This window comes from Paraburkholderia sp. BR14312, assembly GCF_040948675.1.
Taxonomy (GTDB): domain Bacteria; phylum Pseudomonadota; class Gammaproteobacteria; order Burkholderiales; family Burkholderiaceae; genus Paraburkholderia; species Paraburkholderia nodosa_A.
Window position 1 is genome coordinate 225606 of sequence record NZ_JBFPKI010000015.1, and the last position, 41773, is coordinate 267378.

Consider the following 41773-nt stretch of genomic DNA (forward strand, 5'->3'; position numbering starts at 1 on the left):
GTTCGGCGGCGCTCGGCGAGCATCTGTATCTCGACACGGCTTCGGTGAGCATTCTCGGCTTCGACCACGAAAGCCGCGCCATCCGCCGCTGGAATGCGCTCGGCGAGCGCAGGGCGTTGATGTAAAGAATTCCTGACGCGCGCGCGCTCAGCGCAAGGAGCACGACAGCCAGTGCGCGATGCGCACGCCGTCCAGACGAGAACCCTCGGGCGTGGCGCTCCCTAGCATTGTGACGATCACGGGCCGCCGGCCGTGCACCATCACGCGCATCACCATATTGTGGCCGGCCTCGTTGATGAAGCCGGTTTTCTGCACGCTCGCGCGGACCTGCCCGTAGCGCACCAGACGATTGCTGTTCACATACTGCAACTGCCCCTGGCCAGTGGCCATGCGTTCCTCATGATCGATCGAATAGCGGCGAATGAGCGGGTAGCCATCGGCTGCGCGCACGAGGCTCGCCAGTTCGCGCGCGGTTGAAACGTTCTGCGGCGAGAGTCCCGTCGCGTTGACGAAATGCGTGTGCTTCATGCCGAGGCGCTGCGCTTTCGCGTTCATTGCCGCGATAAACGCAGGCTGGCCGCCTGGATAATCGCGGCTGAGCGCCGAAGCCGCACGGTTTTCCGACGACATCAGCGCAACGTGCAGCATGTTCGCGCGCGTGAGCGACGCGCCCACGCCGAGGCGCGAATGCGTGAATTTGAGCGTGTCGAGATCGGCGGCCGTGACTGAGAGCCGCTGTTGCAGGGGCGCATGCGCACTATCGAGCCAGACGATGGCCGTCATGAGCTTCGACACCGATGCGATGGGCGCCACCGTGTCGGCATGGCGCGCGTAGAGCGGCGTGTGGGTGTTTTCGTCCACAACGTAGACGGCATGCGAAAAGAGCTGCTTGCGCGACGCCGGCGTAAAGCCGCAGCGGGCGAGCAGGCGAGGAGCGTGCGCGTTTTTGGCGCTCGCGTGCACGGCGTGTTGCGGCGCGGGCGGCGGCCCATGTCTGGGCTTCGCGCGTTTGGTGCGGCGCTTCGGCCCGGAGAGTTTGGTGGAGGGCGCATCGGCGGGCATCGAACGATGCGCGGGCTTCGTCTTGTGCGCGACTCTCTTCTTCTTCGTGGCCGTTGCGTGGTGGGTTCTTTCGGCCACGCTGCGATGAGCGGCGGCATGGGCGCTGGCTGGAACCGCGCCTGCCGCGAGGGCCGCGACAATCAGGGCGAGCAGGCTGGGCAGCAATCGAAGTCGGGAAGCGAAAGGCATCGACGGATGGGCTTGAACGTTGGGTCTGCGCTGTGCGCGTCGAGATTTTGGCGGCATTGTTCGAGCGGGATCGACCGATGAAGTTCCATTCCGGTTCCATAATCGTCATTCAGTGGGATCATCGTCGTATTGAACGGGCGGCGAGCGGGTCCGTATACTCCGTCATGCCAAGGGGGAACAGGGATGCTCAATCAACTCTCCGACACCTTCCTGCTCGTCTTCGCGGGACTCTTTCCCGTGATCAATCCGCCCGCGGCGGGGTTCATCGTGCTGAGCATGCTGCCGCATGCGACGGCCGGCGAACGCGCATTTCTCGCGCGGATCATTGCCATCAACAGCCTGTTCATTCTGCTCGGGGCGCTGCTCATGGGCGCCTATGTGCTCTCGTTCTTCGGCATATCGATACCCGTGTTGCGGGTTGCGGGCGGGCTGGTCATCGCGTTCGCCGGCTGGAACCTGCTTCACAAATCGCGCGAAGGCGCGGAGGCGGCACACTCGCAGGCGCCGCCGGATTCGGCGCGCCAGGCGACGCTGCGCGCCATGGCGTTTTATCCGCTCACGCTGCCGGTCACTGTCGGACCGGGGTCGATTGCGGTCGCGATTGCGCTTGGTACGGGTCGGCCGCGCGGTCACGTGCAACTCGTCAATGTCGTCGGCGTGCTGCTCGCCCTGGTCGTTCTTTGCGGCTGCATCTATCTGTGTGTGCGCTTCGCGGGGCATGTCGGCAAGCGGCTCGGACCGGTCGGGACCGAAGTGCTCATGCGCTTGCTCGCGTTTGTGCTGCTGTGCATCGGCCTGCAGATCTTGTGGCTCGGGATCGAGGATCTGCTCGAGTCGGTGCCGCTTTCGGTGAGCGTCAAATAGCGCAGCGCGCCCCACACTTCTCGATGTGTTGCGCCGCATGAAAGGGAAAACCACGAGCCCATAACATCAGACGTCTGATGTAGATTGGAGCCCAATGTCGCCAACCCACGCAATCTTGCGGAAGCCATGCGCCTGAGCGTCGATCAGTCGATGTGCGAGCGAATCCAGGATTCGCTGCTGGAAATGATCCGCGAGCGCTCGCTCAAGCCGGGCGATCAAATCCCCCCGGAGCCCGAACTTTGCGAGCTGTTGGGCGTGGGCCGCTCGAGCCTGCGGGAGGCGGTCGCGCAGATGATTTCCCACGGTCTGCTCACCCGCGTGCACGGCAAGGGGACCTTCGTCAGACAAATCACGCTCAAGCTGCAAGGCGGTCTGGATGATCTGATGTCTGTGACGGACATGATACGCAGTGTTGGTGCAGTGCCTTCCACGAGCCGTCTGCAGGTGCGGACGATCGCGGCTTCCGGCAGCCTCGCGCAAAAGCTCGGCATCGCCGAAGGCGAACCCTGCGTGCGCTTCGAGCGCGTGCGGCGCGCCGACGATGCAATCGCCGCTTACTGCATCGACATCGTGCCCAGGGCGCTGCTCGAAGGGCAGGAACTGGGCGAGTCGCTGTTCGGCACGCTGGAGCGCGCGGGCGTTCGGCTCTCCCACACCCATAGTTCGATCCAGCCGACCGTTCTCACCCCGCGGGATTTGCCGGAATTGCAGGAGAACATCGGCATGTTCCTGCTGATCGACGAAGTGGATTTCGACGAGACCGGCCGCGCGGTCTGCTACAGCAACGACTACTACAACGCCAGCATTTTCAAGTTCGATCTCGTGCGCAAGCGACGTTAGGCGGGCCAGCGGCCCATTTCCGGACAGGAAGAACGTATGCACTTCGAAGCTTTCAGCTCTGCCGAATTGACCGAGTATCTGCTGGGCATTCCGGCCGTTTGTGCAAGGCTTGGCGACGACAGGGAATTGCAGGTCGTCGAAGTGGGCGACGGCAACCTGAACTACGTCTACTTCGTGAGCAGCACGCGTGACCCGCGCTTGAGCGTCGTCGTGAAGCAGGCGCCGCCGTACCTGCGGCTGGTTGGCGAAACGTGGCCCTTGCCGCGCGAGCGCATGGAGCGCGAAGTGGCGGCGTTGCGCCGCTTCGGCGCGTTGTGCCCCGAGCACGTGCCGAGCGTCTTTCACGCGGATAGCGAGAAGTTCCTGATGGTGATGCAGCGGCTCGATTCGCATCGCGTGCTGCGCGGGGGGCTGATAGACGGCATCGTATATCCGCGGCTCGCCGATCACATTTCCACGTTTCTGGCCCGCACGCTCTTTCACGGGTCCGATCTCTATCTGGCGCCGGATGCCAAGAAAGCGGCCGTCGGCGGCGACATCAACACGGAATTGTGCAAGATTACCGAGGAACTCGTCTTCACGTTTCCGTTCGAAGATCATCCCTCGAATGTCTACAGCCCCGCGCTGCCGGTTGCTGCAATCGAACGGCTGCGCACGCACGAGCCGCTGAGGCTCGCGGCAGGCGAGATGAAGTGGGCCTTTATGAACCATGCGGAAACGCTCGTGCACGGCGACCTGCATACCGGCTCGATCATGGCGAACGAGCATGAGACGTATGTGATCGATCCCGAGTTCGCGTTCTATGGGCCGATGGGCTTCGACACGGGCGCGTTCATTGCGAACCTGCTGCTCGCGTATTACGCGCGCGACTGGCACGACCGCGAGACGGGACGCGACCCGGCCGCCTACCAGGGCTGGCTGCTCGAACAGGTCGAGGCTGTGTGGAACGCCTTCGCGAAGAAGTTTGCGCAGACCTGGCGGCTGCACGAGCGCGAGACCGGCCACGCGTATATTGGCGGGCCGGCGGGCACGCGTGCGGCGGAGGCCTTCCGCGACGATTTCATCAAACGCCTCTTCGCCGACACGCTCGGCTTTGCGGGCTGCAAGATGATCCGCCGCATCGTCGGCATGGCGAAGGTGGCGGAAATTACGAGTATCGAGGACGATACGGTGCGCGCGCGCGTGGAAGTGCGCTGCCTGAAGCTCGCCGAAGCGCTGCTGGTCGGGCGGCGCGAGCTGGCGTCGATCGAGGCGGTTACCGCGCTGGCCGCTCAGGTGCTCATCGAACCGGCGTAATCGAACACAGGCTGCCGTATGAGCGGCAGAGCCCGGACAACCGGCATCGACGGAGAACGTATGACGTTGCAGGCGCAACAATCGAGTCTTCCGCCCACCATCGAGTGGCGCGACGGCACCCTTTATCTGCTCGACCAGACGCGTTTGCCGCGCGAATGTGTGGTCGAAGCCGTGGGCAGTGTCGAGGCGGTCTGGCGCGCGATACACGAGCTGCGCGTTCGCGGCGCGCCTGCGATCGGTGTGGCGGCCGCCTATGGCCTGTGTGTGGCGATGCGGCACGAGCCAACCGATCCGCGCGATACGTTCCTCGCGCGTCTCGAAGCGCACGCCGCGTTTCTGGACAGCGCGCGGCCCACTGCTGTGAATTTGCGTTGGGCGCTGGAGCGGATGCTCTCGCGCGCACGCGCCGAGTCCGGTGCGACGGGCGCCGCGCTTTATGAAGCGCTCGTTGCCGAGGCTAAGCGCATTCATCAAGAAGATATCGAATTGTGCGCGCGGATCGGCGAAGCCGGACGTGCGCTCATCGCACCCGGCAGCGGCGTGCTCACGCACTGCAATGCCGGTGCACTGGCTACGGCGGGTATCGGCACGGCGACTGCGCCCCTCTATTGCGCGCACCGCGACGGCGTCGCGTTTCGCGTCTACGCAGACGAGACGCGGCCGCTCCTGCAAGGCGCGCGGCTCACCGCTTACGAACTGCAGCAAGCGGGGCTCGACGTCACGCTGATCACCGACAGTATGGCGCCGACCCTGATGGCCCAGGGGCTCATCGATCTCGTGATCGTCGGCACCGATCGCGTGGCCGCGAACGGCGACGTCGCGAACAAGATCGGCACGCTCGGCGTGGCGATCGCGGCGAAGCATTTCGGCATTCCGTTTTATGTGGCGTGTCCTTCGTCCACGCTGGATCTGCGCACCCCCAGCGGCGCGGACATCGTGATCGAGGAGCGCGGAGCGGCGGAAGTGACGCATCTCGCGGGACAGCGCACCGCGCCTGAAGGCATTCAGGTGCGCAACCCCGCGTTCGATGTCACGCCCCATACACTCGTGACCGGCATCGTGACGGAGCGCGGCATCGTGCGCGCGCCGTTCGAGGAGAGCCTTGCCGCACTCTTCGCTAACGGAGCCGCAGCGTGAGCGGCGCGAGCGAAGGGCGTCGTGCGGGCGAAACGGCGGAACGTGCGCGCGATGTGCGGGCGGAAACCGAAATGCGCCAGCAGATCGTCGATACCGCGCGCGAAATGGAGCGTCTCGGCATCAATCAGGGCACCTCGGGCAACGTGAGCGCGCGCTGGCATGACGGACTTCTGGTTACCCCGAGCGGCGTGCCGAGCGCCGCGCTCACACGCGAGCGCATCGTCTGGATGCCGCTCGACGTGCGCGACGACGATCCGCTCTTCGAAGCGCAACGCCCCTCGTCGGAGTGGCGTTTTCATCGCGACATCCTGCGCGCGCGCGCCGACGTGAACGCCGTGGTCCATACGCATTCACAAGCCGCGACGGCGCTCGCAATTCACAGTCGCGGCATACCCGCGCATCACTACATGGTGGCCGCGGCGGGCGGCAATTCGATTCGCTGCGCGCCGTACGCGACTTTCGGCAGCCAGGCGCTCTCCGATCACGCGCTCGAAGCGCTGCACGAGCGGCTCGCGTGCCTGCTCGCGCATCACGGCGTCATCGCGCTCGGGCGCGATCTCGCGCGGGCGTTGTGGCTGGCGAACGAAGTGGAGGTGCTCGCAAAGCAATATTTGCTGGCCTGCCAGCTCGGCGAGCCGCCGCTGCTTTCCGACGCGCAAATGGAGGAAGTCATCGAGAAGTTCAAGGGCTACGGCCCGCGCAAGTAATACGCGCTCGCGCGCGTCCAGGCAGTCGTTGCATTGCAAAACACACGCGGTACAAACGATTACGCAGTCGGTTGGCGGTTCGCAGGTCAGTCAAAAACCAGCAGATCAAAGACAGGAGACGGTGATGGCGTGGAGTTCAGCAGGGTTCGACAGTTGGGTGGCGCGCAGCGCGCGCATGGGAGCTACGGCCGGCGTGACGATGTTCGCCGCCGCGGCAATGCTGGCAGGCTGCTCGAAGAGCGAGTCGCCTTCGACCAGCGCGGCTGCGTCCGACGCCGCCGCGGCGAGTGCACCGGCGCAGGCCGCGGCCGCGGCGCCGGCAGTCACGAAGATCAAGGTAGGCTTTTCGATCGCCACGCTCAATAACGCGTTCTTCGTCGGCTTGAAGAATGGTGTGGAGCGCGGCGCGGATAAGCAGGGCTTCGATCTCGTGCAAACGAACGCGAACGGCGACGCGCAGCAGCAGGTCAACGACACGCTCAATCTGCTGAGCCAGGGCGTGCAGGCGATCGTGCTCAACCCGATCGATTCGAAGGCGATCATCCCGGCGGTCGAGAAGGCCAATTCGATGAACGTGCCGGTCTTCATGCTCGACCGCGGCTCGGACGGCGGCAAGGTAACCTCGTTCGTTGCTTCGGATAACGTAGCGCTTGGCGCCACCGGCGCAAAGTGGATCGCCGACCAGTTGAGCAAGCGTTATGGCTCGCCCAAGGGCAACGTGGTCGATCTGATCGGCCTCATCGGCACGACGGCGGCGACCGATCGCGAGAAGGGCTTCTCGGAGGAGATCGCGAAGTATCCCGACATCAAGGTCGTCGCGCGTCAGGAAGGTGGCTTCGACCAGGAGAAGTCGCTCAACGCGATGACGAGCATTCTGCAGAAGTATCCGCAGATCGACGCGGTATTCGGCGCGAACGACGACAACACGGTGGGCGCGGAAAAAGCCATTGACAATGCGGGCCGCTACAAGCCGCTCGGCGACCCCGCCCACATCATGGTGATCGGCGCGGACGGCACGGCGCAGGCGCTGTCTGCGATCCGTGCGGGCAAGCAGGACGCGACGATCTCGCAGAACCCGATCGGCATGTCCGCCAAGGCGATGACGTTCATTACCGACTACGAGGCGAAGAAGGACGTGCCCTCGAATTACGCGTGGCCGACCTATCTGATCGACAAGTCGAATATCGATTCGGACGGCGTGAAGCAATACGGTCTGTGGGCGCTCGAAGTCAAGCAGTAACGGGCGGTCTTAAGCGCCGGCCGCGCGTGACGCGTGCGCCGGCGCCAGGGATGAACGGATGAAACGCGAATCAGGTTCGGCAATGGACGTATCGCAGCAGGCGAACAACAGCGCGGGCGGCAGCACAGACGCGCCGCCGCTGTTGCGCATGAACGGCATCGTGAAGAGCTTTCCCGGCGTGAAGGCGCTGCGAGGCGTGAGCCTCGAGTTGCACGCGGGGCACGTGATGGCGATCGTCGGCGAGAATGGCGCGGGCAAGTCGTCGCTCATCAAGACGCTCTCGGGGGCTTACGAGCCGGACGAAGGCACGATCGAGATCGACGGCGTACGACTCGCGCGCGGCACCCAGGCCGCAATCGACGCGGGCGTGGCCGTGATCTATCAGGAGCTTTCGCTCGTCAACGACATGACGGTGGCCGAAAACCTCTTTCTTGGCCGCATGCCGCGGCGCTATGGCCTCGTCGATCATCGCAGCGCCAACGCCATGGCGCGCGAGGCGCTGTCCCAGGTCGGGCTGGAAGGCGTGCCACCCGCCATGCGCCTCGGTGATCTGCCGCTCAACAAGCGTCAACTCGTGGAGGTCGCCAAGGCGCTCGCGCGCGACGCCCGCATACTCGTGATGGACGAGCCCACGGCCGCGCTCCAGCATCACGACATCGAGCATCTCTACGCCGTCGTGCGGCGCCTGCGGGCGGCGGGCATGGGCATCATCTTCATCTCGCACCATCTCGAAGAGGTGTTCGAACTGGCCGATTCGGCCGTGGTGATGCGCGACGGCGCGACGGTCGGCGCGCGGCCCATGCCGGAGTGGAACGAACCGGCGCTCGTTCAGGCAATGGTCGCGCGCAATCTCGACTCGTTCTATCCGTGGGAGGCGCGGCCCTATGGCGACGTCGTGCTGGAAGCGCACAACGTGGCGAGCGAGCCCGTGCTGCGCGACGCGAGTTTCAGCATTCGCGCGGGCGAGATCGTGGGCATCGGTGGCATTGCGGGCGCGGGGCGCACCGAGCTTTTGAAGACGCTTTGCGGCGCGCTCCCGCTTACCCGTGGCGAACTGCGGCTGCGCGGGCGCAGGCTCGCGCTGCGCTCGCCCGCGCAAGGCATGCGCGCGGGCATTGTCTACACCGCCGAGGACCGCAAGCTCGAAGGGCTCGTGCTCGACGCGAGCATCGAAGAAAACGTCGCGCTTTCGAGCCTGCGGGCGCTGGTGCGCGGCGGCTTCGTGAGCGCGGCGAGAAAGCGCCGCCTCGCGCGCGAGGCGGTCGAGCGCTTCGCGGTGCGCGCGCCTTCGGTCACGTCGCTCACCGGCAACCTTTCGGGCGGCAATCAGCAGAAGGTGATTCTCGGGCGCGCGAGCGCGACCTCGCCGGCTGTGATCCTGCTCGACGAGCCCACGCGCGGCATCGACGTCGGCGCTAAGACCGAGATCTATGCACATATCGTCGCGATGGCGCGCGCGGGCGCGGCCGTCGTGCTCGTGAGCTCCGAACTGCCCGAACTGCTCGGCATGTCGGACCGCGTGCTCGTGATGTATCGCGGCAGCATCGTCGGCGAAGTCGCGCGTGAGCACGCGAGCTCGGAGACGATCATTCAATGGGCTACCACCGGAGTTGCAGCATGACGTCCACCACGGTTCGACCGCGTGAAGAAACACCAACCCTGCAACAGCGCGTGCTGCGCCAGCTGCGCAGCGGCCTGGGGCCGCTCATTGCGGCGCTCGTGCTGATCTGTATCGCGCTCTCGCTGGCGTCGCCCGAATTTCTCACCACGAGCACGCTCACCAACATCATGGTGCAGGTGTCCGTGGTCGGCATCGCGGCAGTGGGCGGCACGTTTGTGATCATCACCTCGGGCATCGACCTTTCCGTGGGCTCGCTCGTCGCGCTGAGCGGCATGGTGGCCGCGACTGTCATGGCCGGCGCGAGCCCGGACGCGGTCGGGCTCGGCGTAGCAGGGCTCGTGATCGCGCTCGTCACCGGCGCGGCGGTGGGCGCGCTCAACGGCTTTGGCATTGCGTGGCTGCGGCTCGTGCCGTTCATCGTCACGCTCGCGATGATGGCAATGGGGCGCGGCCTTACGCTCGCGATTTCGGACGGGCGCACGAAATTCGACTTCCCCGCCGTGTTTACCGCGTTCGGTGCGAAGACGTTTGCGGGCCTGCCCGCGCCGATGCTCGTGATGCTGGCCGTATTCGTCATTGGCCACGTGTTGCTGCGCAAGACCGAATTCGGCCACCAGGTGTTCGCCGTGGGGGGCAACAAGGAAGCGGCGCGGCTCGCGGGCATTCCGGTGAGCCGCGTGATCTTTCTTACCTACATGTTAGCGGGCGTGACCGCTGCCATCGCGGGCATCGTCCTCGCGGGGCGGCTCAATTCGGCGTTGCCGTCGGCGGCCAACGGGCTGGAGCTGCAGGTGATCGCAGGCGTCGTGATCGGCGGCACCTCGCTCGCGGGCGGGCGCGGCTCGATCGTCGGCACGTTCATTGGCGTCGTGCTGATCGGCGTAATCAATGTCGGGCTCTCGCTGCTCGGCGTCAATCCGTTCTGGACGCAGTTCATCCAGGGCGGCGTGATTCTCGCGGCCGTCTTGCTCGACGCGCTGAGCCAACGGCGCAAGCTTTGAACGGAGAAGTCAACGTGAGCGGTGGTGCGAACGCCACCCATTACTGGAGGCGCGACACGTGAAAAAGATCATTAATCATCCTGATCAATTTGTCGACGAGATGATCGACGCCTTGCTGCTCGCCCATCCGGGCTGGCTCAAGCCGGTCACGGCCGACCGCCGCGCGCTCGTGCGTGCCGACGCGCCGAACGCGGGCAAGGTCGGCATCGTGACGGGCGGCGGCTCCGGGCACCTGCCGGGCTTTCTCGGCTACGTGGGCAAGGGGCTCGCGAGCGGCGTGGCAGTGGGCAACGTGTTTTCGTCGCCATCGTCGGAGCAGATCTACGAGGCCACCAAGGCGGTGCACGGCGGCGCGGGCGTGCTCTACCTGTACGGCAACTACGGCGGCGACGTCCTCAACTTCGATCTCGCCGCGGACCTGGCCGACGCGGACGGCATCGAGACGCGCACCGTGCTCGTTGCCGACGATGTCGCTTCCGCGCCGCCCGAGCGGGCTTCTGATCGCCGCGGCGTAGCGGGCATGGTGTTCGGCTTCAAGTGCGCGGGCGCGGCGGCCGAACGCGGCGACACGCTCGACGAAGTCGCGCGCATTGCCGCGAAGGCGAACGGCGCGACGCGCACGATGGGCGTGGGCCTTTCGCCGACGATCCTGCCGGCGGCAGGCAAGCCCACGTTCACGCTGCCCGAAGGCGAAATGGAGATCGGCATCGGCATTCATGGCGAGCCGGGCACGCACCGCGGCAAACTGGAGAGCGCGGATGCCATCGCCGAACGGCTTGCGGGCGCGATAATCGGCGACTTGCAGGCCAAGGCGGGGGCGAGCGTGGCGCTGCTCGTCAACGGGCTAGGCGCGACGCCGCTCGAAGAACTGTATCTGCTGTACCGGCGCGCCGCGCAGGCCGTTGCCGCCGCCGGGCTGCGCGTGGCGCGTGCTTATGTAGGCGAGTACGTGACGAGCCTCGAAATGGCGGGCGCCTCGATCTCCGTGATGCAACTCGACGAGGAACTCGACACGCTGCTCGATGCGCCGGTGCGCTCGCCGTTCTGGCGCGAAGGCTGGCGCGTGGACGAGGGAGGTGCGCGATGAGTCTTTCGGTCAGCGAAGTCCGGGCGCGGCTCATCGATGCGTTGAACGCGATGCCCGCCAGCGCGGAGGAACTGCGCGAACTCGACGCCGCGCTCGGCGACGGCGACCTGGGCGTCACCGTGAAGGCGGGCTCGCTCGCGGCAGCCGATGCCATTGCGAAGCTGCCGCCCGACGCTGCGCTGGGCGACGTGCTGATCGCCACGGGCAAGGCGTTTTCGACGGCGAACCCTTCGACGTTCGGCGCGCTCGTGGGCGGCGGGCTGCTCGCTGCGGCGAAGACCGTGACGGGCAGCCATGCAGCGGGCCGGGCCGAAGCGCTCGCGATGGGTCGCGCGGTGGCAGCGCGCATAGCCGAGCGGGGCAAGTCGCAGCTCGGCGACAAGACGGTGCTCGATGCACTCGTGCCGAGTCTCGATACGCTCGAAGCGTTCGAATTGGGCGCCGACGCGCGCACGCTCCTCGACGCGATGATCGACACGGCGGAGCGACAGGTGCTCGCCACGGCCGCGTTGCAGTCGAAGAAGGGACGCGCGGCGTGGGTGCAGGAACGCAGTATCGGTCACGCCGATCCCGGCGCAACGGCCTGGCTCAGGTTTCTTCAAGCCTGGCGAGGGTGAGCTTCGCCACTCAACGAACAAGCATCTCGGCCACGCCGGCCGCCGCCAAAAACACGACGACAACGAGCGGCGGCACCTTCCAGCGCGTGAGCAAAAAGAAACCGATGACCGCGACCGCAAAGTCGATCCGTGACTGGACGGCGCTCGTCCACACCGGCGAATAGAGCGCCATGGCGAGCAGCCCGACCACGGCTGCATTCACGCCCGCCAGCATGGCCGCCATGGAGGGATGGGCGCGAAGCGCTTGCCAATAAGGCAGCGCGGCGAGCACTAGAAGCAGGCCTGGTAAAAAGATGCCTGCTAGTGCCACGAAGGCGCCCAGCGCATGACTGGATGGGCCGCTCATGATCCATCCAAGGAAAGCCGCGAACGTGAAGAGCGGACCGGGCACCGCTTGGGCGGCTCCATAGCCGGCAAGAAAGTCGTTCGGCGAGACCCATCCCGTCGCCACGGTCTCACGCTGCAGCAACGGCAGCACCACGTGACCGCCGCCGAACACGAGGGCGCCCGAGCGGTAGAAGGCGTCGAACACGCGGACGGTATGCGTCGTGTCGAATGCGGCAAGCGCCGGAAGCCCGAAAAGCAGGGCGCAAAAGAGGACGAGCGCGACCAGACCGGCGGTACGCGACACGCGAAACTCCTGCGTGTGCTGACGCGTGCCGGCGATGGTTTCCGAAGTCGTGGATCGGCACAGCAGGATACCGAGCGCCGCGCCGAGCACGATGACGATCAACTGTGCATACGCCGTCGTCACGACAGCGAGAAGCACGACCGCAATGAGTGCAATGCCGGCGCGGCGGTGGTCGGGGCACAGGCGGCGCGCCATGTCCCATACGGCTTGCGCGACGACGGCAACGGCGACGAGTTTCAGTCCGTGAATCAGCCCGTTCCCCACGGGGCCGCCGAGTTCAGGCGCGACGATGGCAAAAGCGATCAGGAGTGCAACGGATGGCAACGTGAAGCCGCACCAGGCTGCCAGGCCGCCTCGCCAGCCGGCGCGCAGCAGACCGATCGAAAATCCGGTCTGACTACTGGCGGGACCGGGGAGAAACTGGCAGAGACCGAGCAGATCCGTGAAGGTGGCGTCGTCGAGCCAGCGACGCCGCTCGACGAACTCGCGACGGAAGTAGCCGATATGGGCGATGGGACCGCCAAAGGACGTCAGGCCCAGCTTCAGAAAGACTCGCAGGACTTCAAGCGCGGAGCCTGCACGGTCCGGCTCTGACGTCGACATATCTGTTTCCATGGAACTCAGTCGTAACGAATACAAACATAGATCGATTTTGCGGCGATCATACCCGATCCGCTGGCACGATCGCAGGCCGGGACTTTCACAGCGCTGATCCGGTGGTTCGCAAACAACACACGCCAATGGACGGTTTAAAGCGTCATTCCTCTGCGCAAATCGAGCCGGTAAAACGCTGAATTCTTCTCGTTGATGCTCTCGTTCGTGCGCTGCGCGCGTCAACTGTCTATGCTCGTTGTAATTGTGCCGACACAGCGCCCCGGAGGGAGTCATGCAAGCAGATCCGAAAGTCATCGAATATCTCAATGCGGAACTGAAGAACGAGCTGACGGCGATCAATCAGTACTTTTTGCACGCACGACTTTACGGACACTGGGGTCTCGCAGGACTCGGCAAACACGAATACGACGAGTCGATCGAGGAGATGAAGCACGCGGACAAACTGATCGAGCGGATACTCATGCTCGATGGCCTGCCCAATCTGCAGGACCTTGGCAAACTCCTGATCGGCGAGGACGTTCGCGAAGTGCTCGAGTGCGATCTCAAACTCGAACGCACTGCGCAGGCGCAGTGCAAGGAAGCCATTGCTTACTGCGAATCCGTTCGGGACTTTGTCTCAAGGGAAATTTTCGTCGAGATCCTGGACGACACCGAGGATCACATCGACTGGCTGGAAATCCAGCTCGGGTTGATCGACAAGATCGGCCTGGAAAACTATCAGCAATCGGCGATGGGCTCGGTCAGCTGATACGCGACCCGGCGTGGAGCATGCCGGGAAAAAGCGTGGATGCCGCTTGCGGGGCACCCACGCACCTCTGCTTCAGGAAACCAGTGGTCGACAACGTTTAGTCGTTGTACTTCGTGAGGGGCATCGAGTCGTTGCCACCTGCGTCGCTCGTTGCCGTGACGCTCCTGCCCGTCGAATCGATCAGCGTGACGTTCGCACCTGCTAGCGCGTCGCCGACTGCTACGGTGCCGCCGATGCTCGAAGGAGTGGCCGTCGAGGTGGACGTTGTCGACTCGCTGCTGCCACCGACCCCGCACGCCGCGAGAGTTCTCTTAGAGAAACGAGCACCTGGAATGCCGGCAGCCGGACGGCAAGAAGAATGGCGCATGCAGCGTCAATACCAAAACCCTGGAAAACGTCTTAAGGATAAATGTTTCGGCAATTGCATCGGGCAATAATGAAAGATTTGTGTAATGAAATCGATGGCAAGTCTATGACAGCTGTGTTGCTGGAAACGTTTTCGGAGTCCCAGGACGCCCCCGTAAGGACCGGGCAGCGATGTAATAAAAATCTCGCCGGCAGATGAACAATTTGTATGAAGAAATAAATAATGCCGCCGATAACACAGATATGTCCCGTGCTGCTTCCGGTGTTCGTGTGGCGGTGCACCGGTGTCAGGCGTCACGGACGCCAGGCGTTTGCGCTTGTTCGTTGAGTCGAAACACGGTTGCCGGACTTTTCGACGTTGATACCGCGTCGAGCTGCGCACGAACTCGCTTAAGCATTCTGGTTCTTTCATTCTCACCAAAGTGAATCATGAATTTCAGCAACATGAAGCTCGGCACCAAACTGATCAGCGCTTTCATCCTGGTTTCCGCGATCAGCGCTGCGGTTAGCGGGATCGGTCTGCGCAACATGGCGCAAATCAGCGCAAATGCAGACAAGACGTATCGAGAGGATCTTGTTGGACTGAACCTGATCCAGCAGGCTAACGCGGACGTACTGCGAGTCGGAACTTATCTGCGCAATGCGGTTCTGGCCACAACGGCCGAGCAGCGGGCTGGCTCGCTGGACCAGGCCGACAAGGCACTGGCCCAGGCGCGTGATCACCTGAACCAGGCAGAACCGCTCGTCTATACCGACAAGGGGAAGGCGACCTTCGGCGAGCTTGATCAGGGCTGGCAGGACTACATCCAGGCCTTCAACGAAATGAAAGGCAAGATCAATTCTGCCGCGTTACAGGACCGGGATGGCCTGACTGAATACATGCTGGGTGAGTACCACAACAAGGGTTTCAGGACGCTCGTCCTGATGGGCAATCTGGTTACCCTGAAACAGGGCGACGCGCAAAGGACGGCGGAATCCAACGACGCCGTGTACGGCGAAGGCCGCAATCTGATGCTTGTCCTCGTGGCGATGTCCGTCTCGATCGGCCTCGGTATCGGCATCTGGATGATGCGTAGCGTCACCCGGCAACTGGGTACCGAGCCTGCAACCGCCGCCGCCGTGGCCAGAAGCGTGGCCGCGGGTGACCTGAACGTGAGCATCGACCTGCGCGCCGGCGACACAAACAGCCTCATGGCATCGCTGAAGTCCATGTGCGAGGCCCTGATGCGGGTTGTGTCGGAGGTGCGCGAAAACGCTGAAGGTGTCGCGACTGCGAGCGCGCAGATCGCACAAGGCAATCTCGAGCTGTCGAGCCGCACCGAAGAACAGGCCGCGTCGCTCGAAGAAACCGCGTCGAGCATGGAGCAACTGACCGCGGCGGTCCGCCACAACACGGACAATGCAACGCAGGCTGCCACGCTCGCGGGTACAGCCTCGGGTGTGGCGCAGCGCGGCGGCGAGATCGTTGGTCGCGTCGTCGAGACGATGCGCGACATCTCGACGAGTTCGACGCGAATGTCCGAGATTATCGGTGTCATCGAGGGCATCGCCTTTCAGACCAACATCCTCGCACTGAATGCAGCAGTCGAGGCGGCGCGCGCTGGAGAGCAGGGGCGCGGCTTCGCCGTCGTAGCGGGCGAGGTTCGCACGCTCGCGCAGCGCAGTGCGACTGCCGCGAAGGAAATCAAGGAACTGATTTCCGACTCTGTTCACCGGGTGGAAGCAGGCTCGAGGCTCGTCGAAGAAGCAGGCGGCGCAATCAAGGAAGTCGTGCAATCGGTGAAGCGCGTGACGGACGTCGTCGGCGAAATCTCGTCGGCATCGAGCGAGCAAAGCACCGGTATCGAGCAGGTGAATCAGGCGGTCAACCAGATGGACCAGGTCACGCAGCAGAACGCCGCGCTCGTGGAAGAGGCTTCGGCAGCCGCGCAGACGATGGCGCAGCAGGCGGAGAGCCTACGCAAAGCGGTGGCCTTTTTCAGGTTCAATGGCAACGGAACGACTTCATCTCCGGCGACGAAGCTGCAGAAGGCCTCGCAAAACGTCTCCCGGAACCGCCTCACGTCCTCTCCGGCAACAACGAGAAAGGTCGCCGTGATGGCAGAGCCGTCCGGGGGCGGGAGCAAGGTTCTGGCTGCCACCGCTGCCGGCACATCGGACTGGCAGACATTCTGAGCCGGGCTGCGAGGTTTGGGCGGCGATTCAGAACAGAGCGCAGGCAGGTCGAGTGGACGCAGAGCCACGATGACGCTCGCCGTATGTTGCCGCAGCCGGCGACGAGGAACTCCCGGATGGAGACACGCGGGCCGCGTTACGAGCGGGCCCGTTGAAGTAGCGCGAGACACGACTGCAGCAGCAAGTGCAGTGTGTCAAAGGCCATCTTGCTGTCTCCAGGCATCGGTTGTCGCCGGCTTCGGTGCATTTCAAATCCGCAAAGCCGTGCATTACCCCGGGATGGAGAGCGGCAGGATCCGAATGTTGACTTCTGTCCGGATCGCAATCAAAGACCATGAGATCTTCCGCTTCCCCCAACGTATCGAAGGTAGTTGTGAAGTCGCTCGAGTCCGCGGGAATAGACCACGTGTTTCTGGTCCCCGGAAAGCTGATTTACCCGCTTCTGGCTGCGATTGATGATTCACCATCCATTCGCGGCATCGTTGGCGCTCATGAGACGGGCAGCGCTTTCATGGCCGATGGCTATGCGCGCGCTAGCCGCAAATTCGGCGTTTGCGCAGGAATTTCCGGTCCCGGTACCATGAACTTCGTGCCCGGCATGGCAGCCGCGCAGGCAGACCGGATTCCGATGCTCTATATTGCGGGAGCGATTTCGTCGACAGCGGAGGGTAAAGGGGCGTTCCAGGATGCGACATCAGGCGGCATCTATGAAAGTGGCGTGGTCAGAGGTCTGATGACGGACGTGGTCGAACTGAAGAACAAGGATAATGTTCAGGCGGAGCTACGTCGTGCGACGGACGGGCTGAACTGGATGCGTCGGGCGCGGTCATTCATCAGTATCCCTGTTGACGTTCAAAAGCAGGACGTCCCTCCCGGTCCGCAGGTAGCACGGCGACCCTACGCCCAGCACGAGTTCAATCTGGGTGAAGCGCCCCCTGACCGTACCGCGCTGGATGCCCTGTGCCGCCTCTATCTGCTCCAGTCGAAGAAAGTCGCGTTTCTGATTGGTAGTCGCGGGAATGACGCGGAAACTGCAAGGGCGCTTCTTGAGGTTGCCGAGAAATTTCACGTTCCGGTCGCGACGACGCTGGCAGGCAAGGGTGCCTTTCCCGAGGGACACGAACTCGCGCTGGGCATCTACGGGTTCTCAAGCCATTCGCGCGCCGCACGTGTGATCAATTCGGACGAGCTTGACGCGCTCGTTGTATTTGGCAGCGATCTGAACCAGCGCGACAGCATGAACTGGAGCAGGAAGCTGACCGAGGGGAAGGATCTGCTTGTCTTCGATGATGGCTTCGATCAGCCGCCGATGGGGCACATTGCCCAGCGCAGCATTTTCTCGGGAATCGGGGCTAGCTTCCGGTTGCTTGCCCGGATCAACACGGGCGCCAACGACGATTTCCAGAAAGTGCTCGAAAGAAGGAGGGCATGGATCGCCGGAGTCAGCCAGACTCCCCTGTATGACGGCCAATTCGAGGATTTTTCCGCGCAGCAGGCCTCCAGCGGTAATGAATCGCTTTATCCTGGCGCCGTCATCAAGCGCCTGTGCAAACTGTTGCCCAGCAACAGCAACGTCGTGGTGGACTCCGGTGCCCATCGTATATTCATGGCCCACTACTGGCTGTCGTCGGGTATGGGCAACTACTTTTCGTCCAACGCTCTCGCGCCGATGGGCTGGGCTATTGCAGCCGGAATTGGCGTCAAGCTTGCGTCCCCCGAACGCCCTTGCGTCGTAGTCACAGGCGACGGATGCATGATGATGCACGGAACGGAGATTCAGACGGCAGCTCGCTACGGCGTCAAAGTGATCTACGTCGTCCTGAACAACTCTGCGCACGGTGCAATTCACATCGATGCGATGAGGGGCGGTCTGATTTCCGAGCAGTTCACCAGACTGCCCAGTCATAGCTGGACCGCGTTTGCATCGTCGTTTGGTGTGGCGGCACGCGTGGTTAGCGGAATCGACGAGCTGGACGATGTTCTTGGTGAAGCAAGTCGATATGACGGCCCGTTCCTGATTGAAGTCATGACAGGGGTCTTTCCCGCGCCGAACCGGTACTATTCGGAAGCGGGGGCCTGTTCCTGAACAACTTCAACTGGGCGAACAACAACGAGTCGGCCATCGGCGCATCGTCCAACTATTGCATCGCGCGGCAGAGCTTCCGCCGCTGCTACGCGTATTTGTCGCCTACCGTGTTGCGTATGGGATGCGTGTCGTAGACGATGATCATCTGCTCGATGCGACCGCTTTGGTCGAATTCGAATACATCCACACACTCGAATTTCACTGCAGAGCCGTCTTTCAGCCCCCAGTCGTAGACGAAATAACCCGTCGCACGTCGCGCTCCCGTTGTGCTGACGCAGATGTCAATGGGGCTGATCCGGCTTGCTCCCGACGCGGCATTGACCTTCGCAAAGAACGGCGCGGGACGCATCCAGCCGAGAAAAGGCGAGAATATCCGCGCGTCTGGCGTGAACAGGGCGCAGATTGCAGCGACGTCGCCCCGCTCCAGTTCGCTCAGGTAGGTGCGAATCTGCCGAGTGTATAGTGCTTCCTGTGATGAACCCACAATCATTCTCCGAGCGTATCTTGACAGGTCTGCCCGCACGAAGGAGCGCGGGTATGACGCAGCCACGATAACGACGCAGCGATGACCGAACAATCGAATAATTCGCAACCCGGGTATGCGGATCGTGCATATCCTCTGGCTGACCTCACGCGCGCGTTACCGCCACTGTCCGCGTACCAGGCATTCGTCGCAGCGGCGGAACTTGGCAGCATCAGCAAGGCCGCGAACCACCTGTGCCGAACGCAGGGGGCAGTGAGTCGTCAGGTCCGGCAACTGGAAGATCACTATCGATGTGCGCTGTTCGTGCGCCATGTGTCAGGGCTGACGCTGACAGCAGAAGGCAATGCTCTGCTGACGGTGGCGATCAATCTGCTCACGCTACTGGTTCGACACGCAGACGTTCACGCTCAATCCGCGGCGGTTCTCACCTTGCGGTTACCGTCCACGTTTGCGATTCGCTGGTTGCTGCCGCGGCTGTCGGCGATCAATCTCGCGCTGCCCCGCACAGAGTTGCGCATCTATACGTCGGCGGACGATACGCCGGACTTCACTACGCCCGATGTCGACGCCGTGGTCGTGCGCGGAGCCGGACATTGGGCGGGGATGGACGCGATACCGTTGTTTGAAGAGCGCTTGACGCCGATGTGCACGAGCGAGCTGGCCGCATCGCTGAAATCCGCAGCGGATCTCACCAGAGTCAAATTGCTTCATCCGGGACACGGTCATGGAGAGTGGCGATGCTGGTTCGATCATGTTGGCGCGCCCCAGAGCGACGCCGATGGCGGGCTCGTGTTCGATACCCTCGAATTAACGCTCACCGCCGCGGCACAGGGGCATGGCGTCGCAATCGGCGACCCTCGCATGGCGAAGGAGCGCCTTGAGGCGGGGGCACTCGTTATGCCGTTCAGCGAGGTTGTGCAAAATGGACTGGGCTATTTCCTCGTCTATCCCTCGCAACGCGCCGCTCAGGCCAGGATTCGCGCACTCGCCGACGTCTTGACCCGGCTCGCGCAGGAAGACCCGACTAAGCCGGCCCAATAAGCGGCTGTCGGGTCGCTTACTTCGGCTGAACGTGGATTCATTTCGCTTTGCCAAATGCGTCCGCGATTTGCCGCGCGCGCTTGACCTCGTCGCTGTGCAGATAGATCGAGGTCGTCGAAACGGAAGCATGCCGCAGGTTGTCGCGCACCGTGGTGAGTTCGGCGCCGCGCCCGAGCGCGTGGGTGGCGTGCGTGTGGCGCATCCAGTGCGGACTCGCGCGGCGCAGCTTTTCCGCGAGCGGCGCATGATCGGCCTCGATGGCTTTGGCGGCCAGCAGGAAGAAGCGCCGCAGCACCCCCCACAAACGCACGCTGCTGATCGCGGCGTCGCTGTCGGCCTCGAGACTGCCGATGACCGGCGTCGCCGGATTCCAGCGCACGGACACGACCGGCAGGTCACGTTCGGCCAGATAGTGCGCGAGCGCCTCCCACGCGAGCGGCGGCAAGGCGACGCGCGCAAGCTTGTTTCCCTTGCCCGTCACGCGCAGCCAGTGATCGCCGCGTGCATCTGTTTCGACGTGGCCGAGCGTGGCTCCAACCAGTTCGCTCGCGCGCAGGCCGGTCGCGTAGCCGAAATCGAGCAGGAAGCGCAGCCGCTGAGCCGCCGGCGCTGACCAGCCGTACGACCATTCGAGGCCGTCTGCGATCGTGCGCACGAGCGCCCATTCCCCTTCGCTGAATGCGTGCGATGTATCGAGTGCTTGCGCGCCGCTCGCGCCGCGCACTTTCACGCCGGAAAACGGATTGGCGAGCACGTAGCGCTGCTCGATGAGCCAGCGGAACAGCGCGCCGAGGATCGATAGCGCATGCGCGACCGAGCGCGCCGAGAGGCTGCCGTTGAACGGCCGCCAGTCCGGCGACGTGCGTGCCCGCACGGGGCCGACCCAGCGTCCGCGCGGAGAGGGATGGCGCAGGAACGCGCGGTAGGCGATGGCGTCTTCGGTCGAGAGCGACGAGAGCGCGCGGCCCCGCTCGACGATCGCCCAGAGGATCAGCCGTTCGGCTTCCTTCCGGTAGGTACGCTGCGTGGCGGGCGACTCGTGCAGCGCGAGCCAGGTCTGAATCGCTTCATAGTCGTTCGACGCATCCAGCGTGCAGGTCGCGCGGGGTGCACGGAAAGTGCCTTCGGAGCCGTCGACTTCGTGCGGCAGTTTGAGTGACTCCCACGGTGCGATGTCGCCGCGCTGGCTCGCCACGATGAGCGCGCGCGCCTTTTCCGTGAGTGCTGGCCAGGCCGCAAAGAACGCCTCGATCGCGCGGGCGCTCGCCACACCGAGTCCCGGCACGGCCTTCCACCACTGGCGGCGGCGCGGGATACGCACAGTGAGGTCGGCTAGCGTAGTGATGCCGTGCGCGTACAGCACCCGCACGGCGCGCGGCGTGAACCACTGCGCGATGTCGTCAGCAATCTGGGGTTCGGGCGGGCGGGCGTTGCGCAGGCTGTCGATTGCCTGCGCGACAGCCTTGGCGTGCCGCTCGCGTTCCTCCACGGGATGTTCGAACAGCGCCACCAGATCGCCGCGATGCGCCGCGCGCGCGAGGGCGACGAGCCTGCGCCGGATGCGTCCGAGCACGCCACGCGCCGATTTCCCGTCGCCGAGCGCCGAGGGGAGATAACGCTCGACGGCGGGCCGCACAGCGAGGCCTGCATACCACGCACGCAGCATGGCGAGTTCGTCGGCGTCGGGGAATCCGGGTGGCTCGGTGGAAGCGGGTGCGGCAAGGGGTGTGTGACGCGTTTTCATCTGACGAAGTTTAGCGTAGAAATAAGCCTCTAGTGATAAGAAGGATTATCTTTCTAGTTGGATATACACTCCGTCTGACCATCTTCACGTTTCTTTCACGCTGGCCAGGCCGGCATAAGCGCGGCGACGGCGTTGCCGGCACGCCGTTCACGGCGGGCGATATCCAGGCGGCGGCATTGTCCGAATCGCAGCGCAATGCGCTGACTCCCGATCGGATCATCGAAATGATGAAAGCCGGCGACGAGCGGTTTCGTACCGGCAAAATGAAAAAGCAGGACTTCCTCGCGCAGAAGGGAGCGAGCGCCAGCGGCCAGTATCCTGCAATCGCCCTCAGTTGTATCGACTCGCGCGCGCCGGCCGAGATCATTCTGGATATGGGAATTGCTGTCGCGCGATCGAATATTCAAGGTGCGATAGCCGCTATCCGCCGCGGGAGTCCGATCCTCTCCGATCTGGAAAACAAAGGAAACGCGAAGATGGTGGGCTCACTACGGCCGTAACCATCGCAAGCCAATCGGTACAGCGAGAACCTTCCTGTAAAGCGCGATCAACGCGCCGGTCGCCGCCACGCCCGCGAGGCGCCAGAACGGGCTGCCGATCATGCAGGCCAGCCACGCGACGATCGCCGCGCCGATCATGTCGAATGGCCAGTGCACGCCGACGAAGATGCGAGCCCAGGCAACAGCGATATCGACGAACAAGGCAAGCAAGCCGATTCCCCGCTTCCCGCCGTACAGGAAGGTGAACGAGACTGCGCAAAGCAGCGTCACATGGTCGCTAGGAAACGAAGAATCGGGCGCATGGGCGAGAAACGTATGGCCCGTTGCGCTGGCGAAAGGGCGGGGGTGATACCACGCCAGACCGATCAACTGGTTGATGCCGAGAGCCAGCAAGCCGGCAAAGCAGGCGCGCACCGCCAACGCGCGGCGTTCGTCCGAGCCTGTCAGCCATAGCGCCACCAGCATGGCCGGGACCACCAGGATCGCATAGTCCGCGATCAGCGTGCCCGCGGTAATGAGCCAATGCGGCGTCGCGGGTGTGGCATTGAGTGCGATAAAAAACGTTCGGTTCAGTGTTTCGACTGCGTCCATGGGGGCCCTCTGTTTTCACGCCCGTTCTTGCGTTAACACTTGAAGGGGGTTCCGGTTGTCAAAGGCGATTCTACGCATCGGCCCCTTAACAAAACCTTAACAGGGGCGACCGCGTTCCACGGTCCGGCCGCCGTGGACGGCATGACATGGCCAGTTTTGTCAGTATGTCGGCCGGTTTGATCAGTCTGTCAGGCGCCGGTTGGCGCTAGGATTGCCACGGCGTGCCTTGGGTACTTCCTGAACAGGTCGGGACCAGAGGTAGAAACAGGCTGCGTCGGCGCTTCACAGGCGGCAGACAGATAACTGAGGAATCCATATGAATAGGGAAGTCGTGGTGGTGGGCGGTGCGCGGACCGCGATCGGCAAATTCGGCGGCAGCCTGAAAGATGTGCCGCCAACCGAACTCGGTTCAATCGTCGTGCGCGAACTGCTCGCACGAAGCCGCGTCGAGGCAAAGGACGTGGGGCATGTGGTGTTCGGCAACGTGATCGCAACCGAGCCGCGGGACTTCTACCTGTCTCGCGTCGCCGCGATCAATGCCGGCATTCCCGAATCGACGCCTGCGTTCAACGTCAACCGGCTGTGTGGTTCCGGCCTGCAGGCGATCGTTTCCGCCGCGCAAACCATTATGCTCGGCGATGCTGACGTGGCGATCGGCGCTGGCGCCGAGAACATGAGCCGCGCGCCGTATATCACGACCGAGGCGCGCTTCGGCGCACGTATGGGCGACGCACGCCTCATCGACATGATGCTGGGCGCGCTCAATGATCCTTTTCACACCGTGCCGATGGGCGTGACCGCCGAGAATGTCGCGGGCCGTTACGGCATCACGCGCGAGCAACAGGACAATCTTGCGCTCGAGTCGCATCGCCGCGCAGCGCGAGCGATCGCCGAGGGCCGCTTCGCCAGCCAGATCGTGCCGGTCAAGCGCACGGTGAAAGGGCGCGAGACCGTCTTCGACACCGACGAACATTTGCGCCACGACGCCACGATCGACGACTTCGCGAAGCTCAAGCCCGTATTCGCGAAGGAGAACGGTACGGTCACGGCGGGCAACGCCTCCGGCATCAACGACGCAGGCGCAGCCATGCTGCTGATGTCGCGCGAAGCGGCCGAGGCGCGCGGCCTCGCGCCGATGGCAAAACTCGTGGCATATGCACATGCGGGCGTCGATCCGCTTTACATGGGCATCGGGCCGGTGCCGGCTACGCGTCTTGCGTTGCAGCGCGCGGGGCTGTCCGTCGCGGACCTCGATGTGATCGAATCGAACGAGGCCTTTGCCGCCCAGGCATGCGCGGTCACGCAGGAGCTGGGTCTGGACCCGGAAAAGGTGAACCCCAATGGCTCGGGTATTTCGCTCGGCCATCCCATTGGCGCGACCGGCGCACTGATCGCCGTGAAGGCGCTGCACGAACTCAAGCGCATTGGTGGCCGTTACGCGCTCGTCACGATGTGCATTGGCGGCGGGCAGGGCATTGCCGCCATTTTCGAAAACGTCCAGTGAGTTGAGTGCACCTTCGGGCGCGCCAAATAAAGCCATGCAAATCGAAACATTGGGAATCGTGGGCGCCGGGACGATGGGTTCCGGCATCGCGCAGGTCGCCGCGCTCGCTGGCGTGCGCGTGATTGTGGTCGACGTCAGCGAAGCCGCGCTCGACAAAGGTCTTACCGCGCTGAAGGGAAGCCTCGATCGGCTCATCGCGAAAGACAAGCTGGACGCGGCGGCGAGCGAGGCCGCGCTTGCCCGCATCGAGACGTGCACCGATTATCAGCGCCTCGGTGCTGCTGGGCTGATTATCGAAGCCGCCACCGAAAACCTCGATCTGAAGCTGCGCATCTTGAAGCAGATTGAAGCGGTCGCGCGTCCCGACGCCATTCTCGCTTCCAATACGTCTTCAATCTCGATCACCACGCTTGGCGCCGCGCTTGCCGACCCGTCGCGCCTCGTCGGCATGCACTTCTTCAATCCGGTGCCGTTGATGCCGCTCGTCGAAATCATCCGGGGCCTCGAAACCGGTAGCGCCGCAGCGGAGGCGGTCCACGAGTTGACGGTGCGGCTCGGCAAGTCGCCGATCAGCGTGCGCAATTCGCCGGGCTTCGTGGTCAACCGCATTCTCGTGCCGATGATCAACGAGGCTTTCTTCCTGCTCGCCGAAGGCGTCGCGCCAGCCGAGGATATCGATACCGGCATGCGTCTCGGAGCGAATCAGCCGATCGGGCCGCTGGCGCTTGCTGATCTCGTTGGACTCGATGTGGTGCTTTCGGTCATGGACGTTTTTTACCATGACTTCGGCGATTCGAAGTACCGCGCGTGCCCGCTGCTTCGTGAACTGGTGGCCGCAGGACGTCTGGGTCGGAAGACTGGGCGCGGGGTCTATCGTTACGGCTAGAAAGATTGGGCGGAGGTCCGCGGGCGGTAAGCCCGCGGTCGTTGAAGGTGATCGGTGAGATGGGATGGGATGCAACGAGTTTTGTCGTTTGCGAACATTATAATGTTCCGGCCAGATACAGATGTCCGATCTCCGGCTCAAAAGAAATGTCCGGTTTTAGAGAGATTTGCTTCTGTCTTTCCCGGGTTCGATCTCCACTCAGTGTTGAAGGATAGCGTCTGAAGCAGCAGGGCGCTTACGTCCATTCAGCGGGCCCTGGCAGGCCGCCGGCCAGGTTTTGACTCTGGTTTTGAGGGCTGCACCAGCTTCACGATCACCGCTTCCATGTCCCCTGCGTGAACTCGCGTGGCTTCTTCGTTCCCGGCACGCGTTCGGCCCGGCGCACCTCGATGCCGCGATTCGGGGTGCCCTCAAGAAACGTACTTTTTCGTACGTTAAGACGCCCCGGTCGATTTCCTGACGCGCAGCGTTCGGAATCGCCCCTTGGCGACGCGCTTATTGGCATGCCATACATAGTCGCCGGTCGGGTCGATGTGCTTCCAGCCGAGCGGGGCGACGTGCGAGATCAGGCTTTCGTCGATTTCGCGCTGCTGCCGTAGGGCTGGGCCAGGAACGGATCGTCGCCCGCGTCTTTCGCTGCGATCAATGCTGCGCCGACCTTCGCGTAGAGACGCACCTTGTCATTGACCGCTTTGCCCTCGGCCGCCAAACGCTTCTCGTACTTGTGCTTGGCTTTGGTGAAGAACGAGCCGATCAGTCGATCGTGGAGGTTCAGAATTTCATCCGTCAGTGTCGCGGTCGTGTCGAGCAGGATCGCAATCAAGGTGGCGTGACGCCGGTCGGTTTCATATTCCTCAATCTGATAGACGGCGGTCTGTCCGCCTTCACGCGCCAGACGCAGTAGCCGGTCTGATGGACGTTGCGGCCGATGTCCGGCGGCAAGTCGAGTGCGCGGATCGCCTGCAAACGATCGATATGGGCCAGAACGGCCTTTGCGCGCGGCTCCCCCGGTGATTGCCGCAGCCAGGCCAGCTTGCTGATGGGCCGACCAGTCCACGGCAGCAGAAGCTGATCGGGTTCTGTCGCAATAAGGAAGATGGCCGGCGAGAGTGCTGAAATACAGAGGATTGCTTATGCAGAGAGAATAGAATTGCTGCGCGGGAGTGAGTGCCTTACGGCCGTCGTTCATCTGACCCCGTCGGGCTCGCAGCAGAAAATCGACGGTGTTGCCTGCCTTATCGACAGCCCGGTACAGATACTGGCACTCACCCCTGATTCGAATGTAGGTCTCGTCCATCCTCCAGCTCTTGCCGACCGCCCGTTTGCACCGTCGAAACGCCTTCTCCAGGACCGGCAAGAGTTTGAGCGCCCAACGATGAATCGTCGAGTGATCGATCACAATCCCGCGCTCGGCCATCATCTGCTCGAGATGACGCAGGCTCAGCGGATATGCCACGTACCACCGAACGCAGAGTAACGTCACGTCCAGCGGATAATGCAACTGTTTGAGAACTTTTGCTACCGCGGGACTCAGCTCCCGGTTCATCGATCACGCCACGCATTCAGGGCCCGTCGGCATAGCAGATCTCCTTATTGCGACTGATCCAGATAGATTGCCAAGAAGCTATGCGGATGGAGATCGTTCAGCAAGTCGCGAGTCTTCAGTGAAACGCCGCGGACCATCAAAGGTTGGCGACGTACCAGCGCTTCCATTCGTTCTTCAACAAGAGCGGACATAATGAAATGGCCAGCCCGATCCCACCGACAGTTCTACGATAGCTAGTTCGTTGGCGTGCGTTCGATGCCTGGCAATCCGTACGATTGGTACATGCTGGCTGAAGCACTGGAGAAGGCGGCAATCCTGTGCGACGCCACGCCAGAAGTCGCCTTCGTCGACCGCGGCTACAAGGTTGTCGCCATCGACGGCGTGAAGATCTACCACCGGGTATCACACGCGGACTACGCGCAATGATCAGACGGCGCAGCGCGATCGAGCCAGCTATCGGCCACATGAAGACCGATGGGAAGCTCGACCGGAACCGGCTAAAGGGGGCGCTCGGCGATGCGATGCACGCCGTGCTGTGCGGCGCAGGTCACAACCTGCGCATGATCAGGAACCTGCGGCTTCTTTGTGCCTTAATTCTCGCTGCCTTGTTCAACTGTTTCATTGCCGCCGACTTCCCCGCGTGACGCCGACAGCACGAGAAACGAATTGTTCAGGGACAACTATTGAGTCAATGACTGATGCAAAAATTATAGATGCTTGATATTCTTTTGATGCGTCAAAGCTAAATTCCGCATGGTCGGCAATCTAAAAGTAGTAAAGCATCGAAAATGGGCTATGAGAAAAGGGGGAAATCATCGGTGGACGAAGCCGAGAGGGCAAACAATTGCCACCGAGTTTCTATTGGCCTGAAAAGCTACCCGGCAGTGGCTTACGAGCGAAAGCGCGAGCGACATGCGTGATGCATGTCTACGAATCCGGTCGCACCGAATACGGCCGTCCGCGTCCTCCATATCTTGCAGTCTGGGTTTTCCTGTGACATGAAGAACCGCCTGGAACAAAGAATAAAGAAATGCCTACGCTGAAAACCGCATGATCTGCAGCGCACCGCAGCGTAATTGCTTTTCCTTCCTACAGGAGCCTTTATGCATCGACGCTTGATTGCTGCACTGCTTCTCGCCTGTGCCGGCACGGCGGCCCACGCGAAAGACAACATGGGATACGACTTCGACCGTGGCTATCCCACGCCGCAAACGTCGGAGCGCACGCGTGCCGACGAAGTGCTGCAAACGGCCGTCGTCACCTATCGCTTCTGGTATCCAACGGTATCGGTGGAAGGCATATTTAACGGCACTCGTACGGCTGGCATTCAGGATGGCAAGGAGTGGGGGATCGCGGCCGCGGGCCCAAGGCAAGTGGGCTTCACACTGAACTCGGATACCCCGTACGGCTCAGCGGTGCTGGACTTGTCACAGGGGCCGATCGAGATCGACTTGCCGCCTGGGCCGTACATTGGTCTTGTCAACGACCACAACCAGGGCTGGGTCAAGGACCTCGGCCTTCCTGGTCCTGACGCGGGCAAAGGCGGCAAGCACCTGATCCTGCCGCCGGGATGGAAGGGCACGGTACCCGACGGTTACTACGTTGCCCGTTCTCCGACGCTGAAGAATCTACTTGCTGTTCGCGCATTGCCGGTCGGCGGAGATATTCCGAAGGCAATGGATGCGCTGCGCGCCGTCAAGATCCGGCGCTGGTCCGAAGGCGGCGCCAGCAGCCCGGCGCTCGAGGCCGTGGACACCACGAAACGCGCGATGGACAGTTCGTCGCTTCGCTGGGAAGACAATATTCAGTTTTGGGAAGTCCTCGACAAGATCATTCAGGAAGAGCCGCAGAATCCTGCCTTCCTGCCCATGTATGGACTGCTCGCCCAACTCGGCATCGAGAAGGGTAAGCCATTCAATCCCGACGACAAGCTGAAGGCCGTGCTTGTAAATGCCGCGGGCAAGGGACGCAGCCAGATGCTGGTATCCGCATTCGACAGCGACCGCCCTGACCGGAAAGCCTGGCCCGACCGGCAGTGGGAGTGGGTGGGGCTCGTGCCGGGCAGTGCCCAGTTCGAAACGCCTGGCGGGATCGACCTCGACGCTCGCGATCGTTGGTTTGCCCAGGCCATTGTTACCTCGCCCGCCATGTTCCGGCGCGACCCAGGGGCGGGCTCGCTCTACTGGCTTGGCGCTCGCGACGCTCAAGGCGCGTATCTCGATGGTGGCAAGAACTACACGCTGGTAATTCCGCAGCCTGTGCCGGACAAGCTCTTCTGGTCCGTAACCGCTTACGACGCCGCTACGCGCTCGCAGGTTCAGACCGACCAGGACAATGCCGCATTGCGCTCGCTGTTCGAGCTGAAGGACGTGGATCAGAGCAAGCCAGTGACACTGTATTTCGGCCCGGCCGCGCCGAAGGGGCACGAGGACCACTGGATCAAGACTGTGCCAGGAAGAGGCTGGTTCGCCTATATCCGGATCTATGGTCCGGAGGCCGCCGCGTTCGACAAGAGCTGGAAGCCCGGCGACTTCGTGCCAGCGAAATGAACAAGCCGGGCGACGGGGTTCTACCGTCGTGACTGATATCTCTCGTGGCAGCGCTTAGCGCGTCGCCAGGTAGTTTGTCGTAACTGGAGATCCAATGCTTCCTGCAATGACACGTTCGTTTTCCCTGTCCATCATCGCGGCCACGCTTGCCGCATGCACGAGCGCAGCACCGCCGGCAAGCTACACGATGACGACTCCGATCCCTGAGCAGATCATCACGCAAGCCACGGTCGACACGCGTATCGGCAAGCTCGAGTACTTCGACGGCGTACCCACGTCGAAAACCGCCGAGAAGGTGTACGACAACCTCGTGTTCATGCGTGGCGTCGAAGCGTTCCTGAACGGCATACCAGGCGCGTCGATGGTGGCAATCCGCCAGGCGTTGCGCGACGCGGGCGCGACCGGCAGTACTATCGGCGTATTCGCGTCGTTGATGGATTCGAAATCGATCTTTCTGACACCGAACTCGGAGACTGTCTACTTCTGGAACTGGATGGACCTGAAACACGGCCCGATGGTGGTCGAAACACCGCCCAACATCCTCGGCGTGGTCGATGATTTCTGGTTCCGCTACGTCACCGACATGGGCAACGCAGGCCCGGACAAGGGGCAAGGCGGCAAGTATCTGTTCGTGCCGCCGGACTATACGGGCAAGCTGCCGTCGAGCGGCTACTACATCGTGAAGTCGCCGACCTTCGGCAACCTGCTGTTCGGGCGCGCGTTCATGAGGAACGGCGACCCGAAACCAGGCGCGGCGAGCCTGAAGGCAGGGTTGCGTGTTTATCCGCTCGCGCAGGCCGCGAATCCGCCCGCCACGCGGTTCATCGACCTGTCGGGCAAGACCATGAACACGGTCCATGCGAACAACATCGAGTTCTACGATGAGATCAACCAGATCGTTCAGGAAGAGCCGGCCGGTGCCTATGGACCCGACATGACGGGACTGTTTGCCTCGATCGGCATGGTGAAGGGCAAGCCGTTTGCGCCCGACGCACACACGAAGGCCATCCTGACCGATGCCGTTGCAGTGGGCAATGCCACCGCCCGCACGATTGACTTCGCGAACCGCAATCCTGCCGCACTGATTTATCCAGACGGGCACTGGACAACGCCGTTCATCGGCGGCAGTTACGAATGGCTGAACCAGGGCGCGCGCAATTTTGACGCACGCACGATGTTTTTCTACGCCGCAACCATCGACACCCCCGCGATGGCGGTGGCCATGCCCGGCATCGGCTCGCAATACGCGGCGGCGAACGTCGACGCGGCCGGCAAGCCGTTCGACGGCGCGAAGCACTACGTGCTGCGCGTGCCGCCCAATGTGCCCGTGAAGGACTTCTGGTCGGTGGTGATCTACGACACGCAGACGCGCTCGATGCTGCAGACCGACCAGCGGTTTCCGAGCCTGTCGAGCGAAAAGCAGAGTCTGCAAAAGAACGCCGACGGTTCCGTCGATCTGTTTTTTGGTCCGAGTGCGCCGGTGGGCCACGAATCGAACTGGGTGCAGACGATTCCTGGCAAGTCGTGGTTCACGATCTTCCGCCTGTACGGGCCGCTGCAGCCGTGGTTCGACCGTAGCTGGCGCTTGCCCGACATTGCGCAGGCAAACACCTAGCCGCGGGAAGCCATTACACGATCACGTTGGATTCGAACAGGGCAACAACGATCAAAGTGCGTAGAACATCGACAAGCCTACTGGCCGCACTGACGTGCTTCGGCGCGCTGGGCGCTTCGTTTCATGCCGGCGCGACTGAAGGCGGTATCGGCCGCCCGATCACCGGCATGCAGATCGCACCCTATGCCGGTATCGTTCCGCCTACCTCGGACTGGATCGTCTCGCTCAACACGATCTACTACGAGGGCTCAGTGAGCGCGAGCAAAACGCTGCCGATCGCGGGGAAGGTGACGGCGGGGCTCGACTATACGGTCTCATACACGCTGATCAACGCGGTGAAAACATGGGGCATCACCGCGGGCGGCTGGAACTTCGCGACGTCGTTCGGCGTGCCCGTGCAATATACGGACGTTTCCTCGTTCCATGGTCTTTTGCCGAACGACCACGGTACGCAGTTTGCCGACGTGTTCTTTTCGCCTGTGGTGGCCGGCTACCACCTGACGAAACTCGATCACGTTGCGCTGAGCGTTCAAATCTACGCGCCCACGGGTGCCTACGACCCTGACCGCCTCGCCAATGCCGGCCAGAACACCTGGACGTTCACGCCGACCATCGCATACACGCACCTCTTCCCGGCGGCAAACATCGAGTTCTCGCTCAACTACGGACTGGAGTTCTATACGCGGAACGGTGCCACGCAATATCACAACGCACCGGTCAGCGTGCTGGATGTCCTGGCACTCAAGCGTTTTGCGGGCGGCTGGGGTGTCGGCATCATCGGCGGTTACATCCAGCAGGTGGGCAACGATACGGGCGGAATCGCACAACTGACTGGCGGCGCGCAGGGGCACGCAGTGGGCATCGGGCCGATGGTGACGTGGACTGGCAAGATCGACAGGACGCCGGTTGCCGCGACGCTGCGTTGGGTAAACGAGTTCAACGTGAGCAATCGCCCGAAGGGCAATGCTGTCCAATTGACTGTCAACGCGACTTTTCAGTGAGACCGCCGGTGGCGGCGTAGGTAACATGCCGTCCGGTTTTGAGTGCAGATGTGCAGCCGAACGGTCTGGTGCGTAGACGCGAATCGCCGTCCGTTCTCGAAGGAGCAACGGCCGATCGTGGGTATTTTCACACTGTAGAGAGCCGCGACAGAAGACACGTGCCGTGCGGTGCCCGTCCAGGCTATGCTGTTTCGCGGCGCAGGGCTTGCCTGCGCCGACCGATTAGCCTGTCGCGTCCGCCATGAACCTATGCCAACTCGAACATGTGGTCGCCCTCGCGGAAGAGGGCAGTTTCGCCCGCGCCGCACAGCGCGTGCACCTAAGCCAACCCGCTCTCAGCCGTAGCATCCAGTCCATCGAGGAAGAGCTCGGCATGGCGCTCTTCGACCGCACCACCCGGGACGTGCAGATCACGTCCGCGGGCGAAACCGTGGTGCGCCGAGCGAAGAAAGTGCTGTTCGAGGCGCGCTGTCTGGTGCGCGACGTGGACTTGCTGCGCGACCACAGTATCGGCTCGGTGAGCTTCGAGGCAGGCCCGTATCCGGCGGCCATGCTGCTGCCCGCGGTGCTCGACAACCTCGCGCAGCAGCATCCGCAGATGCGTATCGACGCGCGCATCGACAACTGGAAAAATTCGCTCGAATCGCTCTACAGCGAGGAACTCGATTTTCTGATCGTGGATATTCGCGGCGCGCCGACCGTCAGCGAGGTCAATGTAATCCCGCTGCCCAGGCATCGCGCGGGCTGGTACGTACGTGAAGGCCACCCGCTCGCGCGCCTGGCCACTGTGGAGACCCACCAGCTGCAGGCATTTCCGGTTATCTCCGTGCCGCTGCCCGACGCAATGCGCGATGGGCTGCGCAAATGGCTGCGCTATGCGCCTGGCAACGAACTGGACTTCCATCTCGTCTGCAACGATGTGAATGTGCTGCAGGAGTACGCGCGCAAGACCGACGCACTGTTGTTGCTCACCACGCATGCGTTCCCGAATGCGTCGCGCATGGCGGACCTCGTGCCGCTCTCGCTGCCCTCGCGCAAGCCGCTCTGGCTCCAGTTCTGCATCATCCATCTGGCCGGACGCACGCTTTCGCCCGCAGCGGAACAGGCCATTCGCGTTGTTCAGGAGGTTGCGGCAGCGCACTACCCGCACGACAATTAATGCACTGACCGCATCGATACAATGCAAATTATGCAGTTGTATTATTTGTCTCTTCGTCGTTCAATCTCTCAAAACGGCAACTTTTGGCGACCGCTTCACGCCGGCGCGCAAAGGAATAGCCGCAAATGGAGACACAATGACATCAGAGACACGTTACAGGCGTCAGCGATGGGTAATCGTCGTCGGCCTGTTTTTCTTCCTCGCCATCAACTTTGCGGATAAGGCCCTGATCGGTCTCGCCGCCGAACCGATCATGCGCGAGCTCGGGCTCACGCACACACAGTTCGGACGCATCGCGGCGAGCTTCTTCACGTTCTTCTCGATTTCCGCGTTGCTCGTCGGTCTGCTCGCTAACCGCGTGAAGGCCCGCTGGCTGCTGCTGGCGATGGCGCTCACGTGGTCGCTTTCGCAGGTGCCGCTGCTCGTATTCGCAACGCCGCTTACGCTGATTGTCTCGCGTGTGCTTCTGGGTGCGAGCGAGGGACCCGCGTATCCAGTGGCCGTGCATGCGCTCTACAAGTGGTTTCTCGACCACGAGCGCACGGTTCCATCGGCAGTACTTACGATCGGCGCATCCTTCGGCGCCGGCCTCATTGCGCCGGTTATCACTGCCGTGATCGTCCATTTCGGCTGGCACGCTGCGTTCGCCATGCTGGCCGTGGTTGGCGTGGTCTGGAGCATAGCCTGGTTGTGGATCGGCAAGGAGGGGGCACTCGATTCACACGCCGCGCAGGGGGGGCGGCCCGCGAACCCTGCCGATTCCCTGCGCGTGCATTCACCGGTGCCTGAGTTGCCGCAACGCATTCCGCTCGCCGCGTTGCTGCTCGCGCGAACCTGTATTGGCAGCGATCTCAGCGGCTTCGCCGCCTATGTGATCCTCACAATGTCGACGATCTGGCTGCCGAGCTATCTTGTGCGCGTGGCAGGTTATTCGCTCACGCAGGTCGGCTGGATCGTTGTGCTGCCCGCATTCGGCCAGATGGTGGCTTCGCCGCTGCTCAGCTGGTGGTCGCAGCGCCTGATGGCGCGCGGCGTGTCGAGCCGCCATGCGCGCGGCACGCTGGGCGCGGCGGCCGTGGTGGTATCTGGCGTGGCGCTCGCCCTCATGCCGCTGCTCCCGGCCGGGCTACTGCTCGTGTTCGCGGTGACGATCGCGTTCTCGCTCGCTTCGTTCACGTTCGTAACGGGCGTGACTCTCGCCGGCGAGATCGTGCCGCCGGCGCAGCGCGGCGGAGTGCTGGGCATCAACATCTGCATCACGACGCTCGCCGGACTCATCACGCCCGCCGTGATGGGCCAGGTGATCGACCATGCCGCTGTCCAGCTCGACGGGTATCGCACCGGCATGATGCTGGCCGGCGTGTTCTCGGTTGTGGCCGGCATTATCGCGGCCATCCTGATCGATCCGGCCTCCGACCGCCGCCGCTTCGCGGCGCGTGCGCTCGTAGCGCAGGATGCTTGTCTTGTCCCTCCGCTCGCACGGGGCGAGCAGTGAGCTGCCCGATCATCGCATAGAAAGGAATGCTAACGTCCATGCGGAATATCGATCTCACGCCACTGCTGCGTCCTGCCTCGATTGCCATAATCGGCGCTTCCGCCGATGCCGCCAAAGTCGGCGGCATGCCGCTGCGACTGCTGCGCGAACATGGCTATGCGGGCCGCATCTATGCGATCAACGGAAAGGCTGCCCAGGTACAGGGAATGACTGCCCATGCCACGCTCGACGCTGTGCCCGAGCCCGTCGATCTCGCGATCGTGGCCGTGCCCGCGCACGCCACACCCGACGTGATCGCGCAGCTCGTGCGCAATCGGGCGCGCTCCGCCGTGCTGTTCACGGCGGGCTTTGCGGAGATGGGCGAGGCCGGGCGCGCGGTGCAGCGCAATCTCGCGAGCATGGCCGCGCAGGGCGGTGTCACGCTGCTCGGCCCCAATTGCCTCGGCTTGATGAACCGGCGCGAACGCGTCTACGCGACGTTCTCGCCCGTGGCACTAGCCGGTGCGCCGCCCGTGGGCGACGTGGCGCTGGTGAGCCAGAGCGGCGCGTTCGGCGCTTATGCGTTCGCGCTCGCCCGCGAAGCAGGGCTCGGCTTGAGCCACTGGATCACGACCGGCAACGAAGCCGGCGTGCAGGTCGCGGACGCCATTGCCTGGCTCGCCAACGATCCTGATACGACGGTCATCCTCGCGTATCTGGAGGGCTGCACGGACGGCCCCAGGCTGCGCCAGGCGCTTGCCACCGCGCGCGCCGCCGGCAAGCCCGTGGTCATCACCAAGGTGGGCACCACGGCTACAGGCGCAAGGGCCGCGCAGTCGCACACAGCGAGTCTCACGGGCGAGGATGCCGTGTATCAGGCCGTGTTCGATGAATACGGGGTGTTTCGCGCCGATACGCTCGACGGCTTCTTTCGCCTCGGCTATGCGCTTTCGAAAGGGCGCCGGCCGCAGTCGGCCGCCACGGCCATCGTTACCGTTTCGGGCGGCGTTGGCATCATGATGGCCGACCGCGCCGAAGCGCTCGGACTCGAACTGCCGCCGCTGCCCGAAGCATGCAGCGCACGCCTGCGCGAGCGCATTGCGTTTGCCTCCACGGCCAACCCTGTCGACGTGACGGGCCAGATCGTCGCGCAGGCCGACGTGCTGGCCGACACGCTCGTCGACGCCGTCACTTGCGGCGCCTATGGCAGCGTGGTGGCATTCGTCGCCGGCGGCGGCAATGCGCCGGCCGCGTGGGCCGCGATCGAGCAGGCCGTCGAGCGTGTCGCAACCAGCGGCGCAAACGTGCCACTCGTGCTGTCGGGTCTCGTCGACGATGTCAAGCGGCATTGGCTCGAAGCGCGTGGCGTGCTCGTCTTCCGCGAGCCGGTGCACGCAATGGAATCGGTAGCGGCGCTGTTGCGTGCGCGCGAGGCGAATGCCTCGCTCGATGCAACAACGATTGATGGGGAGAGCGCACGCGTGGTCTTTCCCGCGAGCGTGCCGCCCGATGCCGCCGCTCTCGACGAAGCCGAAGCGATGGCACTGCTTGTCCGAGCTGGCGTGCCTGTCGCGCGGCATCGCGTGGCGCGCTGCGCGAGCGGGGCTGTCGACGCGGCACAGGAAGTGGGCTTTCCGGTCGCGCTCAAGCTGCGCTCGCGCCACGTGCTGCACAAGAGCGATATTGGCGGCGTGCGGCTCGACCTGCGCGATGCAGCGGCCGTGCGCCAGGGCTTCGACGCCATCGCAAGCGCTGCCGCGCAGGCAGACTTGCCGGGCGGATTCGAAGGCGTGGTGGTCGCACGAATGGTAAAGGGGTGGGGCGAGATGATCGTGGGCGTGAAGCGCGATCCGGTGTTCGGCCCTGTCGCGATGACGGGCCTTGGCGGCACCGGCGTCGAGTTGTGCCGCAAGGTGGCCTTCGGCCTCGCGCCGCTTACTCGCGAACGGGCGCTGGCCATGCTCGAAGCGAGCGGCGTGGCCGCGCTCTTTCGCGGACACCGTGGCAACCCGGTCCTCTCGCTCGACGAAGCCGCCGCCACGCTGATGGCGCTGACCCGCGTGGGCGCGGCGATCGGCGACCGGCTGGAAACGCTCGAAATCAATCCGTTCATCGTGACGCCGCAAGGGCTCATCGCCGCCGACGCCGTTATTACGCTCGAACGCGACGCATAGTAACGTCGCTTCCGCATTCAGCTTGTCGCAATCCGTTACAGTGAGTATTACTATGTACAACCAAACAATGTCGGTCGTAGAACCAGAGGCAAACCAGCTGCGTGAGGACCCGATTGTCACCCTGGTCCGCATGTGCGCCGGTGCGCTGGCCATTGCGCGTTATCCCGTCGTGGAAGTCGTGCGCACCTGTGCGCTGCATACGCTGCCGCACTCCACGAGCCCGCTGCGCCGGCCCTTCAATACGATTCATGCGAGCACGCACCGCTGGACGCACGAAGACCGCGATATCGTCACGCCGGCCAACGACTTTCTCTACCTGAACGCCTGGATCGACCTTTCCGGCGGGCCGGTGGTGCTCGACATTCCCGCAGTCGACGACGACCGCTACTACGTGGTCGAACTGCTCGACGCCTTCACGAACAACTTCGTGAACCTCAGCCCGCGCAACGCCGGCACGCGTGGCGGCCGCTTCGTACTGCACACGCCGGAGCAACACCCAACGAGCGACGGTAAGCCCGTGGCATGCCCCACGAAGCTCGTGTGGATGCTTGGCCGAGTGCTCGTGAAAGGCGACGACGATCTCGCGCAGGCGCAGCAGGCCGCCAGCGCCTTCCGTCTCGACGGCACGCGCGGTGCGGGCCCGGTTTGCGTGGGGCAATGGCACGACAGCGGCGACGCCGCGCTCGACTTCTTCCAGAACGTCTTTCAGTCATTCGCGGACCTGCCGCCGTGTAGTGACGAAGCCGCGCTCGTGAGCGCGCTCGACCGCGTGGGCATTCGCGCGCCGGGCGAGCGCGGCATGGCTGCGCTGCCCGAGTCCGTGCAGCAGGGCCTGCGCGAGGCTTACGCCGACGCGCAGCGTCTCATTGTCGCCTTCACGGCAAGCCGCACCCGGCGTAGCTGGACCTACAACCTCGGCCTTGGCCGCTACGGCCACGGGCATCTGCTGCGCGCATGCATCGCCATGAAGGGACTGGGCGCGCTCGCGGCCGACGAAGCTGTCTACGCCACAGCCGACTTCGACGAAGCGGGTGAGCACCTCGACGGTGGCCGCCGCTACGAGCTTTATTTCCCGCCTGGCCAGTTGCCGCCGGTGGATGCGCTCTGGTCGCTTTCGCTCTATGGAGCGGACCGTTATTTCGCCGACAACCCCGTCCGCCGCTACGCCATTGGCGACCGCACGCACGGCCTGCAATACGACGAGCACGGGGGCCTGCGCATCGAGATCCAGCATGAGGCGCCGGCCTCGCAAACGAACTGGCTGCCTGCGCCAGCCGGCAGCTTCTATCTGATTCTGCGCTTCTACCATCCGCAGGCGTCGTTCCTCGAAGGACGCTATGTGATTCCGCCGGTGCGCGCCGTCGCCGCCTGAACCGCGCCGCGCCCCCACTCGTCACGCAGCGCGACCCTCAACCCGATCCAACCGTACAATCCATGACGTCTTCCATCGAATCGCCTGAAACGCCGGCCAATTCGGCCATCGGCACCGAGAACGCCGACTACGACCTCGCCGTCGAAGCCGTGCAGTTCGCGTTGCCGCTCTACGAAATGGCGCGCATGCGCTCGGCCACCTGTCCGCGAGTCGACCATGCTGGGCGTTACGCGGGTGATTCGCCCGAAACGCTCAAGCGCTGGGCCAACGAATGGTTCCATACGCGCGTGCTGCTCGGCCCGCAACACCGTCGCGTGGTCACGCCCAACAACGACACGCTCTATTCGAGCGCATGGTTCGACCTGAGCGACGGCCCGCTCGTGATCCGGGTGCCTGCCATGAACACGCGGTACTACGTGCTCGGCCTGCTCGACCTCTACACGAACCCGTTCGGCTATATCGGCACCCGCACCACTGGCAACGAGGCCGGCGCATTCTTCCTGCACGGGCCCGAGTGGCACGGCGAGGTACCCGCGGGCATGCGCGCAATGGCTTGTCCGACCGATACGGTATGGCTCATCGGCCGCATTCTCGTGGACGGGGAAGCCGATCTCGCAGCGGGCGTACACCTGCAGGACCAGTTGACGGTCGAGCCCGCGCCGGGCAGCGCGGCACAGATCCCCAAGCTGATCGACGCCGGCGTTCAGCCCACCGAAATGCTCGGCAACGCGGAGCGCTTCGCGCAAGTCGTCAACCGGCTGCTGGCCGACCACCCGCCGCCGCGCGAGGCGCAAGCGGTCGTGGCGCGCTTTGCTGCATGCGGCATTGGCGCGCCATGCATGGACAACGTGCTCGACCCGGCGCAGCGCGACGCGCTGGAACGCGCGCTCGCTCACGTTACGCACGAACTTGCCGGCGAGCCGCCGCTCGCGCTGGGCGGAGGGTGGGCGCTGCCAGTCGATGTGCGCGCAACCTTCGGCGAAAACTACCGCGAGCGTGCCCAGGTTGCGCTCTGCTATATCGGCGCGCTCGGTATCGAGGAAGCGATGTACATCACCGCCGATACCGACGCAGATGGCGCTACGCTCGACGGCAACGCCTCCTATGTCCTGCACTTCGCACCGAACAACCTGCCGGCCGTCGACGCGTTCTGGTCACTCACCGCCTACGAAAAGGCGACGTATATGCTGGCCGAAAACGTCATCGGCCGTTACTCGCTCGGCGACCGCACGCAAGGCCTGGAGTACGACGCCGACGGCGGTCTGCGTATCGCCATTTCGGCGAACATGCCATCAGACCCGACGCTGCGACGCAACTGGCTGCCAGCACCGAACGACCGCTTCTATCTCGCGCTGCGACTGTATGTGCCGCGCGAGACCCACCTCGCGCGCACCTTCGTCTATCCGCCGATCGCGCGCCAGGCCGCCTGAGTGCAAGGGCCCGGAGTATGCGCTCCGGAAGCCGCAACCCGCATTGATATTCGATTTCACGATGCCCGCCGGTGCCGATCCGGCGGCTCATTTCCGCGATTAATAATCAGGATAACGATATAAAATAGAGGCGCATCGAGTGAAAAACCGGCATCTCGCATTGAGCGCGCTCGCACTGGCCTGGACGGCGACTCAGGCGCAAAGCAGCGTCACGCTGTACGGGCTGATCGACGTCGGTCTCACCTATGCGAGCAACACGCAAACGGCGGTGCACGCAAGCGTGCCATGAGCGACGGCAGCGCGAACGGCGTGGCGGGCAGCCGCTGGGGCGTGCGTGTGAGCGAAGATCTGGGCGACGGCCTCAAGGCGCTCTCCGTGCTGGAAAACGGATTCCGGGTCAACAACGGCATTCTGGGGCAGGGTGGCGCGATGTTCGGGCGCCAGGCATTCGTGGGCCTAACGAGTGCGAACGCAGGCAGCCTCACCTTCGGCCGCCAGTACGACACCTATACGGGTTTCGCGCAACCACTCACGGCCACGGGCCAATGGGCGGGCTACATCAACGCGCGCGATCCGAATGTCTCGCTCTACGGCAGCACGCCGAACAAGGGCCTCGCCACGGTCAACAACCTCGGATCGTTCGGCTCGGCTACCACGCCGCAGTCGTAACCGGTCGATGCGGCTATGTGTCGGCGAGCACCATGCAAATCGCGGGCGCGGCCATTCAATACGCGCTTCAGCCCTTCGGCCGCGGACAAGCAGATTGCACTACGCCTCGGCTTGCAGAAGCGCTTCTAGCGCGTTGCGACGACGTCTCCTTCGCCCGTCGTGAGGTACAGGTTGGGGGGCGCGGCTGAATATGACTGCGGTGAGCAGAGTAAACGGGAAAAAGCGTGGGAACGGTGCCTGACGGCAGCGGTTCCCGCGTCGCACAACGGTCCTCACATTGCAACCTAGAAGCGGTGCGTCATGCCGAGCGCGGCCATGTACTGTTTGGCGCCCGGTTCGGTCACGCTAACGCCGGGCCAACTCGTGGTCGCGCTGCCGTTGTTCTTGAAGTAGCCCGCGCGCACGTAGAAGCTCGTTCGCTTGGAGATCCAGTGATCGGCGCCAATCTGGAAGCCCGGCGTGTTGTCGTGCGCGCCGCGTACGTTTCGATAGAGCGCGGCGAGCTGGATTTCGTCGACGGAGGTGGCCTGAATCGTCGCGCCGACTTCAGCGATGCTCACCGAATGCGCCGTGCCGACCACGGCGGCAAGCGTGTGTGGCGCCGGATCGTTCGCACGCTGATACGAGTAGTTCGCCTGAAGATTGACGGGCCCGATACGGTAAGCAAGTGCGGCAATGAAATGCTCCGTGCCGAGTAGCGCGAGCGGGCCGGGGAGTGCCGCAATCGTTTCCGTACCCGGATGTTGGTACATGTATGCCAATCCGGCGTAAAGGCCTGCGCCGGTGTAGTTGACTCCGACATTCAGCGCGTTGCCCGTGGTTGCCGGAACGGGCTGCGTGACCGTGGCGGCAAAGGCGTACATCGCATAGCCCTGCACGCCGTAAAGCCGGGGCGTTTGATAGAGGATCGAGTTGCTCAGGCGGCCGCTGTCGTACTGCGTGGAGAGCGTGTTGCGGTCTGGGGTGAGTACGAAGGCGGCGAACGGCGAGAGCGCCTCGTCGACCTTGAACGGATCGGTCGGGTAAACAACGCGGAAGCTCGCGTCATACTGCCGCCCGAATGTGAGCGTGCCATAGCGCTCGTCCTTGAGCCCTACCCACGACTGACGATAGAACAATGTGCTCGTATCCGCGAAAAGGCCGCCGTTGTTGATGTTGAAGCCTGACTCGACGGTGAACTGGGCCGTCAGACCGCCGCCAAGGTCTTCTACGCCCTTGAGGCCGAATAGCGAGCCGGTGGAGCCGCCGCTCTTCATGGCGAACGTATGGGTGCCGCCGTTGCCGAGATACTGCAGATAGGTATCGGCGACGCCGTACAACGTGACGCTCGAATCGGCTGCCGCTGCGCCACCGGCGGAAAGCGCCAGTGCAATGCCGCACACTCCATGCACGCGAAAGCGCATGTATGTCTCCTCTAGTTATGTGAACGACGCTCAAAAATAGAATGAGCGTGCTAATTAGAGCGGCGCCGAAATTGGATGTCTATTGCATTGTTCTCATCGCACTATTGCGTGAAATGCATGAGTGCTGCTTCGTGAATGGGCTCGGGGTTTGGGGCTGACGACATGAAGAAGTCCAAGAATTCCGCCGCACCCCCGAACCGGACATTTCAAAAAAGCCGTAACATCAAATGTCAAAGCCATTTTCAGATGTCGGGGTCCCGGCTAAATACAGATGTCGGGGTTGAGGTTGGTTCTGGGTGTGGTTGTTTCGCAGTCCTTTATATCTATCTGGAGGGGGTTTTTAGCACCG

Annotated in this window: 36 protein-coding genes and 1 pseudogene (1 of these 37 running past the window's edge); 30 read left to right on the forward strand and 7 right to left on the reverse strand. The window is 63.3% G+C overall.

The window, feature by feature from the left end:
• Nucleotides 1-125, forward strand: partial view of a histidine phosphatase family protein gene (locus AB3X98_RS35085; protein ID WP_133186972.1) — the 3' end only. It extends 493 nt beyond the left edge of the window; only the last 125 of its 618 coding nucleotides appear in the window; the start codon falls outside the window, past its left edge; the stop codon is at nucleotides 123-125.
• A 22-nt stretch (nucleotides 126-147) separates the two neighbouring features.
• Here AB3X98_RS35085 and AB3X98_RS35090 read toward each other — a convergent pair whose 3' ends face one another.
• Nucleotides 148-1251: a serine hydrolase gene (locus AB3X98_RS35090; protein WP_368606508.1), complete on the reverse strand. Its 1104-nt coding sequence runs from the start codon at nucleotides 1249-1251 to the stop codon at nucleotides 148-150.
• A gap of 183 nt (nucleotides 1252-1434) precedes the next feature.
• Between AB3X98_RS35090 and AB3X98_RS35095 the strand changes: the two genes are divergently transcribed.
• From AB3X98_RS35095 to AB3X98_RS35140, 10 genes are all read left to right on the forward strand, one after another.
• Complete coding sequence (locus AB3X98_RS35095; RefSeq protein WP_342946116.1) at nucleotides 1435-2115, forward strand: MarC family protein; 681 nt, start codon at nucleotides 1435-1437, stop codon at nucleotides 2113-2115.
• An 84-nt stretch (nucleotides 2116-2199) separates the two neighbouring features.
• Nucleotides 2200-2955 (forward strand): GntR family transcriptional regulator, encoded by a 756-nt coding sequence (locus AB3X98_RS35100; RefSeq protein WP_368606507.1) that lies wholly within the window; start codon nucleotides 2200-2202, stop codon nucleotides 2953-2955.
• A gap of 36 nt (nucleotides 2956-2991) precedes the next feature.
• Nucleotides 2992-4251 carry an S-methyl-5-thioribose kinase gene (gene mtnK, locus AB3X98_RS35105; RefSeq protein WP_368606506.1) on the forward strand — a complete coding sequence of 420 codons (1260 nt, stop codon included), beginning with the start codon at nucleotides 2992-2994 and terminating at the stop codon, nucleotides 4249-4251.
• Between the two features lie 60 nt (nucleotides 4252-4311).
• Nucleotides 4312-5388: an S-methyl-5-thioribose-1-phosphate isomerase gene (mtnA, locus tag AB3X98_RS35110; RefSeq protein WP_368606505.1), complete on the forward strand. Its 1077-nt coding sequence runs from the start codon at nucleotides 4312-4314 to the stop codon at nucleotides 5386-5388.
• Between the two features lie 71 nt (nucleotides 5389-5459).
• A complete protein-coding gene (locus tag AB3X98_RS35115; protein ID WP_342946120.1) occupies nucleotides 5460-6095 on the forward strand; it encodes a class II aldolase/adducin family protein in 636 nt (211 codons plus the stop codon).
• Nucleotides 6096-6219: 124 nt separating this feature from the next.
• Complete coding sequence (locus tag AB3X98_RS35120; RefSeq protein WP_368606504.1) at nucleotides 6220-7335, forward strand: sugar ABC transporter substrate-binding protein; 1116 nt, start codon at nucleotides 6220-6222, stop codon at nucleotides 7333-7335.
• 82 nt (nucleotides 7336-7417) lie between these two features.
• Entirely contained in the window at nucleotides 7418-8956 is a 1539-nt protein-coding gene (locus tag AB3X98_RS35125; RefSeq protein ID WP_368606517.1) for a sugar ABC transporter ATP-binding protein, read from the forward strand.
• Nucleotides 8953-9957, forward strand: a complete 1005-nt coding sequence (locus tag AB3X98_RS35130) for an ABC transporter permease (RefSeq protein WP_368606503.1) — start codon at nucleotides 8953-8955, stop codon at nucleotides 9955-9957. Before AB3X98_RS35125 ends, AB3X98_RS35130 begins: the two co-directional genes overlap by 4 nt.
• Nucleotides 9958-10015: 58 nt before the next feature.
• Complete coding sequence (locus AB3X98_RS35135; protein WP_368606502.1) at nucleotides 10016-11044, forward strand: dihydroxyacetone kinase subunit DhaK; 1029 nt, start codon at nucleotides 10016-10018, stop codon at nucleotides 11042-11044.
• Entirely contained in the window at nucleotides 11041-11661 is a 621-nt protein-coding gene (locus tag AB3X98_RS35140) for a DAK2 domain-containing protein (protein WP_368606501.1), read from the forward strand. Before AB3X98_RS35135 ends, AB3X98_RS35140 begins: the two co-directional genes overlap by 4 nt.
• 10 nt (nucleotides 11662-11671) lie before the next feature.
• On the opposite strand, the gene chrA is transcribed toward AB3X98_RS35140, so the two are convergent.
• Complete coding sequence (gene chrA, locus AB3X98_RS35145; RefSeq protein ID WP_368606500.1) at nucleotides 11672-12895, reverse strand: chromate efflux transporter; 1224 nt, start codon at nucleotides 12893-12895, stop codon at nucleotides 11672-11674.
• A 283-nt stretch (nucleotides 12896-13178) separates the two neighbouring features.
• Here chrA and bfr point away from each other — a divergent pair, with 283 nt between their 5' ends.
• From bfr to AB3X98_RS35160, 3 genes are all read left to right on the forward strand, one after another.
• Nucleotides 13179-13655: a bacterioferritin gene (gene bfr, locus AB3X98_RS35150; RefSeq protein WP_368606499.1), complete on the forward strand. Its 477-nt coding sequence runs from the start codon at nucleotides 13179-13181 to the stop codon at nucleotides 13653-13655.
• A gap of 795 nt (nucleotides 13656-14450) precedes the next feature.
• Nucleotides 14451-16196, forward strand: a complete 1746-nt coding sequence (locus AB3X98_RS35155; protein WP_368606498.1) for a methyl-accepting chemotaxis protein — start codon at nucleotides 14451-14453, stop codon at nucleotides 16194-16196.
• Between the two features lie 334 nt (nucleotides 16197-16530).
• Nucleotides 16531-18282, forward strand: a complete 1752-nt coding sequence (locus AB3X98_RS35160; protein WP_368606497.1) for a thiamine pyrophosphate-binding protein — start codon at nucleotides 16531-16533, stop codon at nucleotides 18280-18282.
• Between the two features lie 85 nt (nucleotides 18283-18367).
• Here the strand turns inward: AB3X98_RS35160 and AB3X98_RS35165 are convergent, their stop codons facing one another.
• A complete protein-coding gene (locus tag AB3X98_RS35165; protein WP_342946126.1) occupies nucleotides 18368-18766 on the reverse strand; it encodes a nuclear transport factor 2 family protein in 399 nt (132 codons plus the stop codon).
• 81 nt (nucleotides 18767-18847) lie between these two features.
• On the opposite strand from AB3X98_RS35165, the gene AB3X98_RS35170 reads away from it, so the two are divergent.
• A complete protein-coding gene (locus tag AB3X98_RS35170; protein WP_368606496.1) occupies nucleotides 18848-19807 on the forward strand; it encodes a LysR substrate-binding domain-containing protein in 960 nt (319 codons plus the stop codon).
• A 37-nt stretch (nucleotides 19808-19844) separates the two neighbouring features.
• On the opposite strand, the gene AB3X98_RS35175 is transcribed toward AB3X98_RS35170, so the two are convergent.
• Nucleotides 19845-21551 (reverse strand): phage integrase family protein, encoded by a 1707-nt coding sequence (locus AB3X98_RS35175; protein ID WP_368606495.1) that lies wholly within the window; start codon nucleotides 21549-21551, stop codon nucleotides 19845-19847.
• Nucleotides 21552-21583: 32 nt separating this feature from the next.
• Here AB3X98_RS35175 and AB3X98_RS35180 point away from each other — a divergent pair, with 32 nt between their 5' ends.
• Nucleotides 21584-22051, forward strand: a complete 468-nt coding sequence (locus AB3X98_RS35180) for a hypothetical protein (RefSeq protein WP_368606494.1) — start codon at nucleotides 21584-21586, stop codon at nucleotides 22049-22051.
• Here the strand turns inward: AB3X98_RS35180 and AB3X98_RS35185 are convergent.
• Nucleotides 22040-22642, reverse strand: coding sequence for a phosphatase PAP2 family protein (locus AB3X98_RS35185; RefSeq protein WP_368606493.1), 603 nt, complete (start codon nucleotides 22640-22642; stop codon nucleotides 22040-22042). The genes AB3X98_RS35180 and AB3X98_RS35185 overlap by 12 nt on opposite strands.
• A gap of 316 nt (nucleotides 22643-22958) precedes the next feature.
• Here AB3X98_RS35185 and bktB point away from each other — a divergent pair, with 316 nt between their 5' ends.
• Nucleotides 22959-24146: a beta-ketothiolase BktB gene (gene bktB, locus AB3X98_RS35190; protein ID WP_368606492.1), complete on the forward strand. Its 1188-nt coding sequence runs from the start codon at nucleotides 22959-22961 to the stop codon at nucleotides 24144-24146.
• Nucleotides 24147-24180: 34 nt separating this feature from the next.
• Complete coding sequence (locus tag AB3X98_RS35195) at nucleotides 24181-25032, forward strand: 3-hydroxybutyryl-CoA dehydrogenase (protein WP_368606491.1); 852 nt, start codon at nucleotides 24181-24183, stop codon at nucleotides 25030-25032.
• 1195 nt (nucleotides 25033-26227) lie between these two features.
• On the opposite strand, the pseudogene AB3X98_RS35200 reads toward AB3X98_RS35195, so the two are convergent.
• Nucleotides 26228-26578 (reverse strand): annotated as a pseudogene (locus AB3X98_RS35200) (IS6 family transposase); the annotation flags it as partial.
• A 317-nt stretch (nucleotides 26579-26895) separates the two neighbouring features.
• Between AB3X98_RS35200 and AB3X98_RS35205 the strand changes: the two are divergent.
• From AB3X98_RS35205 to AB3X98_RS35255, 11 genes are all read left to right on the forward strand, one after another.
• On the forward strand, nucleotides 26896-27222 hold the full coding sequence (locus tag AB3X98_RS35205) for a transposase (RefSeq protein ID WP_342946134.1): 327 nt from the start codon (nucleotides 26896-26898) through the stop codon (nucleotides 27220-27222).
• A gap of 459 nt (nucleotides 27223-27681) precedes the next feature.
• Nucleotides 27682-29127, forward strand: a complete 1446-nt coding sequence (locus tag AB3X98_RS35210; RefSeq protein ID WP_342946135.1) for a DUF1254 domain-containing protein — start codon at nucleotides 27682-27684, stop codon at nucleotides 29125-29127.
• Nucleotides 29128-29314: 187 nt separating this feature from the next.
• Complete coding sequence (locus AB3X98_RS35215) at nucleotides 29315-30742, forward strand: DUF1254 domain-containing protein (protein ID WP_368610383.1); 1428 nt, start codon at nucleotides 29315-29317, stop codon at nucleotides 30740-30742.
• Nucleotides 30743-30798: 56 nt separating this feature from the next.
• Complete coding sequence (locus tag AB3X98_RS35220) at nucleotides 30799-31743, forward strand: transporter (protein ID WP_368606489.1); 945 nt, start codon at nucleotides 30799-30801, stop codon at nucleotides 31741-31743.
• Between the two features lie 241 nt (nucleotides 31744-31984).
• Entirely contained in the window at nucleotides 31985-32902 is a 918-nt protein-coding gene (locus AB3X98_RS35225) for a LysR family transcriptional regulator (RefSeq protein WP_368606488.1), read from the forward strand.
• A 136-nt stretch (nucleotides 32903-33038) separates the two neighbouring features.
• On the forward strand, nucleotides 33039-34397 hold the full coding sequence (locus AB3X98_RS35230) for an MFS transporter (protein ID WP_368606487.1): 1359 nt from the start codon (nucleotides 33039-33041) through the stop codon (nucleotides 34395-34397).
• A 38-nt stretch (nucleotides 34398-34435) separates the two neighbouring features.
• On the forward strand, nucleotides 34436-36550 hold the full coding sequence (locus AB3X98_RS35235) for an acetate--CoA ligase family protein (protein WP_368606486.1): 2115 nt from the start codon (nucleotides 34436-34438) through the stop codon (nucleotides 36548-36550).
• A gap of 67 nt (nucleotides 36551-36617) precedes the next feature.
• On the forward strand, nucleotides 36618-37922 hold the full coding sequence (locus tag AB3X98_RS35240; protein WP_368610384.1) for a DUF1254 domain-containing protein: 1305 nt from the start codon (nucleotides 36618-36620) through the stop codon (nucleotides 37920-37922).
• A 62-nt stretch (nucleotides 37923-37984) separates the two neighbouring features.
• A complete protein-coding gene (locus AB3X98_RS35245; RefSeq protein ID WP_368606484.1) occupies nucleotides 37985-39352 on the forward strand; it encodes a DUF1254 domain-containing protein in 1368 nt (455 codons plus the stop codon).
• 139 nt (nucleotides 39353-39491) lie between these two features.
• The gene (locus AB3X98_RS35250) at nucleotides 39492-39641 is read left to right on the forward strand and encodes a hypothetical protein (RefSeq protein ID WP_368610385.1); all 150 of its coding nucleotides are present in this window, start codon (nucleotides 39492-39494) and stop codon (nucleotides 39639-39641) included.
• On the forward strand, nucleotides 39638-40021 hold the full coding sequence (locus AB3X98_RS35255) for a porin (protein ID WP_368610386.1): 384 nt from the start codon (nucleotides 39638-39640) through the stop codon (nucleotides 40019-40021). Before AB3X98_RS35250 ends, AB3X98_RS35255 begins: the two co-directional genes overlap by 4 nt.
• Nucleotides 40022-40305: 284 nt before the next feature.
• On the opposite strand, the gene AB3X98_RS35260 is transcribed toward AB3X98_RS35255, so the two are convergent.
• The gene (locus AB3X98_RS35260) at nucleotides 40306-41424 is read right to left on the reverse strand and encodes a porin (RefSeq protein WP_342946143.1); all 1119 of its coding nucleotides are present in this window, start codon (nucleotides 41422-41424) and stop codon (nucleotides 40306-40308) included.
• Nucleotides 41425-41586: 162 nt separating this feature from the next.
• On the opposite strand from AB3X98_RS35260, the gene AB3X98_RS35265 reads away from it, so the two are divergent.
• Nucleotides 41587-41773, forward strand: a 187-nt coding sequence (locus AB3X98_RS35265; RefSeq protein ID WP_368606483.1) for a hypothetical protein, incomplete at its 3' end; no start/stop codon positions are given.

Excerpts from the sequence above, each read along its gene's own strand:
- AB3X98_RS35245 (WP_368606484.1), top strand. The coding sequence starts at position 37,985 with ATGACGTCTTCCATCGAATCGCCTGAAACGCCGGCCAATTCGGCCATC.
- AB3X98_RS35175 (WP_368606495.1), bottom strand. The coding sequence starts at position 21,551 with ATGAAAACGCGTCACACACCCCTTGCCGCACCCGCTTCCACCGAGCCA.
- AB3X98_RS35225 (WP_368606488.1), top strand. The coding sequence starts at position 31,985 with ATGAACCTATGCCAACTCGAACATGTGGTCGCCCTCGCGGAAGAGGGC.
- AB3X98_RS35120 (WP_368606504.1), top strand. The coding sequence starts at position 6,220 with ATGGCGTGGAGTTCAGCAGGGTTCGACAGTTGGGTGGCGCGCAGCGCG.
- AB3X98_RS35260 (WP_342946143.1), bottom strand. The coding sequence starts at position 41,424 with ATGCGCTTTCGCGTGCATGGAGTGTGCGGCATTGCACTGGCGCTTTCC.
- AB3X98_RS35215 (WP_368610383.1), top strand. The coding sequence starts at position 29,315 with ATGACGACTCCGATCCCTGAGCAGATCATCACGCAAGCCACGGTCGAC.
- AB3X98_RS35185 (WP_368606493.1), bottom strand. The coding sequence starts at position 22,642 with ATGGACGCAGTCGAAACACTGAACCGAACGTTTTTTATCGCACTCAAT.
- AB3X98_RS35125 (WP_368606517.1), top strand. The coding sequence starts at position 7,418 with ATGGACGTATCGCAGCAGGCGAACAACAGCGCGGGCGGCAGCACAGAC.
- AB3X98_RS35210 (WP_342946135.1), top strand. The coding sequence starts at position 27,682 with ATGCATCGACGCTTGATTGCTGCACTGCTTCTCGCCTGTGCCGGCACG.
- AB3X98_RS35130 (WP_368606503.1), top strand. The coding sequence starts at position 8,953 with ATGACGTCCACCACGGTTCGACCGCGTGAAGAAACACCAACCCTGCAA.
- AB3X98_RS35155 (WP_368606498.1), top strand. The coding sequence starts at position 14,451 with ATGAATTTCAGCAACATGAAGCTCGGCACCAAACTGATCAGCGCTTTC.
- mtnK (WP_368606506.1), top strand. The coding sequence starts at position 2,992 with ATGCACTTCGAAGCTTTCAGCTCTGCCGAATTGACCGAGTATCTGCTG.
- mtnA (WP_368606505.1), top strand. The coding sequence starts at position 4,312 with ATGACGTTGCAGGCGCAACAATCGAGTCTTCCGCCCACCATCGAGTGG.
- AB3X98_RS35115 (WP_342946120.1), top strand. The coding sequence starts at position 5,460 with ATGCGCCAGCAGATCGTCGATACCGCGCGCGAAATGGAGCGTCTCGGC.
- AB3X98_RS35230 (WP_368606487.1), top strand. The coding sequence starts at position 33,039 with ATGACATCAGAGACACGTTACAGGCGTCAGCGATGGGTAATCGTCGTC.
- bfr (WP_368606499.1), top strand. The coding sequence starts at position 13,179 with ATGCAAGCAGATCCGAAAGTCATCGAATATCTCAATGCGGAACTGAAG.
- AB3X98_RS35095 (WP_342946116.1), top strand. The coding sequence starts at position 1,435 with ATGCTCAATCAACTCTCCGACACCTTCCTGCTCGTCTTCGCGGGACTC.
- AB3X98_RS35160 (WP_368606497.1), top strand. The coding sequence starts at position 16,531 with ATGAGATCTTCCGCTTCCCCCAACGTATCGAAGGTAGTTGTGAAGTCG.
- AB3X98_RS35170 (WP_368606496.1), top strand. The coding sequence starts at position 18,848 with ATGACCGAACAATCGAATAATTCGCAACCCGGGTATGCGGATCGTGCA.
- AB3X98_RS35090 (WP_368606508.1), bottom strand. The coding sequence starts at position 1,251 with ATGCCTTTCGCTTCCCGACTTCGATTGCTGCCCAGCCTGCTCGCCCTG.
- AB3X98_RS35235 (WP_368606486.1), top strand. The coding sequence starts at position 34,436 with ATGCGGAATATCGATCTCACGCCACTGCTGCGTCCTGCCTCGATTGCC.
- AB3X98_RS35240 (WP_368610384.1), top strand. The coding sequence starts at position 36,618 with ATGTCGGTCGTAGAACCAGAGGCAAACCAGCTGCGTGAGGACCCGATT.
- chrA (WP_368606500.1), bottom strand. The coding sequence starts at position 12,895 with ATGTCGACGTCAGAGCCGGACCGTGCAGGCTCCGCGCTTGAAGTCCTG.
- AB3X98_RS35140 (WP_368606501.1), top strand. The coding sequence starts at position 11,041 with ATGAGTCTTTCGGTCAGCGAAGTCCGGGCGCGGCTCATCGATGCGTTG.
- bktB (WP_368606492.1), top strand. The coding sequence starts at position 22,959 with ATGAATAGGGAAGTCGTGGTGGTGGGCGGTGCGCGGACCGCGATCGGC.
- AB3X98_RS35255 (WP_368610386.1), top strand. The coding sequence starts at position 39,638 with ATGAGCGACGGCAGCGCGAACGGCGTGGCGGGCAGCCGCTGGGGCGTG.
- AB3X98_RS35195 (WP_368606491.1), top strand. The coding sequence starts at position 24,181 with ATGCAAATCGAAACATTGGGAATCGTGGGCGCCGGGACGATGGGTTCC.